General features: G+C 43.7%; 51 protein-coding genes and 1 pseudogene (1 of these 52 running past the window's edge). 28 read left to right on the top strand and 24 right to left on the bottom strand.

Annotated elements, in window-relative coordinates; all coding sequences use genetic code 11:
- The 3 genes from L3V36_RS20200 to L3V36_RS20190 all read left to right on the top strand — a co-directional run.
- Positions 1-141: the final stretch of a hypothetical protein gene (locus tag L3V36_RS20200; protein ID WP_102446964.1), read on the top strand. 513 nt of this gene lie to the left of the window's left edge; the window shows 141 of its 654 coding nt (coding positions 514-654); the start codon falls outside the window, past its left edge; the stop codon is at positions 139-141.
- Positions 142-267: 126 nt separating this feature from the next.
- Complete coding sequence (locus tag L3V36_RS20195) at positions 268-567, top strand: isoamylase early set domain-containing protein (RefSeq protein WP_004731838.1); 300 nt, start codon at positions 268-270, stop codon at positions 565-567.
- 223 nt (positions 568-790) lie between these two features.
- Complete coding sequence (locus L3V36_RS20190) at positions 791-2,083, top strand: peptidoglycan DD-metalloendopeptidase family protein (protein ID WP_102446965.1); 1,293 nt, start codon at positions 791-793, stop codon at positions 2,081-2,083.
- 121 nt (positions 2,084-2,204) lie between these two features.
- On the opposite strand, the gene L3V36_RS20185 is transcribed toward L3V36_RS20190, so the two are convergent.
- Both L3V36_RS20185 and L3V36_RS20180 read right to left on the bottom strand, forming a co-directional pair.
- The gene (locus L3V36_RS20185) at positions 2,205-4,043 is read right to left on the bottom strand and encodes a bifunctional diguanylate cyclase/phosphodiesterase (RefSeq protein WP_004731834.1); all 1,839 of its coding nucleotides are present in this window, start codon (positions 4,041-4,043) and stop codon (positions 2,205-2,207) included.
- A 131-nt stretch (positions 4,044-4,174) separates the two neighbouring features.
- On the bottom strand, positions 4,175-5,071 hold the full coding sequence (locus L3V36_RS20180; RefSeq protein ID WP_004731832.1) for a LysR family transcriptional regulator: 897 nt from the start codon (positions 5,069-5,071) through the stop codon (positions 4,175-4,177).
- 108 nt (positions 5,072-5,179) lie between these two features.
- Between L3V36_RS20180 and L3V36_RS20175 the strand changes: the two genes are divergently transcribed.
- From L3V36_RS20175 to L3V36_RS23915, 3 genes are all read left to right on the top strand, one after another.
- The gene (locus L3V36_RS20175) at positions 5,180-6,385 is read left to right on the top strand and encodes a multidrug effflux MFS transporter (protein WP_102446966.1); all 1,206 of its coding nucleotides are present in this window, start codon (positions 5,180-5,182) and stop codon (positions 6,383-6,385) included.
- Positions 6,386-6,507: 122 nt separating this feature from the next.
- On the top strand, positions 6,508-6,858 hold the full coding sequence (locus tag L3V36_RS20170; RefSeq protein WP_004731829.1) for a hypothetical protein: 351 nt from the start codon (positions 6,508-6,510) through the stop codon (positions 6,856-6,858).
- A 337-nt stretch (positions 6,859-7,195) separates the two neighbouring features.
- The gene (locus tag L3V36_RS23915) at positions 7,196-7,330 is read left to right on the top strand and encodes a hypothetical protein (protein ID WP_267136751.1); all 135 of its coding nucleotides are present in this window, start codon (positions 7,196-7,198) and stop codon (positions 7,328-7,330) included.
- Between the two features lie 157 nt (positions 7,331-7,487).
- Here the strand turns inward: L3V36_RS23915 and L3V36_RS20165 are convergent, their stop codons facing one another.
- From L3V36_RS20165 to L3V36_RS20155, 3 genes are all read right to left on the bottom strand, one after another.
- The gene (locus L3V36_RS20165; protein WP_004731823.1) at positions 7,488-8,105 is read right to left on the bottom strand and encodes a glutaredoxin; all 618 of its coding nucleotides are present in this window, start codon (positions 8,103-8,105) and stop codon (positions 7,488-7,490) included.
- A gap of 68 nt (positions 8,106-8,173) precedes the next feature.
- Positions 8,174-9,064: a DMT family transporter gene (locus L3V36_RS20160; RefSeq protein WP_102446967.1), complete on the bottom strand. Its 891-nt coding sequence runs from the start codon at positions 9,062-9,064 to the stop codon at positions 8,174-8,176.
- Positions 9,065-9,217: 153 nt separating this feature from the next.
- On the bottom strand, positions 9,218-10,216 hold the full coding sequence (locus tag L3V36_RS20155) for a porin (protein ID WP_102446968.1): 999 nt from the start codon (positions 10,214-10,216) through the stop codon (positions 9,218-9,220).
- A 376-nt stretch (positions 10,217-10,592) separates the two neighbouring features.
- Here L3V36_RS20155 and L3V36_RS20150 point away from each other — a divergent pair, with 376 nt between their 5' ends.
- Positions 10,593-11,606: a succinylglutamate desuccinylase/aspartoacylase family protein gene (locus tag L3V36_RS20150; RefSeq protein WP_076648781.1), complete on the top strand. Its 1,014-nt coding sequence runs from the start codon at positions 10,593-10,595 to the stop codon at positions 11,604-11,606.
- A gap of 293 nt (positions 11,607-11,899) precedes the next feature.
- Here L3V36_RS20150 and L3V36_RS20145 read toward each other — a convergent pair whose 3' ends face one another.
- The 5 genes from L3V36_RS20145 to L3V36_RS20125 form a co-directional block, all read right to left on the bottom strand.
- Positions 11,900-12,619, bottom strand: coding sequence for a DsbA family protein (locus L3V36_RS20145; RefSeq protein ID WP_102446969.1), 720 nt, complete (start codon positions 12,617-12,619; stop codon positions 11,900-11,902).
- 127 nt (positions 12,620-12,746) lie between these two features.
- Entirely contained in the window at positions 12,747-13,316 is a 570-nt protein-coding gene (locus tag L3V36_RS20140; RefSeq protein WP_102446970.1) for a protein disulfide oxidoreductase, read from the bottom strand.
- A gap of 3 nt (positions 13,317-13,319) precedes the next feature.
- On the bottom strand, positions 13,320-15,383 hold the full coding sequence (locus tag L3V36_RS20135) for a protein-disulfide reductase DsbD domain-containing protein (RefSeq protein ID WP_208775384.1): 2,064 nt from the start codon (positions 15,381-15,383) through the stop codon (positions 13,320-13,322).
- Positions 15,384-15,478: 95 nt separating this feature from the next.
- The gene (locus tag L3V36_RS20130; RefSeq protein WP_208775367.1) at positions 15,479-15,967 is read right to left on the bottom strand and encodes a hypothetical protein; all 489 of its coding nucleotides are present in this window, start codon (positions 15,965-15,967) and stop codon (positions 15,479-15,481) included.
- A 327-nt stretch (positions 15,968-16,294) separates the two neighbouring features.
- Positions 16,295-16,543, bottom strand: coding sequence for a hypothetical protein (locus L3V36_RS20125; protein ID WP_017077416.1), 249 nt, complete (start codon positions 16,541-16,543; stop codon positions 16,295-16,297).
- 252 nt (positions 16,544-16,795) lie between these two features.
- On the opposite strand from L3V36_RS20125, the gene L3V36_RS20120 reads away from it, so the two are divergent.
- Together L3V36_RS20120 and L3V36_RS20115 are read left to right on the top strand one after the other, a co-directional pair.
- Positions 16,796-18,400: a mechanosensitive ion channel family protein gene (locus L3V36_RS20120; protein ID WP_065681663.1), complete on the top strand. Its 1,605-nt coding sequence runs from the start codon at positions 16,796-16,798 to the stop codon at positions 18,398-18,400.
- Positions 18,401-18,800: 400 nt separating this feature from the next.
- Positions 18,801-19,634, top strand: coding sequence for a regulatory protein RecX (locus L3V36_RS20115; protein ID WP_017081929.1), 834 nt, complete (start codon positions 18,801-18,803; stop codon positions 19,632-19,634).
- Positions 19,635-19,673: 39 nt separating this feature from the next.
- Here the strand turns inward: L3V36_RS20115 and L3V36_RS20110 are convergent, their stop codons facing one another.
- Positions 19,674-20,468, bottom strand: coding sequence for a LuxR C-terminal-related transcriptional regulator (locus L3V36_RS20110; protein ID WP_208775365.1), 795 nt, complete (start codon positions 20,466-20,468; stop codon positions 19,674-19,676).
- 246 nt (positions 20,469-20,714) lie between these two features.
- On the opposite strand from L3V36_RS20110, the gene L3V36_RS20105 reads away from it, so the two are divergent.
- The 3 genes from L3V36_RS20105 (at position 20,715) to L3V36_RS20095 (ending at position 23,318) form a co-directional block, all read left to right on the top strand.
- A complete protein-coding gene (locus L3V36_RS20105) occupies positions 20,715-21,644 on the top strand; it encodes a DUF3187 family protein (protein WP_258183699.1) in 930 nt (309 codons plus the stop codon).
- 157 nt (positions 21,645-21,801) lie between these two features.
- Positions 21,802-22,833, top strand: coding sequence for a porin (locus tag L3V36_RS20100; protein ID WP_029222278.1), 1,032 nt, complete (start codon positions 21,802-21,804; stop codon positions 22,831-22,833).
- A gap of 173 nt (positions 22,834-23,006) precedes the next feature.
- Complete coding sequence (locus L3V36_RS20095; protein ID WP_208775363.1) at positions 23,007-23,318, top strand: hypothetical protein; 312 nt, start codon at positions 23,007-23,009, stop codon at positions 23,316-23,318.
- A 93-nt stretch (positions 23,319-23,411) separates the two neighbouring features.
- On the opposite strand, the gene L3V36_RS20090 is transcribed toward L3V36_RS20095, so the two are convergent.
- The gene (locus L3V36_RS20090; RefSeq protein WP_102511107.1) at positions 23,412-25,259 is read right to left on the bottom strand and encodes a M3 family metallopeptidase; all 1,848 of its coding nucleotides are present in this window, start codon (positions 25,257-25,259) and stop codon (positions 23,412-23,414) included.
- Positions 25,260-25,314: 55 nt separating this feature from the next.
- Between L3V36_RS20090 and L3V36_RS20085 the strand changes: the two are divergent.
- The 4 genes and pseudogenes from L3V36_RS20085 to dbpA form a co-directional block, all read left to right on the top strand.
- Positions 25,315-25,470 (top strand): annotated as a pseudogene (locus L3V36_RS20085) (phosphate ABC transporter substrate-binding protein); the annotation flags it as partial.
- Positions 25,471-25,637: 167 nt separating this feature from the next.
- Positions 25,638-26,231 (top strand): hypothetical protein, encoded by a 594-nt coding sequence (locus tag L3V36_RS20080; protein ID WP_208775361.1) that lies wholly within the window; start codon positions 25,638-25,640, stop codon positions 26,229-26,231.
- Between the two features lie 218 nt (positions 26,232-26,449).
- Positions 26,450-27,358 carry an aldo/keto reductase family oxidoreductase gene (locus tag L3V36_RS20075; protein ID WP_208775359.1) on the top strand — a complete coding sequence of 303 codons (909 nt, stop codon included), beginning with the start codon at positions 26,450-26,452 and terminating at the stop codon, positions 27,356-27,358.
- A gap of 149 nt (positions 27,359-27,507) precedes the next feature.
- On the top strand, positions 27,508-28,887 hold the full coding sequence (gene dbpA / locus L3V36_RS20070; RefSeq protein WP_004731781.1) for an ATP-dependent RNA helicase DbpA: 1,380 nt from the start codon (positions 27,508-27,510) through the stop codon (positions 28,885-28,887).
- Positions 28,888-28,971: 84 nt separating this feature from the next.
- Here the strand turns inward: dbpA and L3V36_RS20065 are convergent, their stop codons facing one another.
- Positions 28,972-29,145, bottom strand: coding sequence for a hypothetical protein (locus L3V36_RS20065; RefSeq protein WP_017077429.1), 174 nt, complete (start codon positions 29,143-29,145; stop codon positions 28,972-28,974).
- 302 nt (positions 29,146-29,447) lie between these two features.
- Between L3V36_RS20065 and L3V36_RS20060 the strand changes: the two genes are divergently transcribed.
- The gene (locus L3V36_RS20060) at positions 29,448-30,284 is read left to right on the top strand and encodes a DUF6279 family lipoprotein (RefSeq protein WP_208775357.1); all 837 of its coding nucleotides are present in this window, start codon (positions 29,448-29,450) and stop codon (positions 30,282-30,284) included.
- Positions 30,285-30,341: 57 nt separating this feature from the next.
- On the opposite strand, the gene L3V36_RS20055 is transcribed toward L3V36_RS20060, so the two are convergent.
- The 3 genes from L3V36_RS20055 to L3V36_RS20045 all read right to left on the bottom strand — a co-directional run bounded on the left by L3V36_RS20055 (position 30,342) and on the right by L3V36_RS20045 (position 32,784).
- Positions 30,342-30,965 carry a 3'-5' exonuclease gene (locus L3V36_RS20055; protein WP_004731776.1) on the bottom strand — a complete coding sequence of 208 codons (624 nt, stop codon included), beginning with the start codon at positions 30,963-30,965 and terminating at the stop codon, positions 30,342-30,344.
- Between the two features lie 84 nt (positions 30,966-31,049).
- Positions 31,050-31,454, bottom strand: coding sequence for a DUF296 domain-containing protein (locus L3V36_RS20050; RefSeq protein ID WP_102456103.1), 405 nt, complete (start codon positions 31,452-31,454; stop codon positions 31,050-31,052).
- A 133-nt stretch (positions 31,455-31,587) separates the two neighbouring features.
- Positions 31,588-32,784, bottom strand: coding sequence for a DEAD/DEAH box helicase (locus L3V36_RS20045; protein WP_010431064.1), 1,197 nt, complete (start codon positions 32,782-32,784; stop codon positions 31,588-31,590).
- Positions 32,785-32,951: 167 nt separating this feature from the next.
- Here L3V36_RS20045 and bluB point away from each other — a divergent pair, with 167 nt between their 5' ends.
- Positions 32,952-33,620, top strand: a complete 669-nt coding sequence (gene bluB, locus L3V36_RS20040) for a 5,6-dimethylbenzimidazole synthase (RefSeq protein WP_017096089.1) — start codon at positions 32,952-32,954, stop codon at positions 33,618-33,620.
- 92 nt (positions 33,621-33,712) lie between these two features.
- On the opposite strand, the gene L3V36_RS20035 is transcribed toward bluB, so the two are convergent.
- Complete coding sequence (locus L3V36_RS20035) at positions 33,713-35,344, bottom strand: NAD(P)/FAD-dependent oxidoreductase (RefSeq protein WP_017077435.1); 1,632 nt, start codon at positions 35,342-35,344, stop codon at positions 33,713-33,715.
- A gap of 254 nt (positions 35,345-35,598) precedes the next feature.
- Between L3V36_RS20035 and fdxA the strand changes: the two genes are divergently transcribed.
- On the top strand, positions 35,599-35,922 hold the full coding sequence (fdxA, locus tag L3V36_RS20030; RefSeq protein WP_004731764.1) for a ferredoxin FdxA: 324 nt from the start codon (positions 35,599-35,601) through the stop codon (positions 35,920-35,922).
- A 272-nt stretch (positions 35,923-36,194) separates the two neighbouring features.
- On the opposite strand, the gene L3V36_RS20025 is transcribed toward fdxA, so the two are convergent.
- The 3 genes from L3V36_RS20025 to L3V36_RS20015 form a co-directional block, all read right to left on the bottom strand.
- Positions 36,195-36,929: an RNA methyltransferase gene (locus tag L3V36_RS20025; RefSeq protein ID WP_017099786.1), complete on the bottom strand. Its 735-nt coding sequence runs from the start codon at positions 36,927-36,929 to the stop codon at positions 36,195-36,197.
- 207 nt (positions 36,930-37,136) lie between these two features.
- Positions 37,137-38,189, bottom strand: a complete 1,053-nt coding sequence (locus L3V36_RS20020) for an aldo/keto reductase (protein ID WP_102556812.1) — start codon at positions 38,187-38,189, stop codon at positions 37,137-37,139.
- 350 nt (positions 38,190-38,539) lie between these two features.
- Positions 38,540-38,686, bottom strand: a complete 147-nt coding sequence (locus tag L3V36_RS20015; protein WP_004731758.1) for a hypothetical protein — start codon at positions 38,684-38,686, stop codon at positions 38,540-38,542.
- A gap of 349 nt (positions 38,687-39,035) precedes the next feature.
- Here L3V36_RS20015 and pepT point away from each other — a divergent pair, with 349 nt between their 5' ends.
- The 3 genes from pepT (at position 39,036) to L3V36_RS20000 (ending at position 42,064) form a co-directional block, all read left to right on the top strand.
- A complete protein-coding gene (gene pepT, locus L3V36_RS20010) occupies positions 39,036-40,268 on the top strand; it encodes a peptidase T (RefSeq protein ID WP_108092061.1) in 1,233 nt (410 codons plus the stop codon).
- A gap of 76 nt (positions 40,269-40,344) precedes the next feature.
- A complete protein-coding gene (locus L3V36_RS20005) occupies positions 40,345-40,812 on the top strand; it encodes a DM13 domain-containing protein (RefSeq protein ID WP_108092060.1) in 468 nt (155 codons plus the stop codon).
- Between the two features lie 409 nt (positions 40,813-41,221).
- The gene (locus L3V36_RS20000) at positions 41,222-42,064 is read left to right on the top strand and encodes a mechanosensitive ion channel family protein (RefSeq protein WP_004731751.1); all 843 of its coding nucleotides are present in this window, start codon (positions 41,222-41,224) and stop codon (positions 42,062-42,064) included.
- 143 nt (positions 42,065-42,207) lie between these two features.
- Here L3V36_RS20000 and L3V36_RS19995 read toward each other — a convergent pair whose 3' ends face one another.
- Entirely contained in the window at positions 42,208-42,651 is a 444-nt protein-coding gene (locus tag L3V36_RS19995; RefSeq protein ID WP_004731749.1) for a cytidine/deoxycytidylate deaminase family protein, read from the bottom strand.
- A gap of 259 nt (positions 42,652-42,910) precedes the next feature.
- Between L3V36_RS19995 and L3V36_RS19990 the strand changes: the two genes are divergently transcribed.
- From L3V36_RS19990 to L3V36_RS19980, 3 genes are all read left to right on the top strand, one after another.
- Positions 42,911-44,047: an efflux RND transporter periplasmic adaptor subunit gene (locus L3V36_RS19990; protein WP_004731747.1), complete on the top strand. Its 1,137-nt coding sequence runs from the start codon at positions 42,911-42,913 to the stop codon at positions 44,045-44,047.
- A gap of 11 nt (positions 44,048-44,058) precedes the next feature.
- Positions 44,059-47,211: an efflux RND transporter permease subunit gene (locus tag L3V36_RS19985; RefSeq protein ID WP_004731746.1), complete on the top strand. Its 3,153-nt coding sequence runs from the start codon at positions 44,059-44,061 to the stop codon at positions 47,209-47,211.
- Positions 47,212-47,544: 333 nt separating this feature from the next.
- Complete coding sequence (locus L3V36_RS19980; protein WP_004731744.1) at positions 47,545-48,231, top strand: MaoC family dehydratase; 687 nt, start codon at positions 47,545-47,547, stop codon at positions 48,229-48,231.
- A 235-nt stretch (positions 48,232-48,466) separates the two neighbouring features.
- Here L3V36_RS19980 and L3V36_RS19975 read toward each other — a convergent pair whose 3' ends face one another.
- A complete protein-coding gene (locus tag L3V36_RS19975; protein WP_017087313.1) occupies positions 48,467-49,282 on the bottom strand; it encodes a phosphate ABC transporter substrate-binding protein in 816 nt (271 codons plus the stop codon).
- 309 nt (positions 49,283-49,591) lie between these two features.
- Between L3V36_RS19975 and L3V36_RS19970 the strand changes: the two genes are divergently transcribed.
- A complete protein-coding gene (locus L3V36_RS19970) occupies positions 49,592-49,954 on the top strand; it encodes a DUF3024 domain-containing protein (protein ID WP_017077443.1) in 363 nt (120 codons plus the stop codon).
- Positions 49,955-50,115: 161 nt separating this feature from the next.
- On the opposite strand, the gene L3V36_RS19965 is transcribed toward L3V36_RS19970, so the two are convergent.
- A complete protein-coding gene (locus L3V36_RS19965; protein ID WP_004731740.1) occupies positions 50,116-50,922 on the bottom strand; it encodes an AraC family transcriptional regulator in 807 nt (268 codons plus the stop codon).
- Between the two features lie 188 nt (positions 50,923-51,110).
- The gene (gene rnb, locus L3V36_RS19960) at positions 51,111-53,117 is read right to left on the bottom strand and encodes an exoribonuclease II (protein ID WP_208775354.1); all 2,007 of its coding nucleotides are present in this window, start codon (positions 53,115-53,117) and stop codon (positions 51,111-51,113) included.
- A gap of 309 nt (positions 53,118-53,426) precedes the next feature.
- Here rnb and L3V36_RS19955 point away from each other — a divergent pair, with 309 nt between their 5' ends.
- Both L3V36_RS19955 and L3V36_RS19950 read left to right on the top strand, forming a co-directional pair.
- Entirely contained in the window at positions 53,427-55,532 is a 2,106-nt protein-coding gene (locus tag L3V36_RS19955) for a DEAD/DEAH box helicase (RefSeq protein WP_017077446.1), read from the top strand.
- Between the two features lie 765 nt (positions 55,533-56,297).
- Entirely contained in the window at positions 56,298-57,491 is a 1,194-nt protein-coding gene (locus tag L3V36_RS19950; protein ID WP_017077447.1) for an acetate/propionate family kinase, read from the top strand.
- The last annotated feature ends 180 nt before the right edge of the window (positions 57,492-57,671 follow it).

Below are 57,671 nucleotides of genomic sequence, written 5' to 3'. Positions count from 1 at the left end.
TTACAATCCGCTAGCAAACAAACAGGGGAAGGTTTTATCGGCTTTACTCAGCATTCTGCGGAACAATCATTTGCAGAATCCCCTTCTGAAAAGGTGTTAATGAGCTTTTCTTTTGATACGCAATCAATTGGTAAGCAATAACGTTCTAGTTAATGCAAGGATCTGTTGTTTATGTGAGCTAAATTACATATTATCTTAATTAGATGAATGAAATTTAGACACTCCTTATGCTTGGTGTCTGCCTATTTTTACAAATGGAGCTTGCGAATGATTAATAAACGTTTTTTTAAGACGAAAGATGAAGTTGAAGTGACCTTCGAGCTAGAAGCTCAAGAAGCGAACTCTGTATCCATCGTTGCTGACTTTCTTGATTGGAAAGCCACCCCAATGAAAAAACTGGCCAAAGGGAAGGTTTACAAGTTTAAAACTCGCCTACCTAAAGATGGCGAGTTTCAATTTCGCTATCTAGTTAATGACCAACAATGGGTGAACGATGCGAATGCTGATCGTTATATCCCGAATGAGTTTGGTGAAGACAATTGCTTGGTATCGACGGTTAACGCTTAATCGAGATGAAGTAGCGTGAATTAATAGAAAGCAGAAACTAGCCGTTTCTGCTTTTTTATTTGGCGGTTAGTATTATTAATCGTGAAGCGGGTTTTCACTTACGGTAACTCAATGACTTAGTCTAAATTGGGCAGATTCACATCATATTATGACAATGCAATGATGATTTATGCGTTTGAAAAGCATATCCTATGCCTTTATATCGTAGAAAGACCTGTTTACCGTGTATTCAAAAATATTTTCCTCTCCGTTTGCTGAGCTTTCACCTGTAAAAAAAGTAGCTATTTTAGGACTGCCACTTATTGCAGCGTTTGGTATTGCTTTGCAATCTTCAGAATCGGATCTGACGAAAACGATCGATCTTGATTTACCTGACTCAACCGTTATTGAGTCAATCCTATCACCTTCTTCTGTCACGATTATCGAACCGCCGACGTTTGAGTATCAAATTCAAACGGGCGATAACTTGAGTAGCATCTTCACTCAACTTGGATTTTCTTATAAATCGATGATGAGCGTGATGGAAACCGATTTAAACTTCCTTGCCCTAGACACACTTCGTCCTGGTAACACATTACGTTTTTGGCGTGATGAGGCGACGGGCAGCCTTTCCAAAATGGAAATTCAATTTAGTGTTGCGGATAAAGCGGTTTACCGACGACTTGAAGATGGCAGCTATGAATTTGAAGACATCTCTATTCCTGGTGAATGGAAGCAAAAGCCTTTAGTGGGTGATATTCACGGCAGTTTCTCTATGTCGGCGAACAAGGTTGGCCTGAATAGTCTTGAGATTGACCATATTGTGACGCTTCTTAAAGATAAGCTGAACTTTAGCCGCGACCTGCGCGCTGGCGATCAGTTTGAAGTGCTTCAGAAAGCGCAATTTGTTGATGGTGTCGCAACCGGAAAGCGTGAAATCGAAGCGATTAAGATCATGAATCGCAATCGTGTTGTTTCTGCGTACTTACACACTGATGGGCAATATTACGATGCCAATGGCGATAGCTTACAACGTGCTTTCCAACGTTACCCTGTGAGCAGTGGATGGCGTCAGAGTTCTCAGTTTAATCCTAAGCGCTTACACCCTGTGACAGGACGAGTCTCACCTCACAACGGTACAGATTTCGCGACGCCAATTGGTACGCCAGTTCAAGCGACGGGTGATGGTAAAGTGATCATGACCCGTAAGCACCCATACGCCGGTAATTACGTGGTTATTCAGCACGGTAGCACTTACAAAACGCGTTATCTCCATTTGAGTAAGATCTTAGTTCGTAAAGGACAAACGGTATCTCGTGGTCAGCGTATTGGCTTGTCAGGTAAAACTGGCCGAGTGACGGGTGCACATTTGCATTATGAGTTAATCGAACGTGGTCGTCCTGTGAACGCGATGACAGCGAATATTCCGATGGCTGATTCAGTGCCTAAAAAGGAAAAAGCGACGTTCGTCGCGTCAAGAGATGAAGCTGATAAGCTGTTAAAGGTAGCTTTAGAAGCACAATCTAATAACAGTTAATAGATTTCTCTAAATTAGGCCGATTAATCAAGCCGCGAGAGCTTTTCTAAATATTTAAGTATTTAGTCATGCTTCGCGGCTTTTTAGATTTTGGTCTGGCTACTGCTTTATAGTTTGATTTTTATGGGCTTTGAATGAGCGCTTCTGAATGAGTCACTAAACTCACGATAGCTTCAGGTCGCATTGGAGGCGAGTATAGGTATCCTTGGATCTTGTCGCACCCCATATCGTGAAGCTTCTCTAGCTGTTCACGCTTTTCCACACCCTCTGCGACAAGTGATACGTTGAGTCGATGAGCAAGCTGGATGATCAACCAAACAACGCTCTCTGATGTCGAATTGGTGAGTAAATTTTGAATGAAAATGGCATCAATTTTAATGCAGTCAATCGGGTAGCTGTGAATGTAATTCAAGCTAGAGTAACCGGTACCGAAATCGTCTAGCGCAATCGTAAAGCCTTGTTCTCGCAAAAAGTTGAGTGCGTCTTTGGTGTCTTGAGTTGGAGATAGCAATACTGTTTCGGTCAGCTCAATAACAAACTCATCAGCCTTAAAGTGATGCTGTTCAATGGTCCGAGTGAGGTAGGAAATGTAACGCTTAGAGTCGGTAAGCTCATGGGCGGAACAGTTTATTCCGAGCTTAACCTTGTATCCTAAGCCTTGTTCTAATGTCGTTTTAGCTCTGCATACCAGTTCGATAATGCGTTCACCCAGCTCGACAATTAGTCCGGATTCTTCTGCTACCTGTATAAACTCAACTGGGGATATGTCGCCGTGCTTTTCTGTTTTCCAACGAGTGAGTACTTCGAAATACTTCCAACGTTTGTCTTGTTGACCAACAATCGGCTGAGCCACAACATACATTCCGCTATTCAGCGAGATAGAGTTTTCAAGTTCATTTCTCAAGGCCGCAATTAATTCGGTCTTTCTCTGATATCGAGATCTTAAGTGGGTGTCATAGCACTTGATATGGGTACCCGAATATTGCTTACATTCTTTCAACGCTAAGCTGGTGTTGAAGATGATTTGCTCTACGTCTTTGCTATCTCCGGCTGATCCTGCGATGCCTATGCTGATATCAAAATCGATCCTAAGATCAATACTGTTATACCCCTGTTTTACTTTGGCGACGATTTGTTCACAAATTGCGGTTGGGTCGGCGTAATAGGTGATGAAGGCGAACTCATTTCCTGCCGTTCTAAAGGTGAGGTTATTTTCTGGGAGTGTTCGTCTCAAAATCTCAGCCAGATGTTGCAGTACCTTGTCTCCAACATAGTTGCCGTGAAGATCGTTAATCGCTTTAAAACTATTAATGTCCAGTATTGCTAACGTAAACGGTGTTGAGTTTTGCTGAGTGATTGATTCTAGCGTATCAGATAAGCAACTGCGGTTAAGTAGACCTGTTAAGCTATCGTGTGATACTTCATAGCTGAGTTGATTGACCAGTTGCTCAGAGCGATCGTTGAACCACATCTCACGCAGGGTGTGGATGATGATATCCGAAAAAAGTTGATGATGTTTAATCGCTTCTTGTTGCTGAGCATTGCTCAGTGGGGAAGTAAACGTAGAAAAAAGTACCCCCATGACTTCACCGCTTTGAGTCCGTGTAGGAATCGCAATGGAATTCTGTGAGGTAATCTCTTGCCGAAAGGCAGATGTAGGTAATGATTTGACAACGTATTGAGCAAATGAGCAATCAGGGTGGTTTTGATTCACGGCTTGCTGATAGATTTGCCCATGACGAGGGTTGATTCTGTCATGCAAGACGTGATCAGAATGAGCAATAACTAAAGGAACAATTTGGTCTGGAAAGTACTTTTTCTCAATGATAGTGGTGTACTTAGTATCGAACATTTGGTGCAGAGTAAGCACTGCTGACTCCAAAAGGTCGATACCTTCCAACTTGAGCAAGCGCCCTATACGCTCAGTGTCTATCATATTGTTGTACGTTTGTTGAGTCATAGCTACCATCCCTAGTTAACCAGATCCAGCGTGTAAGCCTGTGTGTTTAGTTTGTACGCATCTATTTTTATATGCGCTTAGTTTATTATTGGCCGCGTTGTATCATTTTTCAAATTAAGTTGAGACTTATTTCACAAAATCTGGTTATTTCTCTCTTTATCTAGCCTATCTTTCAAATGGTCCAAAAATAACTTGGTTCGCGTATGTGAGTAATCAAGCTTAGGGTAGTACGCGTAAACCATCACTTCGTCGGCGGTAATATTTGGCAATACTGGAACTAATGTCCCTTGTTTAAGATCTTCTTTGATCATTGCTTTGATGGTTAACAGCACACCCATTCCTCGTTTCGCCGCGTGAAACAAAGCCTCAGGGTTGGTGGTCGCAAAGTTGCCGTTCAAAGTGATGCGCTGCCCTTTGGTGAGTGTGACTTCACGGGTAGGGCGCTCTCCCCATATTAAGGAGTTGTGTTGTTCTAAGTCTTGCTCGTTGGTGGGATAACCATGTTTGGCAAGATAACTCGGCGCAGCATAGAAACTGGCCTTGTGTTCAAACAGCGGTGTTTTCTTGAAGCTTAACGAGTTGAGCTGTTCCAGTTCACGACTGATCACCAGATCCAAGCCCAGCTCTGGTAATTGCCCTGGCGTGGTCGTGATCAGCTGCACCTTAATATCTGGATACTTTTCTAAGAAGTCGTCCATGTATTGCACTAGAAACTTAGAGCCAACAGCAATCGTCGCGCCAATCTTTAAGAGGCCTGCCGGGGTTTGGTTAACCGAGCGAGTCTCATCAATAATTGATTGCCAATTGTCGAGTTGATCCTTGGCCCGCAAGTAAAAGAGTGCTCCCGCTTCGGTTTGGTTAATCGAGCGAGTGGTGCGTTTTAAAAGTTGTGTGCCGATACGCTCTTCGAGCCAGTTTACTCTTTTACTGATCGCCGAGCTGGTGGTGTTAAGTTTGCGAGCAGCGCCATTGAAACTGCCTTCTTCCACTACTCGAACGTAGCTTTTTACGTTGAGAATCCAATCCATATTATTTCCTGTTAGGACTTAATTAAATTCCAATTTGGTTAATTATCAATTACTGGTTTTGAATATAAACTTATATCATGAACAAATATCAAACGAATAGGGAATTTTTTGAGCCAATCGACCTTTAAAAAAACACCGTTACTTTTAGCAATGATGATTATTGCTACGGGGCAGGTGGGTGTGAGTATCTACTTGCCATCATTGCCGTTAATTGCTTCTGACTTAAGTGTGACTCAGGTAGATGTACAGCTGCTCGTCACGCTGTTTCTGGTGGGTTTTGGCTTGTCTCAGCTATTTTACGGACCGATGTCTGATGCAGTGGGAAGAAGACCTATCTTCTTGTTAGGTCAGGGTGTTTATTTAATTGGTACTGTCGTTTGTGTTGTTTTTTCTGACAACATGACGGCGCTAGAGGTTGGTCGCTTGTTGCAAGGTTTAGGGGCGGGTAGTGCCTCGGTTCTCGGACGAAGTGTGCTTCGCGACAGCTATGATGGCCCTCAACTGACCAAAGCGTTGTCTTATATTTCGATCACCGCTTCGATCATGCCGATCATTGCGCCCGTATTTGGTGGTTGGATTTCATTCCACCTAGGTTGGCAGGCGGTGTTCCTGTTCGTTCTACTGTATCTACTGGCAATATTCACTCTGGGTTACTTTGTGTTGCCTGAGACTTTGCCATATGGAAAGAGTCGCTTTGATGCCTGCCAAGTGGTGAAGAACTACGGACGCTTGTTGACTAACCGCCAAGTGTTGACCAGTGCCAGTTATAACTGGATGAGCTACATGGCAAGTTTGGTATCTTTATCGCTGTTTCCATTCTTAATGCAAGAGCAGTTAGGGCTGACAGCGGCTGAATATGGCTCATTGATGATAGTCCCTTCGGCTGGCTTACTGATCGGTAGCGTGGCTTTGAACTTGCTCAATCGTAGGTTTAGCACTCCGCAATTGATGAGCCTTGCGATTTTGATTATTTTGGCGTCGGGAACTTGGCTTCTTACTCATGAGTTATCCATCTTTAACTTAGTTTGGGCGTTTACTTGGTTGGCGATAGCGCAAGGTATCTCGTTCCCTCTATCGATCAGTATGTTGCTAGAACCTCATAAGAAGCAAGCGGGCGCAGTGTCGGCATTGTCAGGCTCAATTCAGATGTGCTTGGCGGGCTTGTTAGGAGGATATTTGGTGGAAAGTTGGGTGACAACTCACCTACAACTTGGCGTGTTCTATCTGATTATTGGTGCTTGCATGGGTACAATACTTTGGTCTTCAACCAAAATGAATAAGAAATTCGCAGCTACCGAAGTAGAATACAGTTAAACAGCTGAAGTAGAGTACAGTTAAGCAATTAGCTCGCTATAGTTCAGCGTACAGTCGTTAATACGTTGTATTTGTATGGATGGTTTTCTACAATACCTGCGTCCATTTAATAGGTAATAAACATGCAGCAAAATGAATTTGAAGTACTGGTAAAAGCTATCTGCGCACTAGATGGCCTGCCTCAAGCGCTTGAGCTATTGAAATCCAATGAGGATACAGAAGTCGCTGAGGCTGCTGGATCACTAACAGGTCAATTTGCGCTAGCTGAAGTAGAAGGCGAAAAGCGTATTTACCACGTGACGCTTCAAGAAAATGAACAAGGCGAAGAGCAAGAGTACATCGAACATGTCATGAATGAAGGCGATGACTTAATCAAATTTGCAGCTTGGTTCTTTGAAACTATGTTTGAGTTAAAGCAAAAAGACACATACCAAATTGCGGGTAAAACTTACAGACAGCCAAAGCGTAGCTAGTGTTTAAGTTACTGACTATTAGGCATTAGCGAATAATGCCCTTTTTAAGGTCAGTGTTTCTAAGCTAAGTATTTAAAAAGCAGCTCTCTTGAGCTGCTTTTTTTATGAATGTCTAAACCAATGTCTTGGATTGCAAATGGGTATGGTGAATCAAGGTTAGACGGACTTAACATTAACTCATTGATATAACGATACAATGCTGATTTACGCAGAAACAAGAATACGGACGTTGCAATAGGATGAGTTACTTGCACTAAAGTGTGATTTAGATCTTGTTTTTGGCCGCTTTAAGTGTAGAATCCGCGCATAAGAAAATCGATTATGTGCGGAGATAAGCATGAATTACGAACTAGGCTACGCATACCTTGGTCAAATGGTAGCAAAAAACATGATGCACGAAGCATTGTATGGCAAGCCAAAGCCAAAGAAAGCATCATTCTTTAAGCGAATGATGAAGAAAATGGCGAAATAAGCATTTTCAAAAACGGAATTTAAAAAGGCCTTAAACTCGATGAAGTTTAAGGCCTTTTTCGTTTTAGCGATTAATGAAGGTCATCGCTCGTTTTGTTGTGGATGGACACAAAAAAACACTGATTAATTCATGATCGGATTTGTAACTCTGTGTGAGTTTAGCCTGCCGATTGGTTGGACAGGTCGACAACGTTATTTGGAATGGTATCTAAACCATTTTCTTTCATCCATGCTTCTAAGTTGTCTGCTCCACCGATGTATTTACCATCGAGCCAGATCTGAGGAACGGTTACTGGTGTTTTCTCACCAATGTGCGCTTTGACCTCAGGAATCATGCGATACAAAGCTGCGCTGTCTTTTACGACATCGTGGTATTGGTATTCAACACCCGCTTCATCAAGCATTTTCTTTGCCTTAACACAGAATGGGCAGGTCGCTTTACCATAAACGATGTTGCCTTTTAGGCTGTCGCGTTTGGTCCACTCTTTGATCACGGATTGAACTAACACACCGCGGTTAAGCGCTTCGCCTTGGCTTACAACCTTGCCTTCAACAACAAGGATTGGAGCATGCCAAGAGCCCAGTTTTAGAGGCTCCCACCAGTGAGACAACCAATCTTTCACTTCCAGTTCGACATCGACATCTGATAACTCATTCTCAAAAGTATCCTTAAGAATGTCTTTGGTAAGGGTACATTCCCCACATGGGATATTAACTTTAAATGGACCCCAGCTGCCTGCCCAACGGTATAGTGTAATCTTGACTGGTTTCTTCATGGTTACGGCCTCGTTTGAATTCTCTTATCCATATAGAACGGACAGTTGAACTATTTATTTCACTAACCCTAAACTTTCTTCAGTTTTGACGGCTTTTTCGTTTCCCAGTGCGTTATAAATGCGACTGACGCAATAATAATAGCAGCCCCGAGCCATAAACGACCCGGTGGAACCCAGCTAAATACAATCCAACCTGCTAGGACATTTAGCGGTAATTTTGCGTGGTCAAAAGGTTGTACGAATGAAGCATCAGCGACTGAGTAGGCTTTTACAATTGCCCATTGAGCGAGTGCCGTCATAATACCGATGACAATTAAGATAGCCCAAATCGTACCGCCGCTTGGAGTCTGCCAATCTGGCGCAGCAAGTAGGATGTTAAATGGCGTAATCAATAGTAAAAGGTAGACCACCATGGTCGAAGGGCTGTCTTGTGAAGAGAGCTTTTTCACCATGAGTGAGTAGCATGCCCAAAAGAAAGCGGCGCCAATCGGTAGTAGCGTTGCCCAGTTAAAGTCTTCAGCCCACGGCTCTAGAATCACCATCGCACCCACGAAACCTGCTAAGGTCGCGCCCCAGCGAGCAGCTCCAACTTTCTCCTTGAGGAAAAGCCCTGAACCTATGGTTGCAAACAGTGGCGACGTCATGAGAAGGGCAATGCCTTGCCAAATAGGAACAGGGTAAGCCAGCGCCCATATCCAAAGTTGAATACCAATTACCGATAAAAACACACGGAATACATGCAACTTGAGGTTGTCGGTTTTTAGCGCGCGGCGAATGCCTAGCGTTTTCAGATAAGGAAGAATAGCGAACAACGCGATGGCGTATTGAATGACGGCAACGGTAGTAGAAGTAAGTCCGAAATGAATGCTAGCGATTTGAGTTAGGCTGTTAATGACGGCAAAGGCTAGGCCTGCGGTTAGCATCCAGCTAGCGCCTTGGATCGGATGGTGTTGTGACATGATGCTTCTAATTATTTGATGTGGTTCACCTATGATACGGATTTAGCACCACTTAACCAGAAAAAGCATTGATGAAGTTAGTCAGAATATTTGAATATGAAAAAGGTTGAGCTATTGCCCAACCTTTTAGTCTGTATCTAAAGCCGATTTAGATTAGAAGTCGTAGCGTAGACCTAGACGAAGAGAATCTTCGCTTTGTGTCTCTAGACCCGCAACTTTTACATCGTCTAGGTTGTTTAATTGGTAAGCAACGTAAGTACGGATAGACTTGTTGAACTTGTATGTACCCGTTAGCTCGAAGAAATCAGCTGTATCTACAGTGATGTTCTGTGTCGCGTCTTTTTCTTGTTTTTGGTACAAAGCAGCCAATTCAAATTGATCGGTTAGTTTGTACTTAGCCGCAACTTCTACACCAGAGAACTCAGTCTTAGCTTTGTCGTCTAGGTCACCCATTGTGTAGGTTGCACCTAGGTATAGAGCATCCATTTTGTAGTTGATACCAGCAATTACAGCGGTTGCAGAGCCATTACCCGCACCATTGTCATTACCTGAGTAACCAAGACCAAAACCTAAGCCCATAGGCAATGTGTAGATACCAGAGATACCGTAACCGTCTGTATCTTTATCTTCTCCAGCGATTAAACTTGCCTTCAACGAAAGAGCATCAGCATCGTAAGCGTACACGAATGTGTTGTTAATCTGCTCGTTGCCCGCGTTAATGAAGGCTTTTTGATCACCTGAGTAGATAGTAACATCCGACATTTCTGAGATTTGAGCAGCGGCTGTATCTTGACGACCTACCGAAACAGCACCAAAGTTACCTTCAAGGCCAGCGTACATATAGCGTTGATTAAAGTTATCAGTTTCATCGTTATCCGCTGAAGAATTTACGCCTTGTTCTGCTTCGTAGAAACCGAAACCAGATAAATCGCTAGTGATTTCAGTAGTACCGCCAACATTTAAACGCACACGGCTTTTATTTTTCATGGTTCCGTCGATTTCTTTACCGCCTGAACCAATGAAATCACCACGGAATTCCGCACGGCCGCCAATTTTGAGTTCTGTACCATCAGAGCTGTAAACTGTTGCTGCTAGAGAAGAACCTGAAACTAGTGCCGCTACCACTGCAGAAGCTAGAACTGCCTTTTTCATAATCACTTACCTTGTATTTTAAAATCCGTGAGCAATGTGCTCTCCGTTTCGATATGAAGCTAATTTAGAGCAGCTAAATTAAGCTTTCATTTCTATAAAATTACATTTTCGTGAATAGGGAGCTTTTTAAATGTTGATTTTATTGCACTTTTATTTCAATAGACTGAGTGGTTTGTGAATGGTTATACAACTTATCTGTTCTTGAGTGCTGACTTTCACAAGCTTCTATTTAGGAGAAGTGATGATGATATACGTGAGTATTATGGGAAAGTCAGAGCTTGTTCATCTTATTAACTGTTTGTACTGATTAAGATATCCTCTATGATGCAAAAACTTAGAAGAGAATAGATTTTGCTCAACAAGATGGAGACGTTGGATGAAAACAGAGTACTTAGGCGATGTTTTACAAGGTAGGCAGGTTATTGGCTCCTTGAATGTTGAAGACCTACCCGTTGGAGAGCACCAGTTTTGGTTTCAAGTAACCAGTGATGGGCTAGGGCAACCCAAGAACATGCCGGTTTCTGTTTTCAAAGGCAGTCAAGCAGGTCCTAAGTTGATGATCACCGCTGGTATTCACGGTGATGAGCTCAACGGTGTGTTGGCTGCTCAGCAAATTATCAGAGACTTAGTCGGTAAAACTCTCAAAGGCACGGTCACGATAGTGCCTACTGTGAACTTGTCGGGTTTGCTTAACCACAGCCGCGATTTTATCTCTTCGGATCCGGGCTCTTGCCCTGCCAACCTTAATCGACTCTTTCCGGGTGATGCGAATGGCTTAGCGGCAGAGCGCTTTGTTGCGTCTTTGTGGGATCGCTTACTCAAACACAATGCGACATTCGCCGTTGACCTGCATACCCAAACTCGTGGCGCGGTCTACCCACTTTATGTTTTTGCTGACTACCGAATTGAACAATGTCTTGAAATGGCAAGGTTGATGACGCCAGATTGTGTTCTCAATGATCCCGGCGACCCAGGTATTCTCGAAACGGTTTGGAATCGAAGTGGAATTCCGAGCATTACGGTGGAAGTGGGGATGGGTAAGTTTACTCAGCCTGACATGATTCAACGAGCCGTTGACGGTGTTTTTAATATGCTGTCTTACTACGAGATGCTTGAGGGTGAAGACCCGTTTGAGGCAAGTCAGCTGCCAAGTATGGACTGGATAGAAGGCAACAACGTCGTGTCTATCCGCGCCGACATAGGTGGCTTTGTGCTGCCTCAGGTCGAGCTTTTGCAAAGTGTCGAACAAGATGATCTGCTCGCTATCCAATATGATGCGTTCGGTAATGAATGTCGTCGTTATCACGCACCATCTTCTGGTCGTGTACTCAGCTATAACGTGGATGCATTAAGGGAACCGGGCGCGCTTGTTTGTCGCTTGCTGAGTTAAGTAAAAAAAAAGACCGAGCAAGGCTCGGTCAAAGGACAGTTGTCTTGAGTTAACACGTCTTTGACTCATCGACAGAACTGCTTTTAGCGTAGTGAGGGTTAATTAAGAATCTATTGCGAGATGGTGACACTTCGACTTTTTTTGTTTCAAAACCATGACTTCAAAACTAGGACTTCAGAACTGTCGTTTCAAAGTGTTCTATTGTTTCGAAGCAATGAAAAAGCCGACTGCGCGTTGCGCGAGTCGGCTTTTATTCACTTCTCTTTCGAGTCTTTATCTCTATCTACACTCGATTAAAAAGCGTCATCCACGATATCTTTAAGTCGGTCGTAAGGCACATATCCTGGTAAAACATTTCCGTTCATCATCATGGTTGGAGTGCCCGTTAAGCCGAGTGCACTGAACGTTTGATGGTTAGTGGTTAGAACCTGGTTTTGTTCTTGAGTTGTTTTTAGTTCCGCCTCTGTTCCCGTCTTCTTGGCAACGGCTTCTAGTGAGCTTTTCGAGTGAATACCGCTTTTCGCCATCAGCAATCTATCAACTTCAGGGAATGCTGCTGGGTTATCTTTCCATACTTTCATCGCGTATAGCGCCGCGTTGGTGTCTAGCCCTGCAACTTGTTGTTGCTTAAACGATAAGTACACGTTGATCACTTTAATGTCGCTGTTTTCAGAGGCTAATTGAACCAAGCCTTTTTCCAAGAGCTTACAGTAAGGGCAGTTGTAGTCAGTAAAGTTAACGATGACTGATTTACCATCCGGATTGCCCGTGATTGGGTGAGCGTCATTGTTGTACAACCAATCATGGCTTCCTGCTTGAGCTTTCTTCGACTGTTCTTGCCCTGCTACGTACTGCTCTAGGCTGGTATGCAAGCCAGAGATCGTAGAAGGGTTCTCTTTCAGAAATTGGTTAATCTCTTCAAGTTGCTGGGTTTGTTCTGTGCTTAACTCAGCGAAGGCAGTGGTACTCATTAGTGAGCCTAAAATCAGTGTACTAATCAGATGCTTTTTCATGCTATTTATTCTCTAATTCTTGATAATCGTGAGCGCTCATTGGGTCGCGCTCACGGAAATTCTGTTCGTTAAACGGGCTAAATCGAGTTATTCACCTGGCTTTGCTCTGTTTTTCTTTGTAAGCGAGTTAGGCAAAGTAGGTTCTCAACCAAAGCCCTATCGGGGAAGTAATGCCTGTTGCGATACTGCTAATCTTTCCATCTTTGATGATGACGATGCTTGGAGTGACATTAACGCCCCAACTTCTGCTGATAGATCCAGAAAGATCATTGATCACAGGGAAGTCATACTCTTTCGCCTCTAAGTAGCGCTGAACACGCTCGTCTGGACCAGACGATAGAGCGACCGAAACCACCTGATGGGAATCACTGAAGCTATTGACGGTTGGGCTTACAAATTTGCAGGCGCCACACCAAGTCGCCCAAAAATAGACAATGACTGGCTTACCATTTTTGCTTAGCTCGATAACATCAATATCTTCGCCTTGGAGCGATTGACCCACAATTGGAATCGCGTCGCCCTGAGGCATGCTTCTGCTGTGATAAAAGTCCATCGCAAATGAAACCACGCCAACGATCAATATCATTGAAACCAGTTCCTTTCCCCACTTCTTAAGACGACTTGGCTTTTTGGTTTCACCCTTTACAGCGCTGTCTCCAGTCGTGCTAGATTTATCTTCATTGTTGGGAGTCTTCATCCATTATCTCGCAGCGTCGATGGCTTGAACGACAGTGTCACTGTCTAGAATGACAGGCAGTGGAATACCGCTTTTATAGCTTGGGCCGTAGGCGATATTAAATGGCACACCAAACCGACCATTACTTTGTAGGTATTGAGTGACACTTTCACTTGGTGTTGTCCAATCGCCTTTCATCAAAACAATGTCTTCTTGCTGTAGGTGGCTGTAGACAGGGTCTTGGAGAATGACGCCGATCTTGTTGGCCTTACAGGTAATACACCACTCAGCGGTCACATCGACAAATACCGTTTTGCCTTGCTCAACCAATTGAGGGATTTGTTTTGCATCTAGCTTTTGCCAATCGAGATCGTCAACAATCGGTGTCGCCCAGTTATCAGCGGTGACACTACCGACGATCAATGCAGCACCAAACACCAAGGTTGTGGTTGCGACAATAGGAATAAGTACCTTGCGGCCCAACTTACGGCCAATCCAAATCAATACTGTAATCACGATAAACAGTGACAACAGGATCGTCGGGAATTTACCAATGAATGGGCTCATTAGGCTTGTTAACCATAGACTGGTAATGAACATCATTAAGCCAAATACCAGCTTAACTCTGAACATCCATGCCCCAGGTTTTGGAAGCAGTTTTGTAAGACTCGGGAACAGCGCGAAAATCAACCAAGGTGCACTCATACCGATGCCGAGTGCGATAAAGATAGCCCACAACTCTTGGTAGCTTGCCCCAAGTGCATAAGCAACTGCGGTTCCTAAGAACGGAGCACTACACGGCGTTGCCAACAGCGTCGCAAACATGCCTTGAATAAAGTGGCCTGAATGTGAGTCATCGCCTTTGGTTGCCATCCAAGTGTTTAAACCTGATGGTAGTCTGAATTCGAATAATCCAAGTAGATTAATCGAGAACAGCAAAGTGATGATCAGCATGAACCCGATGAACCAAACATTTTGGAACTGGATTCCCCAACCAATCGCATTGCCACCCATTTTTAGAACGGTCATGCCAAGGGCTAGGAGTGCAAATGATGTAATGACACCTGACGCAGAAGCTAAGAATGAGAGTCGGATATGACGATTAGATGCGCCTTGGTTTTGGACGATGCTGTTTAGCTTCATTCCTAATACAGGCAGCACACACGGCATAATATTGAGGATTAAACCACCAATCAAAGCAAAGCCGATCATTGCAAGAAAACCGTTGTTACTTGCTTGATAAGCAATAGGTTCTGAGCCGACTTGAGCGGTCATCTCTTCGGCAAAATTAGTGTCTGAAACGGTGACACTAACGGTGCGATCCGTTAAGTCGACTTCGCCTATCCAGTTGCTGACGTCAAATACCGCGGTCATCGTATTGCCGGTGATGTGGACGCTTGGTTGAGCAAAGAAATCATCGATGACTTCTTTTCCATCGATCAACACCATCGGCTTATCCCAGCCTTCGTTACTGGTTAGTTGAGTGACCAGTTGTTGCTTGCTTTTGTCCCAAAATAGACCGTTCACTGAAGTCCGGTTCGCTTCTCTTGGAGATTGGCTCATGCCTTGGTTGAACAAGAACATCGCCTCTTCATCGAACTGCAATTGCTGCGTGTCGATAGGGAGTTCGATGTCATAGTCAGTCAAAACACAAATATTGGTGCACGACGGGAACGAGAGAGAAGCCCTAAATACAGCAGGTTGCGTTTTGTCTTTCAACGTTAGGGTGACAGGAAAGCTTACGTGCTTTTTGTAGCCCAGCGTCATTACGTCAAGTTGTTCATAGTATTTAGGGATCGGCCAATGCCAATCTACAGACTCTATATTAGTCGAATCAGACCAGTCCCAGCTTGGCGGAATGCCACCTTCACCTGGGCTGCGCCAATAGGTTTTCCAGTCACCGTCGAGTGTAACGTCCAATACAGTTTGAACGGTACCGCCGTTATCCGACTGTTCACCCGTCGACATCATTCGCATCTTAACTGGCGGATGCTCAGGCACGCTTATCCAGCCCGTGGTTTGAGCCAGAGCGGTAAATGACGTCATGACTAAGATTGCAGTGACGAAAGCTTTTGCGCATGTACGCATGCAGAATGCCAACGAATCGACAAACTTAGTTAGTAGTGTGTTGTACACAAATGTATCTCCAAAAAATAAATAAAAGGGTGGAATAGCCCGGTTATTTACTCTCTAAATATACAGTGCTTTAGGTGTAAGCGGTGTTTTGTAGGTCGAGAAGAGCGGTGATTCTCTCCGGATAATCTCGAGATGTGCGGAGATAAGTTGAATGCAACAGCAATCATCAGAACGAAAGGGATCAGCCAGCCCGTTTTAGGTGCGGCAAAGGTCAGCATTTTTGAACTTAGACTGCACGAGCTTGAATTGGGTGACGTTAACATTTTAGACGCTTCTAAACCGAAAATACTCGCGTATAGAGCGGCCATTTTTTCTGAAGAAGCGATGTCGGTTTGAGGATTACTGGTTTCTGTATGAGTTTGCGCGTCAACTAGGATGGATTGACCATTAGCGGATGTAGATAACGATACTTTCTTTACGGCCAGAGTACTCGCCAGGCAAGTTAAGATAACCAGTCCGGTAAGGAAAAGCGCCCAAAGCGATTGCTTTTGTTGGCGATTCTGTGTGGGTAAGAAAAGTAGAGATGTGTTCAGCAAATTAGTCGGTAATCAAATCAGTTAGTTGTTAAAGCGAGCTCATTGAATTGTGGCTAGCTTAGATAAGTTCTCTTCGCGCCACAAGTCATAAAATGGTTAAAGTGAAACTATATATAAACGAGAGAAAATGTATATACACGAGAGACGATGATTAAACATGGACTCACGCGAATACGACATAGGGCTCTGGTTAAAGTTCACAATAACCGGCAGTTATAACTAATTTATTCTGTATCGATTTGTTTATTCACGATGGGGCTATGCAAAAAGCCCAACAGACCGTCAGTGAACGTGTTGGGCTTTAATCATCGGTGCTATTGGAAAGGCTTAGTGAGTGCGGCGAGGGCCATTACGTACCAAGTCTTTACCATTTTCGAAAACTTCTTTGGTGATCCAGCGAGCGAGCAGAACTTTGTGGCTGCTGTTGAATACAGCAACGAAGTGACGACCATCTGAATTATTGGTTGCCATGCCTACACCTTCAACGCCTTCAAGACCCAAACCGCCAGCTTCCACTGAGATTAGGAACTTTTCTAGTTCTTCTAAGGAATCGATAATATCAAGTTCGTTGTTCATTTCTATGCTCTCTTGCTGTTAGCTAACATCGGATCTAAGGCGTTTTTGTGCATGTGCTTAAGTGACGATATTGGCTGTTGTTCTTTGTTGGTTGCGTACTCTACAGGTCATAAGAGGGGATTGGAACTCTCAAATATTAGATACGTACTGATATTTTGCGAATTTTTAACACAACATACGTTTAAATGCTTGTTATCCATATTCTTTTTACTACTATTTAAGGGGTCAATTTGGACATTCATAGGAATTAACATGATAAAGGTTTGGCGTTGTCTATTTTTAATGTTGGCGTTTGTGGCATCAGGGAGTTTTGCACAAAGTGTCGATAAAATAGCAGAAGTACAAGACCAGCTAATGCTGGACCTAACAACATTAGAAACAGCGCATGATGCTGAGAAGCCGTTTCTAGAAGATATATTAAGACGAAAGAACCAAGCACTACGTGAAGAGATTTTTTCACAGCTATCGTCCGATAAAAAGGAAGGGCTTGATGTCACTCTTGCTCAGCAGGTTGAACTCTTACAAAAATTGCTGTCATTGAATGAAGTTAAAATCGTTTCAATGAGCAAAGAAAACCGTTCCGCTGAAGGTGATGCTAAAAAACGCCTTGAATTACGCATTCAAAAACGAATCGGAATGATGGATGTCTATTATCAGCAGCTTGCTAAGACATTAGATTGGTCGAAAGAGCGTGAAGTTGATGTTGCGGTTCCTGAAGGTGAGCTCAAAACGGCACTTGTTTCTCGTTCTCAATATCTTACTAATGCAATTCTATACACGGATACACAACGTCAAGATTTAGAACGTCGGTTATCTTATGTAAGTGAAGAAGAGAAAGCGACGATTAAAACTGAGCTTGAACGCTTCAGTGAGCGAACCAGTGTCATGGTGGCGAGCTTAGAAGAAACCATCACGCTAATGGAACCGTTTGGCGTTGATGTGACTTCTTACAAGCGTGTGTTACTAGCAACGACAGGCGATATTAACGCTGATGTGTTGGATGTTGATGTTGCGTTGGATCTGTTGGATGGTTGGCTTCGTTCATTCAGTTCATGGGCGTTTGAAAACACCCCTTCATTTATCGTTAAACTCGCTCTGTTTCTCGGTATTTTATACGTAACTCGCCTTATTGCTAACGTGGCTCGTAAGACCGTTCGTAAGAGTGTTTCGCACTCTAAAATGGACTTTAGCGTATTGATGCAGGAGTTCTTCGTATCCATCGCATCTAAAGCGGTCGTGTTTATTGGTTTACTTATCGCTCTGTCTCAAATTGGGATTGAGCTAGCGCCACTATTAACCGGTTTCGGTGTGGCGGGTGTCATTATTGGTTTCGCATTGCAAGACACACTATCTAACTTTGCGTCAGGTTTGATGATCTTGATCTATCGTCCTTATGATGTGGGCGACATGGTTAAAGTGGCCGGCGTTCAAGGCACAGTAAAAGACATGAGCTTAGTGTCGACGACCATTCAAACCATCGATAACCAACGCTTGGTGATCCCGAACAACAAGATTTGGGGTGACGTGATCAACAACATCACTGCAGAACGTGTGAGACGTGTTGATATGGTCTTCGGCATTGGTTACTCAGATGATATCGATAAAGCGAAAGCGGTATTGAACGACATCATTCTTGCGCACCCTCTAGTACTGAAAAAACCGGAGCATATGATCAAGCTTCATACCTTGAATACGTCTTCTGTTGATTTTGTCGTCAGACCTTGGGTTAAGACCGATGACTATTGGGATGTGTATTGGGATGTGACGGAAACCGTGAAGAAACGCTTCGATGAAGAAGGTATCACGATCCCATTCCCTCAACGAGATGTGCATATTTACAATCACGAAGAGAGCTAAGCGAAAGAGTTAGTACGAGAAGTAATTTCGAATAGAGCTATTACGAAAAAAGCTATTACGAAAAAGCTAAGCATGGCTTAGAGTCATCATTCTTAATGTGATATCAAATGGACGCTGAATAAGCGTCCATTTTTAATTGGCTGTCAGTTTATACCAATCACAGTAAGTAAGTGATCAGAAATAGAGCAGGAAAAAGGCTTGAGAACAAGGCAGAAATTTTTGATAAGTAGTTATTCTACAATCAAAAGTTCTAACGCCGTTATCGAGCGTTTTAACCAGCTAGGGTGAACAGTTATTTACTACGATTGGTATTATATTGAGCTTCATTCTTTTATGTCACTCAACCGCCTTAGAATTACGTTATGATGGGGGTAGGCTTAGTTTGGACAGTTGAAAGCGAATGGATGATTCACAGCAAAAAACGAATAGTAGAAATACAACGGTAAGAAAAGCAACACGAATTGAAAGCGTCATGAACTCTGCGATGTGGCACCTAACCCAGAGAGATATGACGGAAAGTGAGTTGGTTGCGAAGCTCAAAGTGAAAACCGACAATCAAGAATGGATCGATGAAACTCTAGGGACACTGAAAGGCTTTGGGTATCTCAAGTCTGACCAAGTGTTTGCAGAACAATTCGTGGAACAAGCTTTTTCTGGTGAATTCGGTTCTCGATATATTGTCGAAAAATTGAAGAAGAAAGGCCTGACCGATTCAGTGATTTCTGATGCAATCCATAAAGTGTCTTTCGAAAAGTCTATTGATGAGCAAACCATCTTGATAGACCGTATCAACCATTACTATACAAGTTTTACCATGAGCCGTGAAAAGCTTGTCGCGACCCTGCAAAAGCGTGGTTTTAGCTACCAGCAGGTGAAGGTAGCGATTGACCAGCACACGCAGTCGCATGAACTGAAAAGTAATATTCAAATTAAGGCAGAGAAAGCTGATTTGGAAAAAGAGGTGCTTAAGTATGCTCGTAAAGGCAAAGGCTTGACTGCTATTCAGCAAGAACTTAGACAGCGACAAATCGACACTAGTGAACTGTCATCGCTCATCGACCGATTGATTAATGAAGAGCAACTGGATTTCTATTCTTCTTGTTTAGAACAGTTGCAGAAGAAATCATATGACCTCAACGATCATAAAGAACGCTCCAAGGCTTATGCGATGCTAAGTCGAAAGGGGTTCTCTTCAGATGAAATCAAATTTGCTCTGAGTGAAGGCAACGAATAACAACCAACATTATGCGTAAAGAGTGTACATAGCCTTGCTTTAACGTGTCGTGTGTAGGTTTTCTGTAAGACCTAGGCCATTGCGTAAGGCGAATTGAATCAGGTCATTGTGGCTGTTTAAATCGAGCAATCCAAGCATTCTGTATTTATGCGATTCTATCGTTCGAGAGCTAAGGTGGAGCTGTTCTGCACACTCTTTTGCACTAAACCCTTGAGCAATGAGAGCCAAAACCTTGGTTTGTTTTTTTGTGAGTAATAATAGCTTCTCACTATCATCTGCAAGCCGATTCTCATTTTGTTTTAGTGTCCTCGCTAGCGTTGAGTGCTGCCAATAACAGAGCCAAAGTTCACAGACTAACTTTAAGCGCTGGATGTCTTCGAGGTCGAAGGTGGTTTCGTTGTCGTGAAAGTTAGTAAAAGACAATGCTCCCCAGCGTTGGTTAAACAGTTGCAAAGGAATGATGCAGTGCCATCTTCCCCCTTCTTTATAGATCTTCTTTAACACATAGTTTTTGGTTGAAACGAGTTCGTCACTGGTAAAGGTGAGATATGTTTCATTGGTTTTTAATAGCTTTAGGTAATCAAGGTAGTTACCGCCAACCAAACTTTTCTTATCGACAGGAGGTATGTTTGCTTTGGATACTGAACAAGTTTTCCCGTCTTCAAGTAAGACCATTGAATTCGGGTATAGCGTTAAACGATCAATCCCGAACCAATCGAGTACGTCAAAGCTTGCTTCTGACCACGTTGTTTGAAAGTTTTTAGGATCGCTATTAATAAGAGAGGTTGATTGTTTCATTAATAGCTGTTCAAAATTTAGGCTTAAAGCAGACACGTTTTTCCTTTCTCGATACATTCATTAGGTCAAGACTCAGAAGATATTCGTTCGAGTGGCTCAGTGCAAGATAAGATTCTTATATATATCATAGGTTCTATTTTTAAGTTTTTTATAACTCTTAGTTCTAGATTGTCGAATGATAAGCAGTACATTTACTGCATTAATTGAACGGTGTTTTTTAATAAGATCGGGCATTTCTATAACCGAGTAAACACTGTGATAAGTTTAAGGACGTTACTGTCTATTTCAGTCTCTATGTTGACCTTTTTTCATTCCGTTACACACGCGAATACCTCTCCAATGTTTGTTTACGCGCAATCTCCAATTCATTCAAATGTGCTTTCAACACAACTTCGTTCTGCTCAGCCTAAAAGAGTAGGGACCATTGAGTTCAAGTCCTCCTATACCCAAGCCAGTATATGGGCACACACGAGTGCGTATGCTCTCGACTATTATCAAAATCAATCCAATATTGCGATTGAGTGGCAAGCTTCACCTGTCTGGAAAACGGAGCTGGATTACCGAGTTGTGACTGCAAAAGATAATGGTTTAGACAGTTTTGTGATGGGGTTTCATGACCTGTTCCGCATTGGCCAGAATGGTCGCGATCAGGTGGCGGAAGATCAGTTCACCATGGGTTTTCATAATGCAGGTGTGCACGTGTCTGATTTTGAAGGTGATGATTTAACCAACGCGCTGACGTTCTACAATGAACTTCTACTGTATTCTAGAGGGCCAATGTCGCTCTCGGCTGGTGGCTCTTTGTTTTACAACAATGTAAGAAGTGGGCAGTTTGCGAGAACCAGTTTTGAGCAAGGTGTTCAGCTTAACTACAGCTATATCACCCCTAGGCACAGCGTTTTTTCAACCATTGGTCTTGTACATCGAGATAGCGATGTGTATGTCGTTAGTCTTGAAAATTTCAGCGCAAGTTGGGCAATTGGGTATGAGTATCGGTTGAATCAACGCCATAGCTTATTGATTGAATCTCTCAATTTCCAAGGCTGGGCGACCAATGATCCGGATTTTTCTGAACCTTCTAACGAGGTCGTTTTGGGTTATCGCTACCGTTTCAATCAACTAGCCATCGAAGCGCTGATGATTGAAAACATCCGTAATATGGATAACAGCACCGATATCGGCTTTACACTCGGATTACGTTTTTCAATATAAACGATACATTAATATATTCTTATTTCATGAAATTCACCAAAGCTATAAAATTTTCAGTAAATTTACGGTATATCAATAACCTGTTTTTTTTGAACAATAGCGCCACTCCAAAAGGCCGGACTAACAAGGCCGAATCAATATATAGGTAGTGGTTATCATGAAAAAGACATTAGTAGCACTTGCGATTGCGAGCATTTCAAGTTCAGCTTTCGCTGTAAGCACAAGCAGCCAAAACAGCCAAAACGAAGATATGTTTGCATTCGATTCAATGCACAAAGATCAATTCTCAGTATCAGGCTCTTTTGGTGTTGGTGGTTACTACGACACGGGCTCTAAAGCTTTTTACGATGACTGGGCTACAGGTCTAACATTGGCTCTTAACTACCGTAACAACCGCGTAGTGGCTTACGTAGAAACAGACTTAATGCTTCAGTACACGACAGACAACAACGTAGCGGATGCTGACGCTGCAACTTCTGCTTGGGTCAACGGCATCGATACAGGTCCAGCAACTCACGTAGACAAAGCTTGGATTGGTTTTGACACTGGCTACGGTATTGCTTCATTTGGTTGGGAAAACGACACAGCGCTAGATAAAGTCGATGGCGCTGGCGACACTACTTACGAGTTTGGTGCTTCAGCTGGTGATGCTTCTGACGGCTTCAATGTTGTTAAATTCCAAGGCGCAACAGACGGTATTGCTTACGGTATTTCTTACTTTGAAACAGGTGACGATCATAATGATGCGGATAAAGGCATTAACGGTTACATCGGTTTAGAGCAAGAGGTATTCAACCTATACGCAGGTTATGAAGCTCGTGATGACGATGCTGATTACGAAGTTTATACAGTGACAGGTAACGTTAAGGTTGGTGCTCTTAAACTAGGTATGAACTCTTGGATTGAAGAGAGTGATTCTGCTAAGAACACAGGCTACTACGTTTCAGGTGGTTACACAGTTTCAGAAGACCTAACAATCGCAGCGGGTTATGCATCTAGCAACAATGAACTTGATGGCCAAGCAGATGTAGATGCTTCTTACATCAACATCGCGGCAATGTACCGTATCGCTGACAACGCTGACATGGGTATTGATATCAAGCAAGATATTGAAGGCGCCCGCTCAACTGGTAACACACAATACGACGAAGAAACACACGTATTTGCAGCAGCTTACTACTACTTCTAAGAACTTGAACTCTTCAGAGTTTAGGAACTTCTAAGACATTTGATGGTAATGGTGTAATAGCTTGCCCGGTCGTTACACCATGTTCTCTTCTTTTTGCAGTGTAAGCATCCACAGATTGATATGTGGTTTGTCACTCAAGTGCTACGAGTGGAATTATTATCTGGAGAAATGTAATGATTAAAAGCATTACAGCCCAGGGTGTTATTTATGGAAATGATACCCTGTTTACGTGTAAACCGAATCGTAGTGGACTATTTGAATTGGCGCGTAAACATGGAAGAGTCGCAGGTACCCGCCCACAAGATCTCAAGAACAAGGTTTATGCTGAATCTCTTGATGAAGCTTGGAATCTACTCAAAACAGAGAAGTTTTATATTGTTTTGACGGGGCAAGTATTTGGCATTCATCGAAAATCATTGCGAAGTGCTGATTCTGTTGATGTTGAGTTTGATACTGAAACTCGCTCGACATGTGTCACGGCATAGATCCAACGCTGAATATAAAAAGGACGATAAATTATCGTCCTTTTTTCGTTTGAGTTTTTTGGTTCAACCTTGGTTACAGATGCTCAGCACCCGCTATCGGCCGTATTGCCCAACGATAAAGTGTTCAAACTCATCACACATCTGATGGTTTGACTTATCATTATTCGCCAACTCGGTGGCCCCATCAACGATCGATATCTTCGCATTCAAATCAGCGATTGGTGCTCGTTCTCTTGTCGACAGCTGTTTGATTTTTTTCTCCTCAATCGCCCAAGCTTCTTCTGGCGATAAGTTGCACTCGTCAGCGAGGTATTTTGCATTAAAACCTTCCCCAGTCAGGCTTTCGATTGTCCCATTATGATTCACGCTATTGCCTTGGTGCCAATAGTGCTTAGCTAACAAAGGGCCGATTTCTGGGTTATCCGTTAAGTAGCCAAACTTATCGGTGAAATACGCACGAGTTTGATACACCGCCATATGAGCCAGCAGGTAACCTTGATACGCGCAAGACGCTTCATCCGACAACAGATGCGGGATCGCCATTAATGGGCGAGGGCTACAAGCTAATCCAAGAATCATTTTCTCACTGCTACGAGCAAGAGCGGTGATCTTTTCAGGTGTCAGATCTTCATCCGCCAATTCGTAAAGTGCTCGCTCGAAATATGGAACCACTAAAATGCTGCGTTCTTGATAAGCTCTGAAAGGTTGTTTGTTATCGATGATTGCTTTGATTAACTCATTAGGCACTGCTTGGCCATCTGAATTAAGCGCATACTGTTTTAACCAATCGGCGTCATTCAACAAGCTGTCACAGAACATAGATTGAGTTTCAGCGTAAGCCATCGAGGTGGGTGCAAATTCTTGAGAGAAACAAGGCGCGTTCATTTTTACATTAGCAAAATGCGCCGCGTGTCCACCTTCGTGAAACAAGGTGTTAATCCCATCATAACCACTGCCTATTTGATCGGGCTTAGCGTTGCTCGTGAAATTAACTTGAGCCGCAACCCAAGCGCCTTGGTCGTAGAAAGAAGGGATTGGCCCATGACAGAAACCATTAGGGTATTTTCCTTTACGATCAAGCAAATCCAATTTCAACGTGGCTTGAGAGTATTCGATGTTCAGGCGACCAAAAGATTCTATCCAGCGTCGAAGTGACTTTGAGAACGGAACATAAGGATCAAGATCATTCATAACGTCACCTGCAAAAGAGTAGGTAAAGTTATGGGCTTGAAGTGCATTCTCGCCTTTCTGCTCTGCCAAATTGGCTAGGCTTTGCTGATGGCCATCACGCGTGCGTGCTTCGAAGTCATCCAGAATCGTAAACAGTTGTTCTGTCGTCATCTGTTCGGTTTTCAGCACTGAGTAATCAAAGAAGGTTTTAAACCCCAGTGATTGAGCAAATTGGTTACGTTTTTTGATCAGCTCAATAAAGCCGTTAGCCAGCAGCCATTGCTCTAAATCTAATAGTGCTTGATGTGCAGAAAGCCTAACTTGTTCATTACCATTACTTCTAACGGCTGAACCTAAAACGGGCAGCGACCCTTCTGTTTCGTCGTCTGTTTCATTTACGTAAGTCATCACATGGTTTTGTTTTTTCTCAAACAGTTCAGCCTCAAACTTTATGAGTTCGGCTTTAAGCTTCTGTGACTGTTCAGACTCAATAGCGTGAGATCTAAAGGTCGCTAACCAACCATTCAAGCCTGTCAGTGTACTCTCTTTTTCTAGGGGATCTTGAATTTTATCGATAGCAGCTAGTTGAGTTTCGATAGCAGCAATCTGTTCGGCAGAGCTTAGAAATTCAGTCCACTGAGTCTGCGCGAGTGTCGAGCCATCGTGGTCGTCACTGATCCCCATATATGTATCCCAAAAGAAGTCTTCTTTCGCTTTATGAGTCGCAAGATACTTTTGATTCAATTGGTTGAGATAGTTCGTTGCAGTCATGACATTCCTTGAAAATTAACCAGTAATTTCAACATTATGACACATTCATTGAATGTATTTTGTGATGTTGCATATAACGGAATGTAAATTACATGGCTATCAAGGTGTGTTGAACCAATACGGTTTCATCAGTTTGCCGCCAGAAGCTATTCAACGAAATAAAGTAAGGCTATCCCTTGAAGAACCAGCTATTGAAGGTGGGTATAAGTGATTCAAATATCGTGATGTAATCGTGACGGATTACGTTATTAGGCGATAGAATCTATCTAGCGGGCATGCATGCCCGTTTTTTTTCGCCTAAAATTTGTGGCTTGAGCGGTTGTTTGTTGATTGGTCACGTATAATGGGCGCTTCATACCGCGCGAATAAGCACAATTAATGAGAACTCTTCCTGTCTTAATCCTACCTTTGTTATTGGTTCTGAATACCCTTTCATTCTCTGCGCAAGCGAGTGAAAGCTGGTGGTTGCGAACGGTATTCAATAGCAGCCTAACTCAACCGAGTTCTCAAAACTATATTAACGATATCGATCTTATGGATTGTGGCGAAGTTGAAGGCACTCTGTTGTGCAGTGACTTAACCCAATATTACGATTTGGATGTTTATGTTGAACTGGAGTTGGGTGACTCAAGCGTCGAAGTGGTTCGCTTAAATCTGCCATATTCGAACCTAAGTTACACAAAGCTTCAGGCGTACCTTCGCCAAGATGGCTTTGCTATCAGCTCAATTCACATTGGAGAGGATGAGTTTGATGTCGTCGCTCAACTTGAACAAGCGAAACGTGAGGGCGTTGGTTTTGATGAGGTAGATAAACAACTCGTCGAATTCATCAATACACCACATCATTCCTCTGAGCAAATGAGTTTATGGAATGTGCCTAGTTCTTCCTCATCTTCTTCTGGTTCTTCAGTTCCTTGGATTCAGCTGCATAGTGATGGTGACAATTTAACGGTTGAACTAAATCGTCTTTAATTGCTCAAATTCATAGATGGTTTCGTAATTCATCAGAGTAAACAAGCCTTTCAGGAGAACGGTTGACGGGCAGACAGCAAGCTATTATTGATTTTAGTGTTCGTTTTTCTGCGGCTCTCACATTTTTTAGTAAGCGTTTATCTTTGCCATTTGTTATACGTTGAGCCTTCGGTAAAACGAGCTTAGGATACGTTCAGTATTGATAAAGGAGACAACCCATGGTTGCAAGAGTAACGACAGCGCCACAAGGCCCAGAACTCTCTGAGTTGGTGCAAGGATACTGGCGTACAGCAGAATGGGGTATGACCCCGCAACAACGCCTGACTTTCCTGAAGCAGCACATTGATCTTGGCATCACAACCGTTGATCACGCGGATATTTACGGTAACTACCAATGTGAAAAGTTGTTTGGTGAAGCATTAGCGCTTGAGCCAAGCCTTCGTGATGATATTCAAATCGTCACCAAGTGCGATATCAACTTGTGTGGAGACCACACTCCAGATCGTAAGATCAATCACTATGACACCAGCGCGCATCATATTTACCAGTCGGTAAATAACTCTCTAGAGCGTCTGGGTGTAACCGAACTTGATGTATTACTGATTCACCGCCCAGATGTACTGATGGATGCGGATGAAGTAGCAGAAGCGTTCGCTGAACTGCATAAGGTGGGTAAGGTGAAGCACTTCGGTGTCTCTAACTTTTCACCGCGCCAGTTCGACTTGTTGCAATCTCGACTAGGTAAGCCACTGGTGACAAACCAAGTTGAAATCAACCCATTGAACTTCGAAGTGGCTCATGATGGTACGCTAGATCAACTGCAGATGAACCGTATTCGTCCAATGGCGTGGTCTTGTCTAGGCGGCGGTAGCATCTTCAGTGGTGATTCAGCACAAGCGATTCGCGTTCGTGATGAGCTAGAGGCGATTCGTCTAGAAGTGGGTGCAGACAGCATTGACCAAGTGATTTACGCTTGGGTTCGTCGTTTACCATCTAACCCGATCGAGATTATTGGTTCAGGTAAGATTGAACGAGTGAAGACGGCTGTTGATGCACTGAAAATAGAGCTGACTCGCGAGCAATGGTATCGCGTATGGGTTGCTTCTAAAGGTCACGGTGTGCCATAGGACGCGATTCAAAATAGAAGCAAAAGCCAGCTAACAAAGCTGGCTTTTTTGTGTTCGCCTAACATGTTTCTTCAAAACTGTGATTAAGGTGGAATAATTTTCAAAAACACTCATAATGCACTCTGTTTTTCACCAGTTGGATATTTCCATTGAGCACTTCAAAATTCTCTTCAATCGCCCTTAAGCCAGAGCTTCTAAATACGTTAGATTCTCTTGGTTATACTGAAATGACGCCTATTCAAGCGTTGAGTCTTCCTACTATTCTGGATGGCAAGGATGTTATCGGTCAGGGTAAAACGGGTTCAGGTAAAACAGCTGCTTTTGGTTTAGGCGTGCTGCAGAACCTACGCGTTAAGCGTTTTCGTGTTCAATCTTTAGTGTTATGTCCGACTCGTGAGCTTGCAGACCAAGTAGCAAAAGAGATCCGTACTCTTGCTCGTGGCATTCACAATATTAAAGTGCTGACACTATGTGGTGGTATGCCAATGGGCCCACAAATTGGTTCATTAGAGCATGGCGCACACATTCTTGTGGGCACTCCTGGTCGTATCCTGGACCACCTAGAGAGAGAGCGTATTGACCTGTCTGAGTTGAACACACTTGTGTTAGATGAAGCCGATCGCATGCTGGAAATGGGTTTCCAAGATGCACTAGATGCTGTTATTGAAGCAGCACCAAAAGATCGTCAAACGTTATTGTTCAGTGCAACTTTCCCTAAACAGATCAAATCTGTTGCAGACCGCATCATGAATAACCCTGAAATGGTGAAGGTTGAATCAACGCACGATCACTCAAGCATCCAACAGCACTTTTACAAGGTTGAAGGTACTGAAGCTCGTGATGACGCACTAGAGCTAATGCTTCTTCATCATCAACCAGAGTCAGCGGTTGTGTTTTGTAATACTAAGAAAGAAGTGCAGAACGTAAATGATGAGCTAAGCCACCGTGGTTTCAGTGTTATCGAGCTTCATGGCGACATGGAACAGCGTGAACGTGACCAAGCTTTGGTTCAGTTCTCAAACAAAACCATCTCTATCTTGGTTGCAACAGATGTTGCCGCTCGTGGTCTTGATGTTGATAACCTTGATGCAGTGTTCAACTTTGAGTTGTCTCGCGATCCTGAAGTACACGTGCACCGCATCGGTCGTACTGGTCGTGCAGGAAGCAAAGGTGTCGCAATTAGCTTCTTTAGCGAAAAAGAGATGCACCGTGTTGCTCAAATTGATGAGTACATGGATATGCCAATCGAACCGTCTCAGTTGCCAGCTAAACCAATCGCTAAGCCGTACTACTCAAACATGGTAACCATCCAGATTGATGGTGGTAAGAAAGCGAAACTTCGCGCAGGCGATATCCTTGGTGCGTTGACAGGCCAAGGCGGTATTGATGGTAAGTCAGTAGGTAAGATCAACTTGTTCGCGATGCGTGCTTACGTTGCTGTAGAAAGATCAATGGCTAAGAAAGCATTAGGTAAAATCGAATCAGGTAAAATGAAGGGTCGTCAATTCCGCGCCCGAATTCTGAAGTAATTCGAGATTGTCTCCCTTTACTGCTAAGTCATGCTAGTGATAATGCAGTAAAGGGTGTTCCACAGCCAGTAACGCATCAAACGTTTATTCATCAGGTCTGATCGAATAGAAATCGTTGATATGTCTTCCTTCGCTAAGATACCAAGTCATCGCTTCCTGTCGATTATTAGCGGATATCGTAATTGTGGTTAGTCTTCCATCGTCAAAATAACAAAGCTCGTACTCTAACTCGCTTGTATAATGAGGAGTAGCGGCCATAGCTTACCTCCCAAATATTAATCATTTGAAAATAAATAAACCATTCGTTTATAGGTTTCGTTTACATCAAATGAGCAATAAAAATCAAGTTACATCACTGCCATTAATTATTTTTAGTTTAATCATTTGCCGAAATAGCTAGATTAGCAAGTCTGAGTCTCAATTTATCTCAAAGTTTTTACAGCCACTGCTTATTAAGGCTACTTTTATAAGAGCTAGAACGAGCGTTATAAGAACTAGAGCTAACCTTAAAAGGGTGAGTTAATGGATTGTGGATTTGCTGAATATCGTGAGAGGGTTAAATGAGAAAGTGTCGATGGTTAGTCTTATTAGTCTGTTTTGTATTCGCTGGTTGCGGGACTAAATTTGCCTACAACAATATAAGCTGGTTTGCGGTTAGCTATATTGAAGATTTTGTTTCTCTATCCAACAGTCAAGAAGCAGAGCTCGAAGAGCGCCTCGACTTATTACAGCAATGGCACAAAGAAACCCAACTTCCGCTGTATATGTCGCAACTGCAAGCGATTCAAAATCTAGACCGTTCTGATATGAATTCTGCTTTTATCATTGATCAAAGTGAACAAACTAAAAATCATATTCGCTCGATCGTTAATAAGTTCGCTCCAGATATTTACGCGTTAAGTATGCAGCTTACCCCAGAGCAAGATAACGAATTCTTAAAGAACTTTAGGGAAAAGCAGCAAGAATATTACGAAGAAAGATTATCATTGAATGATGAAGATTCGAGAGAACGTTATCGAAGTCGAATTGAAGATCGGTTAGAGCGATGGCTTGGGTCGGTATCGAAAGAGCAAAAAACGATTATTTTGACGTGGTCTCAAGAGTGGGTAAATACTAACGACAGCTGGCGACAATATCAAAATAATACGTATCGAGACCTAACGACACTCATGAAAAAGAAGAGTGATCTACATATTGCGCAGCCAATTATTATGAACTTACTTTTGAACAATGAAGCTTATTATCCGCAAGAACTGGAGTCTAAGCTTGATAAGAATATGCAGACATCAGCGAAATTCTTGGTGGATATCGCCGCAGCGAGTAGTGATAAGCAATGGTCTTATTTCATGAATGAGTTAGAGAGCCTCAAGACGACGTTAGTGTCACTGCAGGAGTAGGGTAGAGTGACTGTTTGCTACTAGCCTTCTGACAAACCCTAAACCGAATGCAGAGAGTTAGCCTCTGTTACTCATCAGCAGCTTTGGAATCGAGCCTTTAGCTGTCTTAGATATTTTTTGCATCAATTGAAAGCTCGGCTGTTGAATACCGTGATCACTTTGCAGTTCATCAATCATCAATAACCATAACCGTGCTGTCATTTCTGAATCGGCTAACGCTCTGTGGAAAGTACCGTCGTTGTCGATATTTTTAAAACGCACAAGGTCGCCTAACTTATGAGTCGGTGCGTCTTGGATTAGACGACGAGCAATCAACATTGAGCAAGCGAACTTGCCTGTGTAATCTCGGCCAATAAAGTCTAATTCCGCATCGAGAAAGCGCTTATCAAACGACGCATTGTGAGCAACAAGTTGGCTGCCTTGGATAAAGTCTGCAAACTCATCCATCACTTCACTGCAACTGGCCGCAGTGCTTAACATACGGTTACTGATTCCGGTATAGCTTTCAATGAACCCACTAACACGAAACCCTGGATTCATGAGCTGCTGGAAGGTGTCGACGACTTCGCCGTTAACTAATTTAACCGCACCGATTTCAATCGCTCGGTCACCCATGTTTGGCGATAAGCCTGTGGTTTCGAAATCGAGAACGATAACGGAGTCTGCGGAGTTTGGAGCCATCGTGTTTCCTAATACTATTTGGTTGTATCGCTTTATATGGGGCGCTTAGTGTTGCTACGGGGCGATCTATTGCGTGTTGTTGTTCTATTGCGTGTTGCTACTGACAGTGAGCTCAGTGTAACCCGTTGAATCGTCATGCTCTCTGTTGAAGGTCAAAGTATCGTAACGGTGAACAATCAATTCAGCGGTGGTTGCGATAATCGTCCCTTCAAGCAAATGCCCACCAATCACATCGCCATTTTTATCAGCAACCGATATATGAACATGCTGGTGGTTTGGGGTTAGCGTTGCCATAAGCGACACAATTTCGAACGGAGCTGTGATTAGCTTGGTGTTGTTTGCATTAGCCAGACGAATATTGAGTTGAGAAACACACCCGACACAAGACGCGATAGAGCCCGCTGAGATATTGTGCGCTGTCACTAGCTTTTGGAGCTCAAGCTTTAGGTCTTGGCCTCGGGTTAATCTCGTTGCGATAGGAGTGATCATCTTATTGCCTCAGTTTTATTTGTATTTCAAAGAACAAAACGAAGCCACATTGGGCTTCGTCTTATTTTTGTTTTGGCTAATGCGACTTTTCTTTTGGTTAATGCAACTTTGCATTTTCTGTCGCTGAAATTACTTAGTCTTGTTGTTGTTCTCTTTTCTTCTTAGGAACGAAGTTCAATACTGAGATTGGCACTTCTTTGCGTGGTTCGAAACCTTCAACAACGCGACGCTCAATCAGGTGACCAAGACGTTTTTCGATAATGCACAGGTTCTTGAAGTTGTCTTTCGATAGGAAAGAGATCGCTTCGCCAGACGCATCAGCACGGCCTGTACGACCAATACGGTGAACATAGTCGTCCGCTGGGAATGGGATGTCGTAGTTCACTACGCGGCTTAGGTTGTCGATATCGATACCACGAGCGGCAACACCTGTCGCTACTAGATATTTTAGGCGACCTTTTTTGAAATCAGCCAGAATCTTTTCACGAATCGCTTGGCTACGTCCACTGTGGAAAGCTTCCGCTTGGATGCCACGCTTTTCAAGCTGAGCAACCAATTTAGCCGCGCCGTGCTTAGTCTCGATAAAAATAAGCGCTTGATCCCACTCACCGTCAGTGATCATGTGGCTTAATAGTGCTGACTTACGGTCTTTATCGACGGTCACCAACCATTGTTCGATGTTCGCTTTAGAAGCGTCAGTTTTGGCGATAGAAATCTCTTCTGCTTCACTGATTGCGCTTTTCGCTAGCGCACGAACTGGCGTTGATAGCGTTGCTGAGAACAAGAGGTTTTGAATGTTTTGTGGCAAACGCGCGATGATCTTGTTGATGTCTTCGATGAAACCCATGTCTAGCATGCGGTCGGCTTCATCAAGAACCAGAACTTCAACTTCATCAAAGTGAACGGCACGTTGTCCGTACATATCGATCAAACGACCTGGTGTTGCCACAAGAATGTCAACGCCTTCAATAAGACGATCTTTCTGGTGTTGGTAAGACACGCCACCGTACATCGCTAATGATGTCAGGTTTAGGAATTTCGCGTACTTAGTAATGTTCTGTTCAACCTGAATCGCAAGCTCACGAGTTGGTGTCAGAATAACAGCACGAATGCGTTTTTTACGTTGTGTTTCACCTTTACTTAGCATTTCTAAGATAGGGAGAACAAAGCTCGCAGTTTTACCTGTACCTGTTTGTGCAGCAGCAATAAGGTTCTTACCAGAAAGCACAATCGGAATTGCTTTTTCTTGAATAGAGGTTGGCTTTTCATAGCCTTGTTTTGCAACGGCTTTAACAATAGGTGAGCTTAATCCAAGCTTGGAAAATGGCATAAGTTTCTCGGTATGATTTGGCTAAATAGCGATGGAAAGGTTCAACAATCTTATACAAGGATAAGATTAATGGCGGCATTCTACCATGTTGCTTGTGTACCGCTAGTAACATAGACACTTTAGTTGGATAATACTGACTCAATAAGACGACGATAAGACAGGGATGTATGGAAATTACGCCGAATGAACGCGATGCAGTATATAAAACGATTTTTTCTCGCCGAGATGTTCGTGGTCAGTTTCTTCCTGATGAGATCCCAGAAGACGTTTTGATGCGTGTACTAACCGCAGCGCACCATGCTCCCAGTGTCGGTTTTATGCAACCTTGGGATTTTGTCGTTGTCCGTGATATCGAAACCAAGCAACAAATCAAAACCGGTTTTAATCAGGCTCATGCCGAATCCGCGGAAATGTTCACCGATGAAAAACAGGCGATGTATAAGCGTCTAAAGCTTGAAGGCATCGTCGAATCACCTATCGGAATCTGCGTGACTTGCGACCGTAATCGAACCGGAAAGGTCGTGTTAGGCAGAACCATCAAGCAAGAGATGGATCTGTACAGCACCGTGTGTGCGGTTCAAAACCTATGGCTCGCAGCAAGAGCCGAAAACCTAGGGTTAGGTTGGGTGAGTATCCTGCATGACTCAACATTGCGAGACGCATTAGATATCCCAGAAAACATCGATATCGTGGCGTATTTATGTATCGGCTACGTTGACCACTTCAAAGATAAACCCGAACTAGAAACCATGGGCTGGTTACCAAGACGAGATGTGAATTCAGCGATTCATCAAGGAAAGTGGAACTCAGACCAAATCAAGTCAAACGAAGAGTAATTGCATCTACCAGCATTAATCTCGATGGCTAGTATCAAGATCTAAAAAAGGGCTCATTGAGCCCTTTTTGATATTTGCTTTAAACCGAGATATTAAGCGATCTCAATTTTCTCAGCTTGGTTCTGTTCTGCCATTGATATCGCTAGTGCTTCTGCAGCCTTAATACCATCGATACCAGCAGATAGGATACCACCAGCATAGCCTGCACCTTCACCAGCAGGGAAGAAGCCCTTTAAGTTGATGCTTTGGAAGTCTTTGCCACGTTTGATACATACAGGAGAAGACGTACGCGTCTCAACGCCTGTTAATAGACCGTCTGGCGTAGAGAAGCCTTTGATCTTCTTCTCGAACGCTGGAATTGCTTCACGAATTGCTTCGATAGCAAAATCAGGCAGTGCTTTTGAAATATCAGTTAGGTGGATACCCGGTGTGAATGATGGTTTTACTTCACCGATTTCACTTGGATCGCGACCTTTTAGGAAGTCACCGATTTTCTGTGCAGGGGCATCGTAGTTCTCGCCACCTAGAACATAAGCGGCACTTTCTAATTCACGCTGTAAACGGATACCTGCTAGTGCATCACCTGGGTAATCGCGTTCAGGGTCGATCCCCACAACGATAGCACTGTTTGCGTTACGTTCTGCACGAGAGTATTGGCTCATGCCGTTGGTTACTACGCGGCCTTCTTCAGAAGTCGCTGCAACCACAGTACCACCCGGGCACATACAGAAGCTGTATACAGTGCGGCCATTTTTACAGTGGTGAACGAGTTTGTAGTCCGCAGCACCTAGGATAGGGTTGCCTGCGTTCTTACCGAAGCGAGCTTCATCGATCATCGCTTGTTTATGTTCGATACGGAAACCAACAGAGAAAGGCTTAGCTTCCATGTAAACGCCACGTTCGTGCAGCATTTCAAACGTATCACGAGCACTGTGGCCAACAGCCAGTACTACGTGACGAGTTTTAATCTCTTCACCGTTAGAAAGCGTTAGGCCAGTGATTTGACCGTCTTCCATGTGAACGTCGTCTACGCGAGTGCTGAAACGGATTTCGCCACCTAGCTCAATGATAGAAGCACGCATCTTTTCGATCATGGTAACCAGTTTAAAGGTACCTATGTGCGGCTTACTCACGTATAGAATTTCTTCTGGTGCGCCTGCAGCAACGAATTCTTCAATTACTTTACGGCCGTAGTGCTTTGGATCTTTAACTTGGCTGTACAGCTTACCGTCAGAGAATGTACCTGCGCCACCTTCACCGAACTGTACGTTTGATTCAGTGTTCAGTGTGCGCTTACGCCAGAAACCAAAGGTATCTTTCGTACGTTCACGAACTTCTTTGCCACGCTCAACGATGATTGGATTGAAGCCCATTTGAGCAAGCACTAGACCTGCGAACAAACCACAAGGGCCAAAGCCGATAACGACAGGGCGCTCAGTTTGGTTCTCAACCGCTTTAGCCACGAATTTGTACTCCATGTCAGGAGTCACTTTTACGTGTGGGTCGCTGATGAATTGTTCTAACAACTCAGCTTCGTTTTCAACGAGAACATCAAGCGTGTAGATAAGTAAGATTTTTGATTTCTTACGAGCATCGTAGCCACGTTTAAAGATATTAAAAGAAAGTACCTGATCAGCGTTAATGCCAAGCTTTGCTTCAATAGCGTCTTGAATGGCTGACTCTTCATGGTCTAGTGGGAGTTTAATTTCGGTTAAACGTATCATTTCGATGTCTCGTTTTTATAGGTGTCTTAGCTAGACCGCTTCTAAACGCAGAGTTTGATGAAAACGCTGATGTTGAAAGAAGCGATAAGCTCACAATGGCGCGCATTTTACGAGAAATTGATTTATCTGTCATACTAATTTGGAAACATGGAGCAAATAGACACGATATTAGAGTCGTATGATGTTGAATTTTGCCTTGGGATGAGTATTATCCCCCATTCTTCAATTTTGACTAACTTATAGAGCAGAGCATCATGGCATTTGTCGTAGGCGATAACTGTATTCAATGTAAATACACAGACTGTGTGGCGGTATGCCCCGCAGATGCGTTCCATGAAGGCCCGAATTTCATGGTAATCAACCCAATCGAATGCATTGATTGTGGTTTATGTGTACCTGAATGTGATGCTCAAGCGATCTTCCAAGAAGATGAACTGCCAGAAGATCAAAAGATCTTTATTGAAGTGAATGCCGAGCTTGCCGAGATCTGGCCAGTGCAAACGGAAGTAAAAGCACCGATGGATGAAGCTGAAAAGTGGAATGGTGTGTCTGATAAGTTGGCAATGCTAGAAAAGTAATTCTGCTACTTGAAATAAACCTTCCCCCAAAAAAGATCCCCAACTCAGTCGTCCCTCCTTCTTGAGGATGACGGCTGATGATTCAGTTAATTATTGACCTACTTGCCACGTTATATTTCAAAATCTACTTGATGCTTTGTGCCGTGAGAGCTGGTGGTTGGTTTTGTCTCTATCTCTAAGTTACGTCATTCCCTACAGCGAGGGACGAGCAAGATAGGGAATCTTGCTCTTCATATCCGCGAGTTCTATTTCGTAGTTTACTCTTGAATCGATTAGCTATGCTGACGACGCATGTTGTCGAGAATGATGCCTGTCGCCATTGCTACGTTCAAAGACTCCGCGCCACCGAATGCAGGAATCGTAATCTTATCCGTTACGTATTTAGCCGCGTGTTCACGAATACCGTGAGACTCGCTACCCATTAGCAAAATGCCGTTGGCAGTAAACTCCGTCTTATGAACACTTTCGCCTTCTAAGAACGCACCGTAAACCGGTAGGTTCGCTTGCTCTAAGTATTCAGGTAAGTCTGTTTGGCTTACGTGTACTCGGCCAAAGCTACCCATAGTTGCACTGATGGTCTTAGGGTTGTATGGGTCTGCACAATCGCTGCTCGCAACGATATGCTTAATGCCATACCAGTCTGCTACACGAATAATCGTACCTAGGTTGCCCGGGTCTGAAACGCCATCTAGTGCAATCATCAGCCCAGTGGCTTTTGGCAGTTCAAATGTTGGGATCTCAACGACAGCAATCGCTGCATTGTTGCTGACCAAAGTACTTGCTTTGGTGAGGTCATCCAGTGAAGCTTCAACACAATCAAACTCAAACAGTGAAGCGTGATTTTCAGATAAGAAATCAGCGGTAGCAAAGACGTTCTTCACGACTAAGTCACTATTGAACAGCTCAAGAACGTTCTTTTCACCTTGAACTAGAAACAGGCCGTGGGCTTTACGTTGTTTCTTTTGGCCCAAAGCACGAAGGAGTTTTAATTGGTTTTTTGAAATCATGTTTTTATCCTAGATATAAGCCCGCGCATTATAGAGCAAAGGTTGGAGAACCAAAAGCGTGATAGCTCAATGCGATCCACATAAAAAGCAAAAGCGACCCACTTAAAAAAGAAAAGCGCACTAAATAGCGCGCTCTTATGAGATTTACTTACCAAAGATTAAGCTGAACAAGCTAGACGAACAGAGAAGGCCGGGTGAACTGACCGCTTAATATGGAACAGGATAGCGCTTAAACACTGTGTTGATATCAGTGAGTATCTCTTCTGATAGAGGCTTGCTGAAAGCGGCTACGTTTTCTTTCAGCTGTTCCATTGTCGTCGCTCCAATGATGGATGAGGTAACACCATCGACTTGATTACACCATGCTAATGCAAGCTGGCTCGGCGTAAATCCATGAGTGTTCGCGACTTCTGCATATCCTTTTACCGCTTCATTGGCAGATTCGGTGTCGCGGAAAATGCCCTTACGCTGCATGTATGTCCAGCGGCTGCCTTCCGGTCTTGCACCATCAATGTATTTTCCACTGAGCATTCCTCCAGATAACGGTGACCAAGGCAGGTAAGCGACATCTTCATGCACACAGTTCTCAATCAGATACGGCCAGTCTTTTGCGTGCAGTAGGCTGAATTCATTCTGAATCGAGACCATGCGTGGCAAATCGTGTTTTTCGCTCAGCTTGAGATAGGTGTTGATACCCCAAGTAGTGTCATCAGACAAACCAACATGACGGATTTTTCCTGCTTTAACGCAGCTCGCTAGGGCTTGAAGGATCCCCAACATTTCCCCTTCATGCTGCTTCCGGTCGATATCACTGAAGCGAATTTGATTTGGGAACTGTTTTCCAAAGTGAGGTGTATTTCGATTTGGCCAATGCAGTTGATATAGGTCGATATAATCAGTCTGTAGACGTTTTAATGACGCATCAACCGCTTCGATTACGGCTTCACCCGTTATAGGACCACCATCTCGAACCCAAGGAAGGCCTGGGCCTGCAATCTTACTCGCTATGATCAGTTCTTGGCGGCGCTGCGGGTGGCGCGATAGCCAGTTACCAATGATCGCTTCTGTTTTGCCGTAGGTCTCTGGAGAAGGCGGAACCGCGTACATTTCTGCAGTATCGATGAAGTTAATACCTTGGCTTAGTGCGTATTCGATCTGTTGGTCGGCTTGCTGCTGCGTATTTTGCAACCCCCAAGTCATGCTGCCAAGACAGATGCGGGAAACGGGAATTTGACTACTTCCTAGTTTTGAATATTCCATTGAATTCGGGATTCCTGTGGTTAAGTTCTCTGGTACTCGCATTAGAGTTTTTGAAAAGAGAGCGAGTGAGGAATGAAAACGAATATAAATTATTAGCACAAAATGACACGACAAGGTATGGCTGAGGGAAGTTTAATAAGTCATTTCTCAACGTAGCGAATGAGCTAGCCGCATAGTCGTGGAGCTATAGATATAAAGCAGGGGAGTCACAAAACGTGAATGGGTTTGACGCCTGAATAGGACATCATAGAAAGAGAGAAGAAGAGTCAAAGACAAAAGAGCTCTACATCATAGAGAAGTAGAGCTCTTTTATTAGGGGTTCTATAAATATGTTCTGAGTATTGATTAAGTTACGAGGTCGCGTTGGTGTCAAACCCACCTTGAGATTGCGCCTGTCTTAGAGCTTCCTGCCTTTGAACTTCTTTCTCAGTTAATGCTGGCTGAAGCGTTTCCTCAGAGGCTTGAGGAGATAAAATGAAATATTTATTAATCGTCATAACTGTGTCTCCGTGTAACGTATGACAGATTCTGCATCAAGGATAAAGGGTGATCATCATCCACTTTGTACTTTTTATAGGCTGAGAGTGGAGGGCGTAGAATGCGTACAAAGCGATCTCTTATCATCCGTATGCAATGTTGAACTGACGAAGCCCTCTGATTTCAAGTATAGGAAGCTCGTCTAATTTCGCACAATAATGATGTAGAGCAATTACATAGATGGTCAGGGGCGTAAGATGAAAAACCTCGCTACTGACTCTGCGTACGTATTTATTTAACAATGCCTCGCTTATCTATATGAATAATAAAGTCAGTAAATCAATTACTTAATCCATGGTGAGATGAATTATGGAAAAGCTTGTAGAACGTTTTCTGAATTACGTTACTTTTGATACTAAATCCGATCCTTCTAATCAGCAGTGCCCAAGTTCACCGGGTCAAATAACATTTGCTGAAGCCTTAAAATCAGAATTGATCGCATTAGAGTTAGCTGATGTCTCTTTAGATGAAAATGGCTATTTGATGGCGAAACTGCCGTCGAATGTCGATTACGATGTGCCTGCCATTGGCTTTGTCGCACATATGGATACCGCTCCTGATGCTTCCGGTGCGAACGTGAAACCACAGCTGATTAAAGATTATCAAGGTGGAACGATAGAATTAGGTGCAAGCGGTGAATGCCTGAATCCAAGCCAATACCCAGATCTTGATACCTTGCATGGCCATGACCTTATTACGACTGACGGTACGACTCTGCTTGGGGCTGATAATAAGGCGGGCATCGCTGAAATCATCAGTGCGATTGCTTACCTCAAAGCGAACCCAGACGTTAAACATGGCGATATTTGTATTGGCTTCACGCCAGACGAAGAGATCGGCCGTGGTGCTAACTTGTTTGATGTTAAGAAGTTTGGTGCCGAATGGGCGTATACCATTGATGGTGGCCCGGTAGGGGAGTTGGAATTTGAGAACTTTAATGCCACGAGCGCCGATGTTATCTGTCATGGCGTGAATGTTCACCCAGGTACCGCAAAAGGTAAAATGGTGAACTCGATGAACATCGCGGCGCAATTCCAATTGATGATGCCAACGCAAGAAACACCCGAGTGCACAGAAGGTTATGAAGGTTTCTACCACCTGAAATCAGCTGAAATGGGTGTAGCGCGCTCTGAACTGGGTTATATCATCCGTGATTTTGAACGTGAGGGTGTAGAAGCGCGTAAGGCATTCATGCAACAGAAAGTGGATGAGCTGAATGAGCGTCTTGAGAAAGGCCGTGTTGAGCTGGTGCTAACCGATAGCTACTTCAATATGAAAGAGATGGTTGAACCGCATCAACATATTATTGAATTAGCGAAGCAAGCGATGATCGAGTGCGATGTTGAGCCAATGATCAAACCGATCCGAGGCGGTACAGACGGCGCTCGCTTATCTTTCATGGGGCTACCATGTCCGAATATCTTCACTGGCGGTTATAACTTCCACGGTATTCATGAGTTCATTACCATTCAAGGCATGGAGCAAGCGGTAAAAGTGATTGTCGAATTGTCTCAGCGTACGGCGAATCATTACCAAAAATAGGATATCAAAGCGTTATATCTCTTTGTATTTTTAAGAGTATTCAATAATACTCTCTTTAAGCATAAAGGAGTACGCGATGAAAAAGTTAGTTTTACTTTGCACCCACTTAGCCGTGGGTGCTTTTGGTTTTGGGCTTGGTGTCTATGCACTACCTATCTTGATTGAGCCTGATTCTCCTTCCTCAAGTTCTGTTGAAGCGATCAGTCAGCAGGCTATCTACACAGGCGAGTTCACTAAAGACCGACAAGACAGTGACTTTTTGCATTGGGGAGAAGGGACCGTTTCTGTGTCTGAAAGTGCGATAGCTTTTGAAGGTGAACTGGCACCGGGGCCTGATTATAAAGTTTACCTATCACCTAAATTTATTGAAACCGAGCAGGCATTCAATGACAGCAAGAGCGAACTACTTCGAGTCGGAGATGTGAAAACATTCGACCGATTTATGGTTGAGCTGCCTGAAGGTACTGATCTTAATCGATTTAATACGGTTGTGATTTGGTGTGAAACTTTTGGTCAATTTATTACTTCTGCCAAGATAAAATGATAGCCTTACTAGGGCGTGTTGATCTTTCGAGCTGATTTTTGCAGCGAGTTGCTGGGTATTTATACAAGGCAGAGACTTCGATGTGTAGCTAGCCTACATGAGAAGCCGATAACGTAGTAGGAATGACCAGCAAACGCTGCCCGAAGGGTTCGACTAAAAGCGTTTTACTCTTTGTTGAGGGGGATTTGCTTAGAATGACTAGGCTACTTCCCCCTCGCCGCGATTAAAACGCTTTTATTTCGAACAAAATTTAACCGCGAAAGGTCAACACGCCCTAATAGCTGAATTAATCATGAAAAGGAGCGCTCTATTTTTGAGCGCTTTTTTATAATGCGTTTTTTGGGTTGAGTCAGTCGCTGTAAAGCTCGTCGTTATAAAGCTTAATTGTTGTAATACAAAGGAATACGTAATGGAAAAGTTGTGGCAAGTGATCGATTTCTTACTCGCTAATAAGTTTATTTTTAGTGTGCTGATCATCTGCATTATATTAATTATCCGACGAATCACTCTGTCTCGAATCCGTGGTGATGTCGCTTTTCTCAGTGAAGATCAACGTAACTGGATGTCACGTACCAAGAACGGTACGTTTGCCATTATTATGGTCACTTTATTTGTGCTGTGGAAATCTGAAATCAGCGAATTTGCACTGTCGGTCACCGCCATTGCTGTTGCAATCGTGGTAGCTTCAAAAGAGATCATCTTGTGTTTTACGGGGTCGATTCAACGCGCAAGCTCTCGTTCATTTAGAATTGGTGACTGGATCGAAGTAGGCAAAATCAGCGGCGAGGTGATTGAGCACAACTTGATGGCGACTGTGATTCAGGAAATCGACCTATATCACGGGCAATACCATTTCACAGGTAAGACCGCTACGCTGCCCAATAGCATGTTCTTCACTTACCCGGTCAAGAACCTTAATTTCATGAAGCGCTACGTTTATCATAACTTTTTTGTGACGGTAAAAGACTTCGTTAACCTATATCCAATGGTGCCGGGCCTTATTGTTAAAATTGAAGAGCATTGTGAAGAGTTTATCGATGTCGCGCGCCGTTATAACGGTGTGATCGAAAAACACGCTGGCGTTGACCTTCCGGGATCTGAGCCTCATATCCATATCACGAGCAGTTCGACGGGTGAGCAAGAAGTGCACTTTATGATCTTCTGTCCGACCGAAAAAGCGATTCATCTTGAGCAAGATATTCGTAAAGACTTTATGGAAGCGTACGCAGAGGCCTTTCCAACTAGCGTTTGACCCCAATTAACGCTTAATCCTAACTAACGCTTTATGTTGTTTACGTATTTCATGTTCGAAACGTAAGGCTCTGAAAGTAAAAGAAAGCCGAGAGCGATAAGATCGACTCTCGGCTTTTCTATATCTGAAATTCAGCTTCGATATCAGTCTAGGTCAGCGAGTGGTAGCCAGTCTACTTCCACACCAGCTTGCTCAAACATATCTTGGCTTATCTTGATCTTATCTCCCCAACGAGAAAGGAAGTCTTCACTTTGCTCTGGGCAATGTACCGCTGAAATCCCAGTTTGGATGATTTTTGCTGCACAGTTCGGACAAGGGAAGTGAGTCACCCAAACTTCACAACTGTCTAAATCACGTTTAGCAAACAAGATTGCATTTTCTTCAGCGTGAAGCGTCTTGAGGTACTTCATTTCTCTGTCATCAGTATCCGCACTATCAGACACGCCATGTGGGTAGCCATTAAAACCAACGGAAACAATACGGTTGTGCTTAGTGATTACGGCGCCGACTTGAGTTGAAGGATCTTTACTCCAAGAACCGACCAATTCCGCCATTTGATAGAAACGTTTAGCCCATTTTGAAATCATGAGAATTCCTTAACAATTAAATGTGAATGCTTATCTGTCTGACCATACATTATGTTAGACAATATCCATAGAGAACAAAAGCTGAGAGGTTGATTTACTTAGGAATTGTAACGCGTTTGTAACCACTTTATAAGCACTTGGTTTCAATTAACATATTGATACACTTTGGCTAGTTATAATTGATATTCCTCGGACAATGGTGACGAGTGTGTTACGTAAATTTTATGCTGTTCAAATACTAATAAGTGACGGTATAACCATGCGTAAAAAGTTGATCCTTACGGCTCTTGCAAGCTCTCTTATTCTTGCTGGGTGTGGGCAAGATGCTCAAAATGCCAAGCAAGCGCCTCTACCTCTCGTAGCTGTACAGGATGTTAGCGTTGTTTCTCACCAGCAAAGTAAGTCGTACATCGGTCGTATTGAAGCCGTTGAAGACACGGCTATCACCGCGCAGGTTTCAGGCTATCTACAAAGCCGTCATTTCAATGAAGGTCAAATGGTCGAAAAGGGTCAATTGCTTTACTCAATCGAGCCATCTTCGTTTGAAGCTGAAGTTGCAAGTGCAAAAGCCTCTGTAGCTCAAGCGAATGCGAACCTTAAAAAAGCTGAACTTGATTTTAACCGTGGTAAAAACCTTCTCCCGAAGGGCAGCATTTCTCAATCGGAATTCGATGCGTTGACGGCAAACTTATTAGGCTCTCAAGCGCAACTTGAAGCTAGCCATGCTCAGTTAAACGCAGCCAATGTTCAGCTTTCTCATACCCAAATAACCGCGCCTTTTTCTGGAAGAATCAGCGACACCAAAGTGAGCACTGGTGATCTGGTTTCGCCGTCTTCAGGTGTATTAACTACGTTGGTTAGCCTAGACCCAATTCATGCGTCGTTCAGTATCAGTGAGCGTGAGCGTATTGAGTTAGGGATGGATCGCATTGAAGGCGACGGCAGCAGCGATTCTGCGGGTGTTGAAGTTCAGATCATACTTGAGAATGGTGAAGCGTTTGAACATCTAGGTCAGCTTGATTTCTTGGGCAACCGTATCAACCTCAATACAGGTACGATCGCGATGCGTGCGATTGCCGATAACCCGAATCAGCAACTGCTTCCTGGTCAACACGTTCGTGTTGATCTGCGTGAGAAACAACCTATTGATGTTGTGACTATTCCGCGCCGTGCAGTTCAAACCGACCTAGAAGGTGACTTTGTAATGGTACTGGTTGAAGGCGAAGCCGAACCCGTTGCTGAGCGTAGAAATATTGAGATGGGGCGACAAGTTGAAGGTGGCGTGATTGTTCAATCTGGATTAGAGAAAGACGACGCGGTGATCACTCAAGGCCTACAGCGTGTACGTAATGGTATGTCCGTTCGTATTCAAGCTTCTGCTGAACAAGCTGAGTAAGGGGGCTATTTATGTTAAGTCGTTTCTTTATTCAAAGGCCTAAGTTTGCCCTTGTCATATCCATAATATTAACGCTGGCGGGTGCGATCTCTCTCGCTATCTTACCAGTGGCCGAATATCCAAAAATTAGCCCACCATCGGTCAGTGTATCGGCATTCTACACGGGTGCCAGTGCTGAAGTGGTGGAACAGGCGATAGCCGACCCCATAGAGACGTCGGTGAATGGCGTAGAAGATATGATCTACATGTCTTCTAAAAGTGCTAACGACGGTTCATACAATCTTAATGTGACGTTTGATGTCGGTACTGATGCTGATATGGCTCAGGTCAACGTTCAGAACCGAGTAGCCCAAATCGAATCGAAGCTTCCACAAGAAGTTAGAATGGTTGGCGTAACGGTTAAGAAACGTTCACCTGACCTTTTGATGGTATTGAACTTCTACTCTCCAAACGGTGAGTATGATGACCAGTTCCTGATCAACTACGTAAACTTAAACATTAAAGACCAACTGGCACGTGTGTCGGGTATTAGTGAAGTAAACGTGTTGGGCGGCGGTGAGTACTCGATGCGTGTTTGGTTAGACCCTGAGAAAATGGCTAACCTGAACTTAACAACATCCGATGTGTATGGCGCATTGGCTGAACAAAATGTTCAAGTCGCTGCCGGTCGTATTGGTGCCGCACCATACGCCAATCCACAAGAAGTACAGTTCAACTTGGTGACAAAAGGCCGCTTAGAAACGGCTGATGAGTTTGAAAATGTTGTGCTTCGCGCAAATCAAGATGGTTCAACCGTTTACTTAAAAGACATTGCACGCGTTGAGTTAGGTAAAAAATTCTACGATGGCAATGGTAAATACCGAGGACAAGACGCTTCAATCGTAACGCTGTCACTTCAGTCAGACGCAAACGCGTTGGAAAGTGGCAAAGCGGTCATGGCGATGCTCGACAATCTAAGCACTAACTTCCCTGAAGGTGTGGCTTACGAAGCGAGTTATGACACCACAGTCTTTGTTGCAGAGTCGATTAAGGGCGTAGTGAAAACGCTGATCGAAGCTATCTTGCTGGTTATCGCGGTTACTTATCTGTTCTTGGGCAGTGCGCGTGCAACCTTGATTCCTGTGGTTGCGATTCCGGTGTCGTTGATTGGTACCTTTGCCGTCATGCAGATGACAGGATTTACCATCAACACGGTAACCCTGTTTGGTTTGATATTGGCGATTGGTATCGTGGTAGATGATGCGATCTTGGTTATCGAAAACGTCGATACGACGATGGCCAAAGACCCAACGATTTCACCGCGTAAAGCAACGCTTATCGCGATGAAAGAAGTAACGGGTCCTATCGTTACATCAACACTGGTACTTCTTGCCGTGTTTATCCCTGTGGCGATGTTGCCGGGTATTACTGGCATCATGTATCGTCAGTTTGCTCTGACTATTTGTATCGCTGTTGTTATCTCTTCTATTAATGCTCTAACGCTGTCACCAGCATTGTGTTCACTGGTTCTTAAGCAGGGCGGTGGCAACACAGCTCGTTGGTACCAAGCGTTCAACCGTGGCTTAGAGTCTGTTACTAACAAATACGGCCAAATCGCGGGCTTCCTTGTGAAAAAAGGTGTTCTGCTGTTTACCTTCTTTGTTGTGGCACTAGCAGCGGTTACTTACTTCGCGAAGACGACATCAACGGCGTTTGTACCTCAAGAAGATAAAGGTATTTTGTTGGTTAACGTCCAGCTTCCTGACGCGGCATCACTGTCTCGTACAGAAGATGTGACTGAGCAGTTGCTAGAGATGGTTGAGCAAGAGCCGGGTGTTGATGGTGTGACACTGGTAAACGGCTACGCATTCATGACAGGCGCTTCTGCTTCGAATGGCGCGTCGCTATTTATCAAACTGCATGATTGGGATATGCGTAACGCACTGGATGGTCAACATTCCGCACAAGCTATCTCACAACGTATTAATGGTCGAGCGGCCACTGAACTGCCTCAAGCTATCGTGTTTGCAATGGGACCTCCAGCAGTTCCGGGTATGGGTGCTGCTTCTGGTTTCGAATTTGTTCTAGAAGATACATTAGGTCGTAGTCGTACTGATCTGGCGATGGTAATGAATGACGTGATTGCTGAGGCGAACAAACAGCCTGAGATTTCACATACGTTCAGTACTTTCCGTGCCAACGTTCCTCACTACTATGTCGATATCGACCGTGAGAAAGCACAACAGTTAGGTATTCCGTTGTCGGAAATATTCCAAACTCTGCAAGGTAATCTTGGTTCACTGTACGTGAACGATTTCACCATGTTTGGTAAGAACTTCCGCGTGACCATGCAAGCTGATAGTGAACATCGTAGCAGCATGGATGATCTCCAACGATTCCACGTGCGCTCGTCTAATGGCGAGATGATCCCGCTCAGTACATTAGTGACTTACGACCAGATCTTTGAACCAGATGTCGCATGGCGTTACAACATGTACCGCAGTGCCGTGATTCAAGGCCAACCAGCGCCGGGTTACTCAAGTGGTGATGCGATTGCTGCAATGGAACGTGTGGCCGCTGAAGTCTTACCTCAGGGTTATCAGTACGAATGGACAGGCATGGCCTACCAAGAAGTCTTGGCAGGCAACCAAGCGATCTTTGCTTTTGCACTGGCTCTGATCTTCATCTACCTGTTTATGGTGGCTCAATACGAGAGTTGGACAATACCGATAGCGATTATCTTAGTGGTACCGGTTGCAACCTTAGGGTCCTTCTTAGCGTTGAATCTAACAGGCACACCGTTGAACCTCTATGCGCAAATTGGTTTGGTTCTCTTGATAGCCTTGGCCGCGAAGAACGCAATCTTGATTGTAGAGTTCGCAAAAGTGGAGCGTGAAGAGAAAGACGCATCAATTGAAGATGCGGCAGTGAAGGGCGGTACGCTGCGTTTCCGTGCTGTGAACATGACCTCTTGGTCGTTCATCTTAGGTATCTTCCCGCTTATCTTCGCAGCGGGCGCAGGTCACGTGAGCCAGAACTCGTTGGGTATTTCACTGATCGGCGGTCTGCTATGTGTGTTGTTAGCGGGTACGTTCCTAATCCCAGGCTTCTATGCATTCGTGCAACGTAAGCGTGAGAAGGCACACGGTGGCACGACTAAGTTGATTCCACTTGATGACGAATAGGAGACTTAACTCCGGTAAGATTAAGGCCTTGCAAGGCTAATCCCTTGCAGGATTAAATCCTTGTAAAAACTAAGGCTTAGCATTACGCTAAGCCTTTTTTATTCCGCTTGTGAATAAAAACGCTATTTATATAATCAAATGTTCGTTTTGTGATGGAGCTAACACTCTAATTTAGGTTTTGTAATAAAATGATGTTTTATTATTAAGTGTCTGTTTAATATGGAAATAACAGTGTTCAGCTAACGAGTGTATGCTCGAAAACATTTGCACAATAGTGTGAAGTGTTTCAAAATTACCTAGTTATATTGAAATTTTTTGTGCATTGAGGTTCTTATGAAAGTCATTGATTTATTTAAACACCGAGGCGATAGCGTGTCTTCGCAACACTCAGAGTTTATGCAATGGATGTCTCCAGCTCTTAGAGATTACTGGGGTGACTTTCTGAATCGTACGCAAAATAGCCATTTCTTTGCTTGGGTTCGTGATCACCACAAACCTGCTGTAAATGAAGATGCACCAGAGATGCCAATAGAACAGCCGCTCGTATTAACGCGAGAAGCACAGCTTGTGTTTGATGAGCTTAATCAGCAGATCGGTGAAGTTATTCATACTGGCGACTGGATCAATGTTAGTCAAGACCGTATCAACCAGTTCGGCCTTGTTACTGAAGATATGCAATGGATCCATACTGAACCTTCTAAGGCTGAAACAGATTCTCCGTTCAAAACAACCATCGCACATGGTTTTTTGACTTTGTCTCTGCTTCCTAGGCTGACTGACAGTGTTGATCCTGATAAGTCTCAATTCCCAACAGCGAAGATGGTTGTAAACATTGGTCTTAACCAAGTTCGTTTCCCATATCCTGTAAAATCGGGCAGTAACGTTCGTGCTAAAAGTACGCTAACAAAAGTAACGCCAATTAAGAAAGGCCTAGAGATTGAACGCGAAATTCGCGTAGAAATCGAAGGTATTCGTCGTCCTGGCGCTGTGATTGTTTCGGTAATCCAACTTCACTTCTAGAGCTTTTTTGTAAGTGGAACTGCTTTAAGCGAAGATTATAGATTCAAAAAAAGAGAGAGCTTAAGGCTCTCTCTTTTTGTTTGTGCCATATCAAATCGACATCTCTAGCGTTGGTAACAACATCACGAAAAGCATTTTGCTAACTTAATGTGTATGTCGCTATTTAGTACGTGTGTAATTACTTAATGCGTGTTTTGCTAATTAATACGCGGTTAGTTAGTTTAGACGCAGTAAGCTACTTAATACGTGTGTAGCCGTACTCTTCGATAAGATCTTGCCCTTGCTTTGACTTCACGAACTTGATGAAATCTTTGCTCTCGTCAGAAACTGATTCAGTTTTGTGTAGCAACAAGAATGGGCGAGCCAATTCATAGCTGTGGTTAGCAATGTTCTTAGATGTTGGCTCTACGCCTTCAAATGTAATTGCCTTAATCGAACGGTCGATCGAACCTACAGAGATAAATCCAATCGCGTGTGGGTTATGGTTAACAATCGTTTTAACCATGCTGTTGCTGTTTACAACCAAGTTATTTGGGTTGATGTCAGAAACCAGACGGTCATTAATGATTTTCGTTAAACCAAGCAAGCTTTCGAAGCTATAGCGTGAACCAGAAGACGCTTCACGAGTTACAACTGCGATAGGCTGATCCGCACCACCCACGGCTTTCCAGTTCGTAATTTTGCCTTTGTAGATATCGAATAGCTGCTCACGTGTAACGTTGCTTACAGCGTTTGAGCGGTTAGTTACGACAGCTAGGCCGTCAAAGGCAATTGGAAACACCTTCAATTTTTCGTCCTGTTCGCGGTCGGTTAAATAACGCGAGCTCATACCGATATCAGAGACACCTTTGTTAACCATGGTAATACCCGCTGTAGAACCGATGCCCTGAACCGCAATATAGTTATCAGGGTGAGTCTTGTTGTACTCCTCAGCTAATACATCCATCACTCGTGATACTGAAGTGGAGCCCGAAATAGTGGTTTCTTGTGCTAAAGCAGCTTGAGAAGACAGGGCTAAGGATAAAAGAGAGGCAAGCGCGACTCGTAACATAAACAACTCCTAGTTAATAACATTTGTTGGCTATGATAGGTCGGTTATATGACACTTTTGTGAAATTCTATACGGATACGTTATAGCAGTTAATCTGGTGAGTGAAAGACAGTGTGGCTGCCAAAATGGCACTGGTTAATGAAATTTAGACGGCTTTACCCTTTTAGAATGTGTTTACTGAAGAAGGATTCGTTTCTGGGAGCAGGGCGGGTATTTTGTTTGCACTTGTTCGCTAAAATGATCGTTGAGTCCTAAGCTAAGTAGAGGAATTCACTACTTAGAAGTTTCTATGAAGTTACAAGGGGTGTTATGTCCGTTATTCATATAGAACTGAATCGTCTTTTAATTGGAGCTGAGAGGCTCTGTACTTCACGAAATCGTAGTTTACCTGTAGAGCTAGGCAAATCCCTTTATGAAGAGTGTGAGGGTGGTGTGCTGTTTTCTCAGGCGCATTATCTACTCGACTCATCTCATAGTGATTATACCAACGAGATCGCCTGCGTTACCTTTGATGAGTCGTTATCTTGCTGGGTGGTGATGGTGCCACTTGAAGATAATGCGGAAACCGACTCTGTCAATTGGGGACCTTACCCTTACCTTCCTCAATCCAAGGATCTTGATGCTATTTTGGCTGAAATAGAAAAAGACCCTAAATCTTACTTCTGGTCGTGACCATTTTACTTAGGCGTTCGCTGGTGGTTTGATACCAAAATCGAACGACCTTCGTAAATTCCCACCAACACATTTCAGATTTATACTTTTACCTGCACCTGCCCTCGTACTTTCTAAGACGGTTCAACCAATAAGACAATACAGCCAATAAGATTATGTAACTAATAAGACTGTGCAACCAAAGAGCGGAAGTCTTTTGGAGTCTTGCCATGATAGGTTTTAAAGGCTGTACTGAAGTGTGCCGCGCTTTTAAATCCAGATTCATAAGCGATTTGAGTAATAGATTTATTCGATGTTCTGAGCTGTGTCGCTGCGTGGGCGATTCGCTTTATCTTTAATAGATTTGAAAAGGAAAGGTCTTCAGCCGATAAACGGCGTTTAAGTGTGGCTGGTGACATCCCCATATAGCTGGCTAGGGTATCGAGTGAGATATTATTCTCAATGTTCTGTTCAATATAATGAATGACCTTTTGCGTCACGGTTAACCTTGACGCTCGGGCAATAATAACTAACAGAGCAGGGTGCTGCTCCACCATTAGAGAAAGCAAACCTAAACCTAATTGAGTGAGTGCGTAGTCATTCTGAGTCGATGAATGAACGAGCGACATGATGAGTTCTTTCAATTGGCAGATTTCGGTATCAGTTTGATTAAACTTAATGTATTTATCTGGGACTCGAGTGGGTTCTAGGTCGCTAAACTGATTAATGAATTTCTGAAAAATAGCTAAATCAAAATCTACACAGGTTGCGCTGAATTCACCATTCTCAGTGTCAACGGTGATGTCTTTAATCTGACCAGAATTGTAAAGAGTAAAATCTCCGGCTTGCAATGAGGCTTCAGTCCCATCAGGTAGCACGAAAGAAATACTGCCTTTAGAAACGATGAAAATACCGTTTTTAGAGGCGGGGTAACGTTCCCGTTTCCTGGGAATGAAATTTCTGAATTGAGTAACTGTGATTGATGACATAGTGCGCTTCTTTGACGTTGTAAACTGATTGCTTATTGATTATTTTTTTTAAGTATTGTTTAAGCATGAGACATTTACAAAAAAGGCGCTAATAATTAGCGCCTTTAGAAGTGAACCTTTGAAGCTTTTGACCTTGCAAGCTTTGACCTTGAAAGCCGTAACCTTGAAAGCCGTAACCGTTAAAGTTCTTAAGCTTCGGTTTCGTTTGTCGTTTCAGGCTCGCTAGGCAAGTCCGCAAATACTTGAGTAGGTTTTGCTACTAAGTTACGGTTTTCCTGATTAACTTCGAAGAGAACTACTTCTAAAACGTCTCCCAGTTTGTATACCATTTCTTTATCGATAGATACAGTACCCATATCACCGTTGCACTCTATTCTCTCTTTATTATCAATAATGAGAGAGCCAGGGATAAATGCAGCTGCACCATTCTCAAGTAGACGCACACGCATACCAGCACGGTTAATGTCGAAGATCTCTGCTTGGAAGCGAGTCTCTTCTACAGGAGCGTTTGCTAGAGTACGAGCGTACAACCAATCGCCAACATTGCGCTCAGCCATACCGTGGTGACGGCGGTGCAGGGCAAGTTCATCACCAATAGTTTCGTCTGGTGTTTGAATTGGCGCTTTACCTAAGATGTGTGCTTTAAGCATACGGTGGTTAATCATGTCACCGTATTTACGAATTGGAGACGTCCACGTCGCATAAATGTCTAATCCCATCGCGTAGTGCGGCGCAGGTTCATTGCTGATCTCGCTGTACGCTTGGAATTTACGAATACGGTTGTCGTAGTAGCTGTTGTCAAGAGAGCCTAACCAACGACGCAGAGTAGCAAAACCTTCCAGAGAAACGATCTGCTCTTCTGTAAACGGTGTTTCTGCTTCTGGGTTAACCAGTTCTAGAACGTCTGCTACTTTCTCTGCTTTAAATCCAGAGTGACAGTTAAAGACACCTTGGTTAAAGCTTTCTTTTAGTACTCGGCCTGCACAGATGTTCGCGCTGATCATAGACTCTTCAACCAACTTGTTTGCAGTGCGACGCATGTCTGCGTGGATAGCGACAACATCGTTGTTTTCGCTTAGTTCAAAGCGGTAGTCAGGGCGATCTGGGAACACTACAGCGTTTGTTGAGCGCCATGCTGAACGTGCTTGTGCAAATTGGTGAAGGTCAGAAACAATCGCAGCGATCTCTTCTGATGGTTGCCATTTTTCTGATGCACCGGTTTCTAGCCAGTCTGATACGTGGTCGTAAGCAAGACGAGCGTGAGATTTGATGTTCGCAGCGAAGAAGTTAATGTCATCACCGATAACACCCTCTTTAGATACTGTCACTGTGCAGCAAAGTGCAGGGCGAACTTCGTTCTCGATTAGCGAACATAAGTTGTCAGCCAGATCACGAGGCAACATAGGAATGTTACGACCAGGCAGGTAAATAGTGAAACCGCGCTCGCGTGCCACTTTATCCATCGCATCATCTGGAGAGATGTAAGCGGTAGGATCTGCAATCGCGATAGTCAGTTCAAAATCACCGTTCTCTTTCTTCTTCGCGTAAAGCGCATCATCCATATCTTTTGTGCTTTCACCATCAATGGTCACAAAAGGGACGTGTGTCATGTCGATACGTTCAAGATCAGCGTCGTCTTTGATCTGCCAGTCGTCAATGCCTTCAGGTTCTCTGTTTGGTAGGTCGTTTTGTGCCAGCGTTACCCACCAAGGTGCGATCTTGTCGTCAGAATCTGTGATTTTTTCAGAGATTTGAGCCAAGAATCCGTTGTCACCTTTTAACGGGTGTTGAATGATATGAGCAACAACCCAGTCGCCTTCTTTTAGCGTTTCAGGGTTTAGACCCTTCTTTGCTTTCGCTTTAAGTTGCAGCTTTTTCAGTTGCGGGTGATCAGGAACTACGTTCAAACGACCTTTAAACAACTTCACTCGAGCAATAAAACGAGTAAGACCCTGTTCAATCAATTCCTCAGGCTCTGCTACTTCGCGATCTTTCTCGGTGCGAATGATGGCAATTACCTTGTCACCGTGTACACATTTCTTCATGTATGGAGGTGGAATGAAGAAGCTGGTCTTGCTATCGACTTCGAGAAAACCAAACCCTTTTTCAGTGGCTTTGATTGTACCTTCCTTTTTAGGGAGGGTTTCTTGGATTTGCTGTTTGAGTTGAGCGAGTAGAGGATTATCTTGAAACATTTTGACTTTTATCTATCGAGGACAATTGAGCACACTATAATCATTGCGAGGCTTGATTACTACTTAAAGGCGAAGTGAGCGTTAATTAATTGCCCTCTTATTTAACTAGGTCAATTTGCTAGAAGATGGGTGCTGTGACGAGATATTCATCAAGTTTTGACGATATGATAACCAGTATTGATGTAAAAGCGAAAAATATGTGATGTATTTCAATTTTTTCTGGATTTTTTTATGCATTTAGGGAATAATCCGCCTCCCTTAGACGTCCCTAATGGCTTGAAGTGTTTTATTACTGCTTCGTAACTCTGAATGGAATCAGTATCTGATTGGATCAGTATTGGAATTGATAGAGCTCCCGGGACCTTTTGTTTACTTATATATAGTGGGATCCCAATGTCCGAATCTGTAATTCAATTTAATGAATTAGCCCTTAACGATAACATTCTTTCAGCTCTTGATAGCATGGGTTTCGTTTCTCCGACTCCAATCCAAGCAGCAGCTATTCCTCTTCTTCTTGAAGGCCGTGACGCACTAGGTAAAGCACAGACTGGTACTGGTAAAACAGCAGCATTCTCTCTGCCTTTACTTAACAAAATCAACCTGAACCAACACAAACCACAAGCAATCATCATGGCTCCTACTCGTGAGCTAGCGATTCAAGTTGCTGCGGAAATCAAAAACTTAGGTCGTGACATCAACGGTCTTAAAGTTCTTGAAATCTACGGTGGTGCTTCAATTGTTGACCAAATGCGTGCTCTAAGCCGCGGTGCTCACATTGTTGTTGGTACTCCAGGTCGTGTTAAAGACTTACTAACTCGTGACCGTCTACACCTAGATGAAGCACATACATTTGTTCTTGATGAAGCAGATGAAATGCTAAAAATGGGTTTCGTAGATGACGTTACTTGGATCCTTGAGCAAGCTCCAGAATCTGCACAACGTGTACTTTTCTCTGCAACTATGCCTCCAATGGTTAAGACTATTGTTGACCGTTACCTACGTAACCCTGCACGAGTTGACGTTGCTGGTACTAACCACACAGTTGACAAAGTAGCGCAGAATTACTGGGTTGTTAAAGGCGTAGAGAAAGACGAAGCAATGTCTCGTCTTCTTGAAACTGAAGAAACTGACGCGTCAATCGTATTCGTACGTACTCGTCAAGACACTGAGCGTCTAGCTGATTGGCTATCTGCACGTGGCTTCAAAGCTGCTGCATTGCACGGTGATATTCCTCAGTCTCTACGTGAGCGCACTGTCGATCACATCAAACAAGGTGTTATCGATATCCTAGTTGCAACTGACGTTGTAGCACGTGGTCTTGATGTTCCACGTATCACTCACGTATTTAACTACGACATCCCATTCGATGTTGAATCTTACATCCACCGTATTGGTCGTACAGGCCGTGCTGGACGTAAAGGTAAAGCGATCCTACTAGTTCGTACTAACCAAATCCGTATGCTTCGCACAATCGAGCGTGTAACTAAGTCTCAAATGGAAGAAATCCAACTTCCACAACGTGACGAAGTTGCTGCTGCACGTGTTGCTAAGCTTGGTGCTGAGCTTGAAACTGAGAAAGAGAGCAAAGCTCTAGAAAACTTCGCAGGTTTAATCTCTACACTACAAGAATCTCTAGAAGTTGATGCTGCTACTCTAGCTGCAATGCTTCTTAAGCGTCAGCAAGGTAAGAGCCCACTATTCTACGTTGGCGAAGACCCAATGATCGCTGCTATCGAGCGCGATAAGAACCGTCGTAAAGATCGTCGTGAAGATCGTGACAATGGCCGTGACGGTGGTGGTCGTAACTTCAATACGCAAGATTGGGATACTTACCAACTACAAGTTGGCCGTGAGCAAGGTGTTCAGGTTAAAGATATCGTTGGCGCACTAGCAAACGAACTTGGCCTAACTAAAGGTTCTATCGGTGCTATCAAGCTAGACCAAGGTTCTACTTACGTTCAGCTTCCAAAAGCAATGAACTCTGAAACTACTGGTAAGTTAAGCAAACTTCGCATTCGTCAAAAAGAAGCTGGCGCTGTAGTTGTTGATTTCAACGATTTCCGTGAGCCTCGTCGTGGCGGCGGCGGTCGTGATGGCAACCGTGGCGGTCGTGATGGCGGTCGTGGCGGTCGTGATGGCGGCGGCTATCGTGGTAACCGTGAAGGCGGTAATCGCGAAGGTGGTAACCGTGAAGGTGGCAATGGCGGTCGTGGTGGCTACCGTGGCAACCGTGATGGTAGCCCAGCTGGCGGTCGTGATGGTAACTCTGCTGGTGGTCGTGATGGCGAACGTCGCTTTGACCGTAACCGTGGTGGTGATCACCGTGGTAACCACCGTGGCGAACGTGGCCATGGCAGCGCAGCAGCAGGCAATGGCGGCAACCGCGGTCGTCGTCCAGAGCGCAGCGAAGGTTAATCAGCCTTTAGTTTAAGCTGAAGCTTACAAGCCAAGTGCTTATAGACGAATAGCTTAAACAGTGAATTTAAAAGCCGAGCATTATGCTCGGCTTTTTTGTGCCTGCTATTTTATTCTTCACGCCTGTAGCACGTTCTAAGCCCTGGCTAAGATAGTGCCTCGCATCATAAGGCTGCCACAGTGACATGTGCGTAAAGCGCCGTTTAGCGTGTCTAATCTGGAGGTATGGGAGTCGAGCGATGTCTAGCAAAAGAAATGCACAGCAATAATGAAAAATGAAAATGGAATTTGAAGTAAGAGCTGCTCAACCTTTCGAACCAAATAAGTGATCTATTTATAGTGCTGAGGCGAAGTTAAACGCCTTAAAGTCTATTAGCGGGTATTGGCAACCAACAGCTCTATATTTAAGTGTCGTGCTGTATTTTTTAAGTCGCAGCGTAGAACGCTAGCTTGTTTTTTGGCTTTATGGGCTCAATTTATGAATTGGTCTCTTGGATCAGATTTCAATCCGAGATGACTTTGCTCTCAATGTGGTTTGTATGAATCTATCAGTTTCATAAGTGCATTTACTTTATCTAATTCAACTATTTTTTAATTTTCGTTCTCGAAAGAAATGAATTGATGACTAAGATCAACTTATTTGTGTTCATTTGGTGGTTTTTGCAAAACAAAAGTTGAAAGATTCAAAAATTATTGAATAATAGACTTAACTAAAATTGAAGCGAAAACTTCACTAAATTCGTACTGAAACAGGATCCATATCCAATGTCTAATTCGTTTGTTCTGGTTATTAACTCGGGTAGTTCTTCCCTTAAATTTGCTGTCATCGATTCTGTTTCTGGTGACGCAGTATTAAGTGGCTTAGGGGAGTGTTTTGGTCTTGAAGATGCTCGCATGAGCTGGAAGCATCAAGGTCAGAAAACAGAAATTGCTATTCAAGGCGAGGGTAACCACCACAAAATTGCCATTGGCAAATTGGTTGGCCTGATGGAAGACTTGGGCTTCACAGCTGATATCGTGGCGATCGGTCACCGTATCGTTCACGGTGGTGAGAAGTTCACTCAAACCGTTCGTATTACTGAAGAAGTAACGAGTGAGATTGAAAGCCTATCTGACTTAGCTCCACTTCATAACCCAGCAGGTGCTATCGGTATCCGTGCTGCGATTGAAGCTTTCCCTTCTCTACCTCAGTTCGCTGTGTTTGATACTGCTTTCCACCAAACAATGCCACAACGTGCATTTACAGGTGCCATCGCAAAAGAGCTATACACAGACTTTGGCGTTCGTCGTTACGGTTTCCACGGTACGAGCCACTACTTCGTTAGCCGTGAAGCTGCGAAAATGGTCAACAAGCCAGTAGAAGAATCGAGCTTCATCTCTGTTCACCTAGGTAACGGCGCATCTGTATGTGCTATCAAAGACGGTAACAGTGTTGATACTTCAATGGGCTTTACACCGCTTTCTGGCCTTATGATGGGCACACGTTGTGGTGACTTAGACCCAGGTATTATCGAATACCTACTTAAGAAAGGTTGGTCACAAGAGCAAGTATTTAACTCTCTAAACAAGGAGTCTGGCTTCCTTGGCGTGTCTGGTCTTACGAGCGATGCTCGTGGCATCTTAGAAGCAATGGAAGAGGGCCATGAAGGCGCTAAGCTTGCGTTTGAGGTGTTTACTTACCGCGTAGCTAAATACGTCGCTTCTTACCTTGCAACGCTAGACTCTTTAGACGGCATCATCTTCACTGGCGGTATCGGTGAGAACTCTCTACCAATTCGTCGTGAAATCCTAAACAACCTTAAGATTCTTGGTTTTGTTGAAGATGTAGCAGGCAATGAAGCCGCTCGTTTTGGCGCAGAAGGTATCATCGCTAAATCAGAAATGCTTGGCGCAGTAGCAATGGTTATTCCAACCAACGAAGAATTCGTTATTGCTCAACAGTCGGTAGAACTTCTGTAATCTGAACTGAAGTCTAAGCAAGAAAAAGACAATCAAAAGCGAGCCTAAGTGGCTAATGCCGATCAGTTAAAGCCAAAGCGATCGGTTGAAGGATCCTTCAGAGCTGTCAAAATCCAAGTGTATTTAATGCACTTGGATTTTTTTATGGATGTTTCTCAAGCTCTAAACATAATTAATGAT

It is taken from the genome of Vibrio sp. G-C-1 (genome assembly GCF_021728015.1).
Taxonomy (GTDB): domain Bacteria; phylum Pseudomonadota; class Gammaproteobacteria; order Enterobacterales; family Vibrionaceae; genus Vibrio; species Vibrio splendidus.
The sequence above is the reverse complement of the archived record's forward strand: the minus strand, read 5'-3'. Positions and strand labels throughout refer to the sequence as shown.

What these genes read in the sequence shown, in the direction of transcription:
- L3V36_RS20100 (WP_029222278.1), top strand. Translation starts at nt 21,802, where the DNA reads ATGAAAAAGACATTAGTAGCACTTGCGATTGCGAGCATTTCAAGTTCA.
- rnb (WP_208775354.1), bottom strand. Translation starts at nt 53,117, where the DNA reads ATGTTTCAAGATAATCCTCTACTCGCTCAACTCAAACAGCAAATCCAA.
- L3V36_RS20155 (WP_102446968.1), bottom strand. Translation starts at nt 10,216, where the DNA reads ATGAAAAAGGCAGTTCTAGCTTCTGCAGTGGTAGCGGCACTAGTTTCA.
- L3V36_RS20180 (WP_004731832.1), bottom strand. Translation starts at nt 5,071, where the DNA reads ATGGATTGGATTCTCAACGTAAAAAGCTACGTTCGAGTAGTGGAAGAA.
- pepT (WP_108092061.1), top strand. Translation starts at nt 39,036, where the DNA reads ATGGAAAAGCTTGTAGAACGTTTTCTGAATTACGTTACTTTTGATACT.
- L3V36_RS20060 (WP_208775357.1), top strand. Translation starts at nt 29,448, where the DNA reads ATGAGAAAGTGTCGATGGTTAGTCTTATTAGTCTGTTTTGTATTCGCT.
- L3V36_RS19950 (WP_017077447.1), top strand. Translation starts at nt 56,298, where the DNA reads ATGTCTAATTCGTTTGTTCTGGTTATTAACTCGGGTAGTTCTTCCCTT.
- L3V36_RS23915 (WP_267136751.1), top strand. Translation starts at nt 7,196, where the DNA reads ATGAATTACGAACTAGGCTACGCATACCTTGGTCAAATGGTAGCAAAA.
- L3V36_RS19970 (WP_017077443.1), top strand. Translation starts at nt 49,592, where the DNA reads ATGTCCGTTATTCATATAGAACTGAATCGTCTTTTAATTGGAGCTGAG.
- L3V36_RS20080 (WP_208775361.1), top strand. Translation starts at nt 25,638, where the DNA reads ATGAGAACTCTTCCTGTCTTAATCCTACCTTTGTTATTGGTTCTGAAT.
- L3V36_RS19955 (WP_017077446.1), top strand. Translation starts at nt 53,427, where the DNA reads ATGGAATCAGTATCTGATTGGATCAGTATTGGAATTGATAGAGCTCCC.
- L3V36_RS19975 (WP_017087313.1), bottom strand. Translation starts at nt 49,282, where the DNA reads ATGTTACGAGTCGCGCTTGCCTCTCTTTTATCCTTAGCCCTGTCTTCT.
- L3V36_RS20015 (WP_004731758.1), bottom strand. Translation starts at nt 38,686, where the DNA reads ATGACGATTAATAAATATTTCATTTTATCTCCTCAAGCCTCTGAGGAA.
- L3V36_RS20065 (WP_017077429.1), bottom strand. Translation starts at nt 29,145, where the DNA reads ATGGCCGCTACTCCTCATTATACAAGCGAGTTAGAGTACGAGCTTTGT.
- L3V36_RS20050 (WP_102456103.1), bottom strand. Translation starts at nt 31,454, where the DNA reads ATGATCACTCCTATCGCAACGAGATTAACCCGAGGCCAAGACCTAAAG.
- L3V36_RS19995 (WP_004731749.1), bottom strand. Translation starts at nt 42,651, where the DNA reads ATGATTTCAAAATGGGCTAAACGTTTCTATCAAATGGCGGAATTGGTC.
- bluB (WP_017096089.1), top strand. Translation starts at nt 32,952, where the DNA reads ATGGAAATTACGCCGAATGAACGCGATGCAGTATATAAAACGATTTTT.
- L3V36_RS19980 (WP_004731744.1), top strand. Translation starts at nt 47,545, where the DNA reads ATGAAAGTCATTGATTTATTTAAACACCGAGGCGATAGCGTGTCTTCG.
- L3V36_RS20005 (WP_108092060.1), top strand. Translation starts at nt 40,345, where the DNA reads ATGAAAAAGTTAGTTTTACTTTGCACCCACTTAGCCGTGGGTGCTTTT.
- L3V36_RS20195 (WP_004731838.1), top strand. Translation starts at nt 268, where the DNA reads ATGATTAATAAACGTTTTTTTAAGACGAAAGATGAAGTTGAAGTGACC.
- L3V36_RS19985 (WP_004731746.1), top strand. Translation starts at nt 44,059, where the DNA reads ATGTTAAGTCGTTTCTTTATTCAAAGGCCTAAGTTTGCCCTTGTCATA.
- L3V36_RS20125 (WP_017077416.1), bottom strand. Translation starts at nt 16,543, where the DNA reads ATGAACAACGAACTTGATATTATCGATTCCTTAGAAGAACTAGAAAAG.
- L3V36_RS20185 (WP_004731834.1), bottom strand. Translation starts at nt 4,043, where the DNA reads ATGACTCAACAAACGTACAACAATATGATAGACACTGAGCGTATAGGG.
- L3V36_RS20170 (WP_004731829.1), top strand. Translation starts at nt 6,508, where the DNA reads ATGCAGCAAAATGAATTTGAAGTACTGGTAAAAGCTATCTGCGCACTA.
- L3V36_RS20075 (WP_208775359.1), top strand. Translation starts at nt 26,450, where the DNA reads ATGGTTGCAAGAGTAACGACAGCGCCACAAGGCCCAGAACTCTCTGAG.
- L3V36_RS20140 (WP_102446970.1), bottom strand. Translation starts at nt 13,316, where the DNA reads ATGAAGACTCCCAACAATGAAGATAAATCTAGCACGACTGGAGACAGC.
- L3V36_RS19965 (WP_004731740.1), bottom strand. Translation starts at nt 50,922, where the DNA reads ATGTCATCAATCACAGTTACTCAATTCAGAAATTTCATTCCCAGGAAA.
- L3V36_RS20090 (WP_102511107.1), bottom strand. Translation starts at nt 25,259, where the DNA reads ATGACTGCAACGAACTATCTCAACCAATTGAATCAAAAGTATCTTGCG.
- L3V36_RS20025 (WP_017099786.1), bottom strand. Translation starts at nt 36,929, where the DNA reads ATGATTTCAAAAAACCAATTAAAACTCCTTCGTGCTTTGGGCCAAAAG.
- L3V36_RS20165 (WP_004731823.1), bottom strand. Translation starts at nt 8,105, where the DNA reads ATGAAGAAACCAGTCAAGATTACACTATACCGTTGGGCAGGCAGCTGG.
- L3V36_RS20150 (WP_076648781.1), top strand. Translation starts at nt 10,593, where the DNA reads ATGAAAACAGAGTACTTAGGCGATGTTTTACAAGGTAGGCAGGTTATT.
- L3V36_RS20115 (WP_017081929.1), top strand. Translation starts at nt 18,801, where the DNA reads ATGGATGATTCACAGCAAAAAACGAATAGTAGAAATACAACGGTAAGA.
- L3V36_RS20120 (WP_065681663.1), top strand. Translation starts at nt 16,796, where the DNA reads ATGATAAAGGTTTGGCGTTGTCTATTTTTAATGTTGGCGTTTGTGGCA.
- L3V36_RS20055 (WP_004731776.1), bottom strand. Translation starts at nt 30,965, where the DNA reads ATGGCTCCAAACTCCGCAGACTCCGTTATCGTTCTCGATTTCGAAACC.
- L3V36_RS20145 (WP_102446969.1), bottom strand. Translation starts at nt 12,619, where the DNA reads ATGAAAAAGCATCTGATTAGTACACTGATTTTAGGCTCACTAATGAGT.
- fdxA (WP_004731764.1), top strand. Translation starts at nt 35,599, where the DNA reads ATGGCATTTGTCGTAGGCGATAACTGTATTCAATGTAAATACACAGAC.
- L3V36_RS20160 (WP_102446967.1), bottom strand. Translation starts at nt 9,064, where the DNA reads ATGTCACAACACCATCCGATCCAAGGCGCTAGCTGGATGCTAACCGCA.
- L3V36_RS20045 (WP_010431064.1), bottom strand. Translation starts at nt 32,784, where the DNA reads ATGCCATTTTCCAAGCTTGGATTAAGCTCACCTATTGTTAAAGCCGTT.
- L3V36_RS20035 (WP_017077435.1), bottom strand. Translation starts at nt 35,344, where the DNA reads ATGATACGTTTAACCGAAATTAAACTCCCACTAGACCATGAAGAGTCA.
- L3V36_RS20135 (WP_208775384.1), bottom strand. Translation starts at nt 15,383, where the DNA reads ATGCGTACATGCGCAAAAGCTTTCGTCACTGCAATCTTAGTCATGACG.
- L3V36_RS19990 (WP_004731747.1), top strand. Translation starts at nt 42,911, where the DNA reads ATGCGTAAAAAGTTGATCCTTACGGCTCTTGCAAGCTCTCTTATTCTT.
- L3V36_RS20020 (WP_102556812.1), bottom strand. Translation starts at nt 38,189, where the DNA reads ATGGAATATTCAAAACTAGGAAGTAGTCAAATTCCCGTTTCCCGCATC.
- L3V36_RS20095 (WP_208775363.1), top strand. Translation starts at nt 23,007, where the DNA reads ATGATTAAAAGCATTACAGCCCAGGGTGTTATTTATGGAAATGATACC.
- L3V36_RS20000 (WP_004731751.1), top strand. Translation starts at nt 41,222, where the DNA reads ATGGAAAAGTTGTGGCAAGTGATCGATTTCTTACTCGCTAATAAGTTT.